Raw genomic sequence first — 49,066 nt, 5'->3', positions numbered from 1 at the left:
CCTCACTGCCCCTTTCGGGGCATCTCTCCCGCCAGCGGGAGAGAGTATTGGGTGCTACACGCGAGGCCGCACAAGGATCGCTACCTCAGGGAGCGTGCATCGGCTTCGTGAAACCGAAATGTCCACCACCCCGGCAAAGAAACCCCTGCCCTCACCCGGCGGGCGACCACCCCGGTTCGGCCAGTTCAAAATCCTCGAAGGTGAAGCCGGGTGCGACGGTGCAGCCGACCAGCGTGAAATCGCCGGTGGTTTCGGCGGCCTGCCAGCATCCGGCGGGGATCACGCCCTGCGGGCGTTCGCCCTTCGCGATGTCCGGGCCGAGCATCTTCGTTTCCACCATCTTGCCGTCGGCAGAACGCATAAGTTTCAGCGGCGCGCCGGCGTAATAGTGCCAGACCTCGACGGCTGTATGCAGGCGGTGCCAGTGTGACCGCTCGCCTGCCTTCAAAAGGAAATAGATCAGCGTCGAGGCCCCACGCCCACCGCCGGCCGAATCACGAAACGTCTCCGCGAACCATCCGCCTTCGGGGTGAGGCTGAAGCCCGAGGGCTTCGATGATCGCGTCCGCGGTCATCAGAAATTGTCCTTGCGCTTGCGGATTTCGGCCAGAACCTCGGCGTCACTCGCCTCTTCCATGCCGAGCGTCTTGCGGATCGCCGGATCGGCCACCCTGAAATAGGGGTTGGTCTTCTTCTCAAGCCCGATCGTGGTCGGAATGGTGAAGCCGCCAGCCTCCCTCAGCTCCGCCACCGCCTCGGCCCGCTCCTTCAGCACCGCATTGTCGGGATCGACGGTAAGCGCGAATTTGGCGTTGGCGAGCGTATATTCGTGGCCGAAATAGACCTCGGTCTCGTCCGGCAGCGCCATCAGCTTTTGCAGAGACGGCCACATGTCGGAGGCCGGGCGCTCGAACAGGCGGCCGCAGCCCATGGCAAACAGTGTGTCGGCGGCAAACAGCAGGCCGTCCTCGACGAAGTGATAGCAGATGTGTCCGGCGGTGTGGCCGGGGGTTTCAATCACCTCCACCTTGTGGCCGGCAAATTCGAGTTCGTCGCCCTCGAACACGGCGAGATCAAGCCCCGGTATCACCACCGCCTCCTCGATCGGACCGACGATGCGGCAGTCATATTTCTCCTTGATGAGAAGATTGCCGTCGACATGGTCCTTGTGATGATGGGTGGTGAAGATATCGGTGATCGTCCAGCCGCGCTGTTCGGCCTCGGCCATCACCTTTTCGCCATCGGGCGCGTCGATGCTGACGGTCTTGCCGCTTTCCGGCTCGTGCACTAGGACACCGTAATTGTCGGAGCGGCACATGAAGACGGCAATTTCCAGTGAACGCATATCAGGCCTCGCAATTGCTTACTCAATGGAGTTCAATGTAGTACGGTGGACATTGAAGTCCAACCATCAGCCGGGTCAATCTCAGCTCATGAATGCCGATATCGTAGACCTGCGCGCGTTTTATCACACCGAACTCGGAAGGCTTGCCGCCCATTCGATCGCGATGGCGCTTACGCCGATCTGGCAGTCGCTGCCGGACGAGCGGCTGGCGGGGCTCGGCTACTGCCTGCCCTATCTCGACCGGTTCGCCGGTGAGGCCGAAAGAACCATGGCGCTGATGCCGGCCTCGCAGGGCGCGATCAACTGGCCGCCGCTCGGCCCGTCGGCAACCGTCCTCGTCCACGAAGAGGAACTGCCGCTGCCGGATGCCTCGATCGACCGCATCCTGCTGGTGCACGCGCTCGAATTCGCCGAGGCCCCGCGCGAGACCATGCGCGAACTGTGGCGGGTGCTGGCGCCCGGCGGCAGGGTCGTGATCGTGGCCCCCAACCGGCGCGGCGTCTGGGCCCGTCTCGAACACACCCCCTTCGGCAATGGCCGGCCCTATTCCAAGGGGCAGATCATCGAATTGCTGCGCGAGACCAATTTCACGCCCGCGGCCTTTGCCGAGGCGCTGTTCTTTCCGCCTTCGAAAAGCCGCGCGGTGCTGAAGCTTCGCTCCAGTTTCGAGCGCTCCGGCCGCACCTTCTGGCCCGCCTTTGCCGGCGTCAACATCATCGAGGCGCAGAAGCGGCTCTATCAGGGTCTTCCCGTCGCAGCCCGCGCCGCGCGCAAGGTTCTGGTGCCCGCACTTGCCCCCCAGGGCGTGCCGACCACGCGCGCGCGACATCGCGGCTGACACTCGACAAAGACCCCAATCGCAATTATTGCTGCTCACGCCAAAAACCGGCCGGAAAAGGCCGACAATTTTCGAGGTTTCCGATGACCGAACAGATGATCAAGCCAACGCCGCGCCCCGGCATCATGGACATTGCCGCCTATGTGCCCGGCAAGTCCCATGGCGAAGGCGCGGGCAAGGTTCACAAGCTGTCATCGAACGAGACCCCGCTCGGGCCGAGCCCGAAGGCGATCGGCGCCATGCAGTCCGTCGGCGAGCACCTCGCGCTCTATCCCGACGGCCAGTCGAGCACGCTGCGCGAGGCGATTGCCGCCAAATATGGCCTCAACACCGGCAATATCATCTGCGGCAACGGTTCGGACGAGCTTCTCGGCCTGATCGCGCATGTCTACCTTGGCGAGGGCGACGAGGCGATCATCACCGAGCACGGCTTCCTGGTCTACAAGATCCAGATTCTCGCAAACGGCGCCACGCCCGTCACGGTGAAGGAAAAGGATGCGCGGGTCGATGTCGACGCGATTCTCGCGGCCGTCACCGACAGAACCCGCGTCGTCTTCATCGCCAATCCGGCGAACCCGACCGGCACCTATGTGCCGTTCTCCGAAATCCGGCGGCTCCATGCCGGCCTGCCGAAAAACGTGGTGCTGGTGCTCGACGCCGCCTATGCCGAATATGTCCGCCGCAATGATTACGAGGCCGGGCTGGAACTGGTCGCCGAGAATGACAATGTGGTCATGACCCGGACGTTTTCGAAGATCTACGGGCTGGCGGCGCTCAGGGTCGGCTGGCTGTACGGGCCGACCGATATTATCGCGGCGCTGGAGCGGGTGCGCGGGCCGTTCAACCTCAACGCACCGGCGATCGCGGCGGCGACGGCGGCGATCAGGGACGACGCCTTCACCCGGGCGGCCGTCGATTACAATCTGAAATGGATCGAGCGGCTGACCGATGAGCTCACCGCGCTTGGCTTGACGGTCACGCCGTCGGTCGCCAATTTCGTGCTGATTCATTTCCCCGATGAGGATGGAAAGCGCGCGGCCGACGCCGACCGCTATCTGAGCGCTCGGGGCTATATCCTGCGGGCCGTCGCCGGCTACGGCTTCCCCAACGCGCTGCGCATGAGCGTCGGCACCGAAGAGGCCAATCTCGGCGTCATCGAGGCGCTGAAGGCGTTTCTCGCCGCCGCGCCGGAAACGGAAAAGGCATGATCGCATTCGAACGCATAGCGCTGATCGGCATCGGCCTGATCGGTTCCTCGCTTGCCCGCGATATCCGCGCCAAGGGGCTCGCCCGCGAGATCATCGTCTCGACCCGCTCGCCGGAGACGCTGCGGCGGGCGGAGGAGCTGGGGCTGGGCGACCGCTATACCGCTTCCGCCGAAGATGCCGTGCGCGGCGCGGACCTCGTGATCGTCTCGGTGCCCGTCGGCGCGTCCGGCGCGGTTGCGGAACGCATCGCCCCCAACCTGAAGCCCGGCGCGATCCTCACCGATGTCGGCTCCACCAAGGCCTCCGTCATCTCCCAAATGTCGCCCTTCGTGCCCGAGAATGTGCATTTCATTCCCGGTCACCCGATTGCCGGCACGGAGAAGTCCGGGCCGGATGCCGGGTTCACCGGTCTTTTCAAGGGCCGCTGGTGCATCCTGACGCCGGCGGAAGACGCCGACCCGGCAGCGGTCGACAAGCTCACCCGGTTCTGGCAGGCGATCGGCTCCAAGGTCGACACCATGGCTGCCGATCACCACGACAAGGTGCTGGCGATCGTCTCGCACCTGCCGCATATCATCGCTTACAATATCGTCGGCACCGCCGATGATCTGGAGACGGTGACCGAATCGGAAGTGATCCAGTATTCCGCTTCGGGCTTTCGCGACTTCACCCGTCTGGCGGCCTCCGATCCCACCATGTGGCGCGACGTCTGCCTGCATAACCGCGATGCCATTCTGGAAATGCTGGCGCGTTTTTCGGAAGACCTCGCCTATCTCCAGCGTGCGATCCGCTGGGGCGAGGGCGACAAACTGTTCGAACTCTTCAGCCGCACCCGCGACATTCGCCGCTCGATCGTGGAGGCCGGACAGGATGTCGAGGCCGCCGACTTCGGCCGCCACGCGCTCGACGACAAGGACTGATCAAAGCGGCGGTATCTTGCCGAGCGGTATGAAGCCGAGCACCGCCCTGCCGTGTTCGACGCGCACATCGAGCGTCACCGTGCGCTGGCCGCCGGTGAAGTTCTTCACCAGGCCGGTGACGGAATTGATGACGCCGGCAGCACCAGGGAAGCTGAGCGCGGCAAGCTGGGCCACGCCGTCTATGCCGGTCAGCTCGAAGCTGAAGCGACCATCGAGATAGCCGTCCTTGTCGAAGGCGAAGCGGCCCGAGACAGCCATCGTCGACTGGCTTTCGCCAATCGCGAGCGCCGCCTGGTTGACGATCCCGCTCTTGCCGCGCAGCATTTGCGGATGGAAGTCGGTCTCGAGCAGCGCGCCACCGTCATCGACGGTTGCCAGAAGGTTGAGCGACACGGCAGGCAAGGCCTCGGCATTGTTCTGCGGACGCAGGACCGCCTCGTTCAGGTTCAGCGCGACATCGAGATCGCCGTTGTCATTGCGCACCAGCCCCTGCCCCTGCTCCGCCGTCAGCGTTCCCTGTCGGCCCTGGGGATCGGCGAAACGGGCGGTCACGGCCTCGAAATCGAAGGAGACGAGACGTGGCGCGCCGCCCCTGTAGATCAGCTTGCCGCCGAAATCCTGCCACTCCGCCCGCAACAGCATGCCGGCGTCGTTTTGCAGCGTGGCGGGGCCGGTGAGCTTCGCCAGAACCGACCACGGCGAATAGACCGGCGCCTCGGCCATGAGTTGTGGCGCATCGAAAACCGAATCCGACGTCCGGTCGCGCACATGCAGGCCGTCACAGAAAAAACCGAATTTGGCGGGAAAGCCGTTATAGCCGATGTCCTCGCAATTCACGACGACGTTTTGCTGATCCTGGCCCTGAAGCAGCGTGAAAATCCGGGCCTTGACGGTGCGGGCGATATAGAACCAGCCGAGGGCATAGGCGACGATCACGGCAATCAGAACGATCAGCGTCCATTTCAGAAACTTGCGCGTTCGGGTTGATCTCGCCATCATGGGCCTCATTGTAATTTCGGAACTCAACGGTGTCAGGCAATAGCATATGGACGAATTCTGGATATTTGGCTACGGCTCGCTGATGTGGAATCCGGGTTTTGCGACCCATCGACGCATGCCCGCCCGGCTTGCGGGTTATCACCGCAGCCTCTGCGTCTACTCCCATGTCCACCGCGGCACCGCCCACAAGCCGGGCCTGGTGCTCGGCCTCGACCGGGGCGGCTTCTGCGAGGGCGTGGCGCTCGCAGCCAAGGTCAAGGACGAGGAGGAAATCCTCGCCTATCTGCGCGGTCGCGAACTTGTCACCCGCGTCTATCGCGAACTGGTGCTGCCCGTCCGGCTGTCATCGGGTGAGAACGTGCCCGCCATCACCTATGTCGTCGACCATTCCCATGAGCAATATGCCGGCAAGCTCGATCTTGACCACGCTGCCGAACTTGTGCGGGGCGGCCATGGCCAGTCGGGCCCCAATCGCGACTATCTTCTGAACACCGTAGACCATCTGCGCGAGATGCAGATCAATGACGCAGCGCTGGAAACGATCGCGGGCCTCCTGAAGAACGAGCAGCCGCGCCCGGTGCGGCGAGACGCTCTTTAGGCTCCGCCAGACGCCCTCAGCTCGGCAACGCGCTGGCGGGTCACCTCCGCCAGGTCGAGATGCGGATTGGCGTCGACGGTTTCGATCAGCAGGCGGTCACTCTCGCGCTCCATGGTCTCGACAAGCTGATCGAAAAACTGCCGCGGCTCCCCTCCGGGCGCAATCGCCGGCAGGATGCGGACGGTGAAATGCCCGCCCTGGCGGCGGAAACTGCCGCGCGGCCAGAACAGGCCGGGATGCATGACCACCGGGATGACCGGCACGCCAAGATCGCGGTAGAGCCGCTGGATGCCGCGCTTGTAATCGGGTGCCGCCCCCGGCGGCCGGCGCGTCCCCTCCGGAAAGATCACGAGCTGGCGCCCGGTCTCGACCTCGGCCCTGGTCCGCGCGATCGCATCCGCCATGGCGCGGCCGGTCTGGGCCCGGTCGACGGCGATCTGGCGCTGCTTCTTCAGATACCAGCCGAACAGCGGCATCTGGATCAGTTCGCGCTTGAGCATGAACACCGAATCCGGGATCCATGGCAAAAGCATGATCGTGTCCCAGGCCGACTGGTGCTTGGGGACGATGATGCAAGGCCCGTCCGGCAGATTCTTGAGCCCTTCCACGCTGAATGTCGCACCCGCCCAGATCCGCATCTGCGCATTGACGAAGCGGCCCCAGCCCTGGACCACGACGCGATAGGCATTCTTGCGCGAAGCCAGGAAATAATAGGGCGACTGCACAATCATCAGCACCGCAGTGCCGAGATAGAAGGCGATATTGAAGGCGGCGGAGCGGATCATGCCCATCAGTTCTCCTCCCCGGCCGGGGCAAGCGCCGAGAGCCCGGTCTCGGCGCGCAGATGGGCGCCGATGAATTTCATATATTCGGAGCCGAGAATCTTCAGATAACGAAGGCTCTGCCGCCACGACGCATCTTGGTCACTGAACGGTACCGGATAACCGACGAACACGGTATCCGGATCGATATGCCTGAGTTCAAACAGCCCGCGCGGCAGGTGATAGGCGCTGGTGACGACGAGGATGCGGCTATAGTCGTGCTCCTCAATCCATTTGCGGGTCTCAACGGCATTGCCGTAGGTGTCCAGCGCCTCGTAGCCGACATCGACGCAGCATTCAAAAAGCTGGCTGTCGCCGCCGATCACGTTGAGGATGCTTTCGGGCGTGGTCGAGGGATTGACGCCGGAAATCAGCAACCGCTCGCCCGCGCCGGCCTCCAGCAGCGCAAATGCTTCCTCGATACGGCGCGAGCCGCCGGTGAGCACCACGATCGCATCGGTCTCGTAGATCTGCGGCGGCCTCGCGGTCAGCGCGTTGTAGCAGAACGCCACAAAACCGCCGCCGAACACCAGCACGATCGCAACGAGCAGGAAGGCAAGGAGACGCACGAGACGGCCGGCGACAGAACGCTGCCGCGCCCCGTGTCCGCTGCCGCCTTTTTCGTGCGGCTTGCGCGCCCTTTCCGCCATACCCGATCCATTTCCAGTTCTGCGCCCGGTTCGCGGGGTCGTTATCTCGATGCTTGTGAAACCGTCCGAATCAGACGGCTGACCCGCCAACCTATACAACACAGGAAATAGAGTTGAAATTCAGGCGGCGGATCGGCGGCAGGATTCTGCGAAATCAGACCGTATCGGTGCGTTCGGGATCAGAGCGCACGATATCGATTTCGCGAATTGTGCGGATCACCGTCAGCCGCGTGGTGAGAGCCGTCAAACCGGCGATCGCGACGATCGTCAGCAGAATGCCGAAATAGGCGCCCCAGCCTATCGAGATCGTGCCGAACAGCGCCGTCGTCTGGTCCGCGCCGGGGGTCGCGAGATAGCGCCGCTGCCAGAACCGCGCCAGCACGAAGAACAGGCAGGCCAGCGCGCCGCCGAGAAACGCGCCCTTGAGCGCGACGTTGAGGAAATGGCGCTGGAACTGACGGGCGACGAACGAGGCCTCCGCGCCGACGAAATGCAGCACCTCGACGATATCACGGCTGCCGGCGAGCGCGCCGCGCGTGGCAAACACCACCGTCAGCACCATGGCGGAAAACACCAGCGCCATGATCGACACGCCGATCGTGGTGGTCGCATCCGCCATCGCCGACAATCGGCTCACCCAGGCGCGGTGATCATCAAGCGATGCGCCGGGCACGGCCTTCTGCAGCGCCGCAGCCATGGCCGCGAAATCGGGCGGATTGTTTTCATCAATGGTCACGATCACCAGCCTCGGCACGGGCAGCATGTCGAAATCAAGCCCGGTGCCAAGCCACGGTTCCAGCAGCCGCTCGGTTGCCGCCTCATCGACAACACGTCCATCCAGCGTTCCGACGAATTGCAGCGCCACGTCGCGCGCGTTCAGCAGCGCCTGGTTCATGTCGCGGCCTTCGCGCGGTTTGATCTGGATCGTGACCTCCCGGGAGATGCCGCCCTGCCAGCTTTCAGCGGTCGCGCGCACCATCGACACCGCGCCGAGCGTCAGGCAGGCCAGAAACGCCATGATTGTTACCACGGCCATCAGCGCCCGCGTCTGGACATTGGAAGGCGGCACGATCGGCGTCGGCTTGCGCGGCGCCTGGCGCGCTGGCCGGAAGCGGGTCTTGCCACCGAGTTTGGTGCCGGCCTTGGAGCCAGGGGCCGGACGCGGGATCCGCGCTTTCGCGGTGGGTTCCGAAGATGGAGCGGCACCCGGACGAGGCTGCTCGGCGCGCCGCGCAGCCGTCGTTTCCTGCCCCTGCGGCACCGGATTGGCCCGCGACCGGAAGGTCGGCGGCGGGCTTGTCGGCCTCTGCCGCGCCTGCGCCGCCCGTCGCGCTTCTTCTGCCCGCTGCGCTTCCGCCCGGCGCTCCTCGGCCTGTCTTGCCGCCTCGCGCTCTTTCGCCTGACGCTCCTCCAGTTCCTTTGCGCGGCGCTCGGCAAGCTGGCGCTGCTGTTCGGCCTGGCGTCGCGCGGCCTCCTCCTGCTGCTGGCGGATCTCCTCCAGACGCCGCGCCTCGAGCAGACGCTCTTCCTCGGCGCGCTGTTCGGCAAGGCGTCGTTCGGCGCGTTCTCTTTCCTCGAGGCGCGGATCGCGGAGCGAGCGGGGCGGCCTAGTCATGAATATCGAGCCTTCCTTCCGAAAGGATCATCCGGCGCGCATTATAGCGGTCCATCAGCGCGATATCATGGGTGGCGATGACGACGGCGGTGCCCAGCCGGTTGAGCTCCACCAGCAGGCTCAAAATGCGCCGCGCCATCGGCGGATCGACATTGCCCGTCGGTTCGTCGGCGAGCAGCACTTCCGGCTGGTCGATCAGCGCGCGGGCGATTGCCACGCGCTGCTTCTCGCCGCCGGAAAGCACCGGCGGGCGGGCATGGAGGCGTTCGCCGAGCCCGACCCATTTCAGAAGTTCGATCACATCATTGCGGTAGGAGACCTCGTCCTTGCCGCGCACCCTCAGCGGCAGGGCGACGTTCTCATAGGTGGTCATGTGATCGAGCAGCCGGAAATCCTGGAACACGATGCCGACGCGGCGGCGCAGCATCGGCAGTTCCTTGTGCGGGATGACAGCGACATCGCGGCCGAACAGGCGGATCAGGCCACGCGTCGGCTGCAGCGCCATCAGCATCAGCCGGAGCAGCGTGGTCTTGCCCGCGCCGGATGGGCCGGTCAGGAACTGGAAGGAGTTCCTCGGAATGTCGAAAGTCAAGTCGCGCAGGACTTCCGGGCCCATTCCATAGCGCAGGCCAACATTTTCAAACTGAATCAGTGCCATGCCCTGATACTGTCCTCGTCGTTCGATCCCTTCCATTATCCGCGATTATGAATAACAGGTCGTGAACAGGCCGCAAGTTATGCGATTTTGGCGGATATCCACGGCGTTTTGGCCTCTAGGCGCGGTTGCGCCCGGCCTTGCGATTGCCCAGCCCGGTCAAACCCAGTAAAACCGGCCATCTTCAAACATATACGGCGTTTCCGGCCCTTGCGGCTCGGCGCTGGAGGCAAGGGAGCGCGCCATGCATGTCGTCCGCGGCAAAAAGATCGAAGTCCTGTTCTCGCCCGAGGAAATTGCCGCGCGCAACGAGGAGCTCGCCCGCGAGATCGCCAGCGGTCCCTCGCAGGACCTGCTCGTGATCGCGATCCTGAAGGGCTCCTTCGTGTTCGCGGCCGACCTGATCCGCGCGCTGCACAAGGTCGGCCTTGCCCCCGAAGTGGAATTCATGACGCTGTCGAGCTACGGCACCGGCACCGTCGGCAAGTCGGTGCGGATGGTCAAGGATATCGACAGCGAGGTCGAGGGCCGCGACGTCCTGCTGATCGACGACATTCTCGAATCGGGCCGCACGCTGCGTTTTGCGCGCGAACTGATGCTGGAGCGCGGCGCTGCCAATGTTTCGGTCGCGGTGCTTCTCGACAAGCAGAACAAGCGCGAGGAGGCGCTCGATGCCGATTACGCCGGTTTCCACTGCCCCGACAAGTTCGTTGTCGGCTACGGCATGGACGTGGCCTATGCCTTCCGCGAGCTTCCATTCGTCGGCGTGGTGACCGGGGATGCTTAATCAAGCATAAATACAGTCCGAACAGCTTGTTAACTACATAAACCGCCACATTTCGATGTTTACCTCTCGCTAGGAAAGTTCTGGTCATCTCCATTGCAACAAAGCCTGGAACAACAGGCTTGCAAGACGGGTTTTGAAAGACAGAGAGAACTGGATAGCGCCATGGCGAGGATTCTGATCACCGAAGACGAGGCATCGCTGCGTATGTTCGTCGCCCGCGCCTTGCGGCTCGACGGCCATGAGACCGTGGAAGCCTGTGACGGCGCCGAGGGGCTCGAACTCCTGAGTGAAAGCCACTACGACCTTCTACTCTCCGATGTCCGCATGCCGATCATGGACGGCATCGCGCTGGCGCACGCCACGGCGAGCGATCACCCGCGCACCAAGATCCTGCTGATGACCGGTTTCGCCGAGCAGCGCGAACGCGCCGACGACCTGATGGAAAAGATTGTCGACGTGGTTTCCAAACCCTTTGCCCTGCCGGATATCCGCAAGGCCGTAGCCCGCGCGCTGGCGGCATAGGGTCAGGCTACAATCGTTGCAGTTTTGAAAAGGCCGCTGCCCGCCAAGGGCAGCGGCCTTTTGCTTGTCTTACTGCGCGGAATAACCGCCATCCACCAGATGATAGCTGCCGGTGACGAAGGAGGCATCTTCGGAAAGCAGGAAGGCCGTCAGGGCGGCGACCTCCTCGGATTTGCCGAGCCGGCCGATCGGATGGAGCGCGACGAGGCCTTCGATCTCCTCCGGCTCAAGGTTCTCATCAAGCAGCGGGGTGCGGATGAAGCCGGGGCCGACCGCATTGATGCGGATGCCGCGCTTGGAATATTCCAGCGCCGCCGACTTGGTCATGCCGACCAGCGCATGTTTCGAGGCGACATAGGCCGGCGCGGTGGAAAAACCGTTGGTTCCGAGGATCGACGACATGTTGACGATCGATCCGCCGCCCGAAGCCTCGATCGCGGCAAGCTCATATTTCATGCAATAGAAGACGGCGTGCAGGTCGACATTGAGCACCTTGTGCCATGCATCGATATCGTAATCGCCGATCGGCTCCGACGGACCGCCAATGCCGGCATTGTTGACCGCGCCATAAAGCCCGCCATATGTCTTGACGGCAAAATCCACCATGGCTTCCACGGCCTTCGGGTCGCTCACGTTAACGGCGAAAGCGGCGGCCTTGCCGCCGGATTTCTCGACCTCGGCGGCGGCTTTCTTCGCATGGTCCTCATTGAGATCGGCCACCACGACATTGGCGCCTTCGCGCGCCAGAAGCTGGACGCAGGCCTCGCCGATACCGGAAGCGCCCCCGGTCACGATGACGGTTTTGTTTTCAAATCTCTGGGACATGACGATACTCCTTTATGCTGGCGCTTCCGTGTGGGCGCCATCGATTCAAGTGGCGCCGAAAGGGTGCGTTTTAAAGGCATATCGAAGTAAAAATCAGTTCTGTGACTGGGGCTCCAGAAGCCGCTCGAGATAAGGCGGTTCTGAGGGCAACGGGGCCTGTTCGTTCAGCCGCTCGCGGATGGCATCGAGGATCTCGCGGGCGCGCTGGACCGTGATCTCGTCGGGCACGTCGACATTGTCGCCGAAATCGAGCCCGTCCGAGCCCTGATTGCGGCCAAGCGGGTCGCGGCCGGCCTGATTGCCCCAGCCGGTCTGCCCGCCCCGGCCCTGCCCCTGCTGGCCCTGACCCTGCGCCATCATCGAATTCATCATCTGCTGGGCGCCCTGGCGCAGCGCCTCCAGCGCATTGCCCTGCCCTTCGACAGCCTGCGAACCTTCGCCCTCGCCCAGCGCGCCGGCTGCCCCTTCCATCGCCTCGCCGGCCTGATCGAAACCTTCGGCCGGCGGCATGCCGAGCTCGGAGAGCTTCTGCTGCATTTCCGAGAGCTGTTCGGCGAGCCCCTGCTGCTGCTCCTGAAGCTGTTTCAGCGCCTCGCGCAACTCCTCCGCCGTCATGTCGCGCGGCGCTTTCTCGCCGTTTTCGCCCTGCTGATCCGGCGAAGGCTGCGGATCGCCCCAGCGTTCACGGTCCTGCAATTGCTGATCGAGGTCGAATGTCTCGTTCATCAGCCGCTGTTGTTCCTGGATCAGTTCACCAAGCTTGTCGATCTGCTGGCGCATTTCGGAATTCTGTTGCCCGCCCTGCTGCTGGGCGGTGGAAGACGGCGGCTGGAGATTGTTCATCATCCGCTGCAACTCCGACAGAAGCTGCTGGGCGGCATCGCGATTGCCGGAGCGGGCGAGGTTTTCGAGCTGGTTCAGAAGATTGTCGAGATCGCGCTGGCGCAGCGTCTGCTGGTCGCCCGGCATCTGCTCGGAGGGCTGCATGCGCTGGGCCATCTCGGACATGAATTCCTGCATGGCCTCGCGCAGTTCCTGCATCAGCCGCGCAATCTCGGCGTCCGTTGCGCCATTTTCGAGCGCCTCGCTCAGCGCGTCCTGCGCCTCGCGCAGCCGGCGCTCGGCATCCGACAGCGCACCATCCTCGATGCCGGTTGCGATATCCCACATGTAATCGGCGGTATCGCGATAGCTGTCCTCGTCATGGGCGAGCGCCATCCGGGTCTGCGCCGACTTGATCAGCAGGAATTGCGTGAGGTTCGGTATCGTCTCCTCCGGCCTCAGGGTAATCGCGGCGCTATATTGCAGCGCGACCGGCATGCGGCGCGTGTCGAGCGCGAAGATCTGGCGCTGCTCGGCAACGGAGCCGGCAAGCAGATTATGGAAGGTACGCTCCGGAAGCACCATTTCCAGCGCCGGGCTTCTGCCGATATGACCTGCAGCATCCTCGGCCACCAGCGTGATCGTGACCGGCGTACCGGACAGCGGATGTTCCGTGAGATTGCGGCTAGTGAAGGCAGAGTGATCCTCCGATGAGCGCGCCGGCATGTTGAGCGGAAATTCCGGCAGCGGATAGACCGGCTCGGCATGCGGATCGACATCACCCGCCGGCGCGATTTCCGCATGGGCGCGGGTCACGCCGTAATCGTCGGTCACGGTGTATTCGAGTTCCAGCGCCCCGTTCGCCGCCGCCTTCGGCGTGCCCTTGAACGCAATCGCCGGCGCCTCGTCGGGATCGACCGCGATCTCCCAGCTGCGCCCGGCCGCATCAAGTCGGCCTCCCGCGCCAAGCGAAAAACTGGCGCTGTTGGCGAGCGCGCTTTCCTCTGCCTCTGCCGGCGTCTGCGCCTCTTCGCTGCCTTCCGGGGTAAAGGTAATCGGCTGGTCCGCGCCCTCGCCGGACAGCCGAACCGTAAGCACCGAGCCTTCCGGAATACCGGTGATCGCCTCGCCGCCATCGGCCTGCAGATAGACCGGGGCCTCGCGGGTATAGGCAGGCGGCGAAATCCAGGCATCGAAGCGGAGCGCCACTCTGGTTTCCGCCTCGCCTGCTGGCGGGGCGAAGGCATCGGCGAGCCGCGACGCGCTGTCGGGACCGGCATAAAACCACGCGACGAACAGCAGCAGCACGGGGATGGCGCGCAGCGCATAAGGGTCGACTGCGGCAAGGTCCGGCTTTGGCGGGCCGCTGTCGATTGCGCGAAGACGTTCGGCCATGCGGCGTTGATGGGCCTCCCACAGCGCCATCGCCTCCGGCGTCTCGCGGGCCGGGCGATCGAGCCGCACCGAAATCGCCTGATGGGAAAGCGCGTTATGCGCCTCCAACCGCCGCTCTGCAGCATGGGCCGAGGGGATGCGCAGATGGCGCAGCGGCAACAGGCTGACGATGAAACCAGCGACGAGGAAGAACAACAGCGCGATCCTGACCGCGAATGGCAGCAGCAGGAACACGCCGAGCCAAGACAGCGCGACATAGAGCGCCACAACGGCTGCCGGCCATAGCAGAAGCGGCGCGAGCTGTTCAATGAAGAGATTGAAGCGCGTGAGCGCGCGCTTGCGGCGGATGCGGCGCGTCAGCGCATCATCCACTGCATCCTTGCGTTTGCCCGCAGTGTGTTTCTGCCCGGTCATGAGCCCCTGTGGTCGCGCTGCGTGATGGCTTCAGAATAGCACGCTTTGTGTCGATAGCGAGGTGAGGCCGGCAAATTCCCGGTTCACATTACCGCGACCGGCCTAAAGCCATTCGGGGAGCGAATCGAGGCCGATCAGTTCCTCATAGCTGCCGCGCGGGCGCACCACGTGAAAGCGGTCGCCATCGACCAGCACTTCCGGCACCAGAAGGCGGGTATTGTAGGTTCCGGCCTGAACCGCGCCATAGGCGCCCGCCGTCATCACCGCGAACAGGTCGCCGGGCGCGGGGCGCGGCATTTCGCGCGACAGCGCCAGGTAATCGCCGGTCTCGCAAACCGGGCCGACGACATCGGCGGTGATCCGTTCCGCTCCGGGCTTCAGCACCACCGGACGGATAGCGTGGTAGGCTTCATAAAGCGTCGGGCGGATCAGGTCGTTCATCGCGCCGTCGACGATGACGAAGCTCTTCGCCTCTGCATCCTTCACATAGATCACCTCGGTGACGAATATGCCGGCATTGCCAGCGATCATCCGCCCCGGCTCGGCCACGATCCGGCAATCGAGCCCCGAAAGCTCCTCACGGATGACGCTCGCATAGGCGAGCGGTTCCGGCGGCGGATTGTTGTCGAACTGATAGGGAATGCCGAGCCCGCCGCCGACATCCACATGGTCGATTTCGTGGCCCGCCGCGCGCAGATCGGTCACCAGTTCCCGCATCAGCCGGAAGGCGTCGCGGAACGGCGAAAGCTCGGTGATCTGGCTGCCGATATGCATGTCGATGCCGGTCACGCGAATGCCCTTCAGGCTTGCCGCATGGGCATAGACGTCATGGGCGCGCGAGAACGCGATGCCGAACTTGTTTTCCTTCTTGCCGGTCGAGATCTTGGCATGGGTCTTGGCATCCACATCCGGATTGATGCGGAAGGACACCGGGGCGACGACGCCCTTCGCAACGGCGCGCGCGTTCAGCACCTCCAGCTCGGGCTCGGATTCGACGTTGAAGCAGTAGATGCCGGCATCGAGCGCGAAATCGATCTCGCGCACGGTCTTGCCGACGCCGGAGAACACGATCCTTTCGGCAGGAACGCCGGCGGCGAGCGCCCGGCGCAATTCGCCTTCCGATACCACGTCCATGCCCGCGCCGAGATTGGCAAGCGTCTTCAACACGGCCTGGTTGGAATTGGCCTTGACCGCGTAGCAGACCAGCGCGTCCGTACCCGCGAAAGCCTCGGCGAACACCTTGTAATGGCGGGTGAAGGTGGCGGTGGAATAGCAATAGAACGGCGTGCCGACGGCCGCCGCGATCGCCGGAATGGAAACACCCTCGGCATGGAGAACGCCGTCACGATATTCGAAATGGTTCACGTCTGGTCTGCCTCAGTTAAGCAGTGCATCGAGGAGGAAGGGCTCGCCATCGACGGCGGCATCCGGCCCGTCATTGACGACATCGTCGCCCGAGCCGTCGAACACGATCGGCTTGTCGTTGGGCGAAAGCCGGATGGTGGGTTCGGACTGGGTCTTGGCGGCGCGCGCCTGCTGTTCGGGCGTGGGCGGCGGCACTTCCAGCGGCCCGCGTCGCCCGCAGGAGGCAAGGGAAAGCGCCATCAGCGCAACAACTGCAATCGTGATCGTCTTCATCAAGAGCCCCGAACCGGATACAGGCCCCGCAAACGCAAACGCCCTGGCCACCCTGATAACCGATCAGAACCGCTTTGTGCACCCCAAATTGCGAGCCCGATGACCGGCAGGGTGCTTGCGGCGCATTTTCCGCCGGCGTCAGGACTCGTCTGAAAGCTCGAGCCGCCTTTCGATCCGGTCAAGCCGCGCATAAATGCTGGCCTGCTGGCCGTCGCGGTTCAGGTCGCTCTGCACCAGCGCGGCGACATGGGCCTTGATCGCCCGGATTTCATCGCGGATTTCCCGGCGCTCCTCGCGGGCCATCTTGGCGTCTTCCCGCAAGGCCTTCAGATGCTCGAGCAGCAATTCATTGGTGACATTATCCGCCATGGCGATGCCTCCTGGTTGCAGCCGATGATCCGTCGCGGCGCACCGGCTGTCAATCCCTCTACCGGCCCTGCCGCTCACACCCGCTCGCGCCACCATGCGATCTGCTTTTTCACCTCGTCCGGGGCCGTGCCGCCGAAGCTCTTGCGGCTGGCGACGGAGGCTTCCACGGTCAAGACGTCGAAAATGCCTGCGGTGATTGCCGGGTTGATGCCCTGCAATTCTTCCAGCGAGAGTTCCGCCAGATCGCAGCCCTTCTTCTCCGCCAGCGCCACGGCAGCACCCGTTGCGTGGTGGGCGTCGCGGAAGGGCAGGCCCGCCTCGCGCACCAGCCAGTCGGCAAGGTCGGTGGCGGTGGAGAAGCCGGAGCCGGCGGCGGCCTTCATCGCATCGACATTGACGGTGAGGTCGCCGACCATGCCGGTCATCGCGGCGATCGCGAGATCGAGGCTGCGGGCGGCGTCGAAGACCTGTTCCTTGTCTTCCTGCATGTCCTTGGAATAGGCGAGCGGCAGGCCCTTCATCACTGTCAGAAGCGCCACCAGCGAACCGTTGATGCGGCCGGTCTTGGCGCGCACAAGTTCCGCGGCATCCGGGTTCTTCTTCTGCGGCATGATCGAGGAGCCGGTGGAAAAACTGTCCGACAACCGCACGAAATTGAACTGCGGCGTCGACCAAATCACGATTTCCTCGGCAAGCCGCGACAGATGGGTGGCGCAGATCGAGGCGAGCGAGAGAAACTCCAGCGCGAAATCGCGATCCGACACCGTGTCGATCGAATTGCGCGTCGGCCCGCCGGAAAAGCCGAGCGCTTCCGCCGTCATGTGCCGGTCGATGGCAAAGCCGGTGCCGGCAAGTGCGGCCGCCCCGATCGGGCTTTCGTCAAGATGCTCGATCGCGTGGCGCACGCGGGCGCGGTCGCGGCCGAACATCTCGACATAGGCCATGCAGTGATGGCCGAAGGTGACGGGTTGGGCGGTCTGCAGATGGGTGAAGCCCGGCATCACCGTTCCGGCATGCTCTTCCGCACGCGTCAAAAACACGCCGATCAGCCGGGTGAGCGCTGCCTCCGTGCGCTGCAGCTCCTTCTTCACCCACAGGCGGAAATCGAGCGCGACCTGGTCGTTGCGCGAGCGGGCGGTGTGCAGGCGGCCGGCGGCGGGGCCGATCAGTTCGCGCAGCCGCGCCTCGATATTCATGTGAATATCCTCGAGCTGGCGCGAAAACGCGAAATCGCCCGCCTCGATCTCACGGCGAATTGTATTGAGACCCTCGATAATTGAGCCGACATCCTCTTTCGAAACGATGCCTTTTTCGGCAAGCATCGTGGCGTGCGCGATCGAGCCGTCGATATCCTCGTTATAGAGCGCCTTGTCGAAATCGATGGAGGCATTTATCTCCTCCATGATCGCATCGGGACCGGAGGCGAAACGTCCGCCCCACATCTTGTTCGAGGTGCTGTTGTCGGAAGCCATGAAGTGCCTATCTGGAGAATGACATGACAGAGAAGAAGAGCCGCAAAAGCCCGGTCTCCGCCAAACTGGTTCTAATCGCGCTTGCCGCAGGCCTGATTGCCGGCGCCGTCGCGGTATACGTGAAAAACGCCGTGACTGGCAATGGCATGGGCGATCTCGCCGCAAGCCAGTGCAAACCGGCCGTCGAGACCGCCGAGCGCCTGAAGCCGCTCGCCATCGGCGAGGTCGCCGCCTTCATCCCCGCCGAAAAGCCGCAAAAGCTCCCGAACCTCGCCTTCCGCGACAGCAACGGCAAAACCACGCTTGCAGACCTTTCCGGCAAGACCGTGCTGATGAACCTCTGGGCCACATGGTGCATTCCCTGCCGCGAGGAAATGCCGGCGCTCGACCGGCTGGAGGCCGATATGGGCGGCGAAAACTTCGAGGTCGTCGCCGTCAACATCGACACCGGAACCGACGAAAAACCGCTCCGCTTCCTCGAAGACATCGGCATAAACGCGCTCGCCTTCTACCGCGACGAAACCATGACGACCTTCAACACCCTGAAAAAGGAAGGCCTGGCCTTCGGCCTGCCGTCAACGGTGCTGATCGATGAGAACGGGTGCCTGCTGGGCGCAATGAACGGGCCGGCGGAATGGGATAGCGCGGATGCGAAGGCGCTGGTGGGGGCGGCGCTTGGGGGGTGATGTGGTCGTAATCAAAAGTGTATGAAACTCACATCACTCTACCTCCGGGAGATTTCCTAAGGCTCCTATCGTTAAAGTCGATAGTTCAGTAAATTTAAATGGTGCTGGCTAGCACTCAAATTGACGTCAGTAAAATTCCGCTGTCAATTAGGGGCATCGCGATTGGGAACCAACTTCTGGTAAACATCGCGTAGGAAACTGACCTCTTCCTTGTTGAGGCCTTTCTCCTTGGTGCCTTCATGCGCCCAGTTATTCCTGTAAGAGTTGAAGATTGAAAGCCATTTGAGTTTCTCTGCCTTGCTGTTGAAGCCGTGACCGATATCAATGGCAAAGTGACTCTCAAACGATCGGAAGTCCGGGGGACATTCCTCAGGAACCTTTGACCAATATTTTTCTATGATTTTCTTATAATCAGTGATGAAGAATTGGTCGGTCCACGGTATATCTTTTCGTCCCAATCCTTCCTTGTAATTCTTCTCCATTTGTTCCTTTGCTCGGCTTTCGCACTCTCTCTGGATCGCTCCAATCTCTATGTCCCAGTTTTCTCCAAAGATTGCCTTCAAATTGCCGATTACAACGGTCTTCAATTGCCGCTCAATTGCAGTTCCAACCTGCCGCCCAGAATCCTGCAATTCTTTATCTTGTCGCTCCCGCCAGTCGATCAAGTCAGGAGGATCATAAATTGGAAACGCTTCACTTACAAAACTCTGAAACATTTTGAACCAAGTATTTTCTGCACCAGAACCTAGCTTTCCGAGAAGGCGTTCCTTGTCTCCCTTGGAGATTTCTACAAGCGCTTTGAACAAAGCGTCCAGATAAGTAGAAATTGCCTCAAAGCGCTCTGTAGCTGATGTTGTTGGCGCAATCACTTGAGACGAAATCAGGTGGGCGTTGAGGCTCCCGATCAAGCTAATAAATGCGAATGTGCCACGGTTATTAAGAATGTAACGTTCAAAGGCCGGCTCATCATCGCTGAAGAAATCCTCAGCATGTTGATAGCAACTATTAATCAATGTCACGATGCTATTTCGAGCTTTCTGCATCTCCACAGAATGATCTTGGTTACCTATGTCGTAAAGAGCGCTGTTAGGGGTCTCCGAAACGAAGCGGTTACCCTTAGCTTCTGGCAGCAGACCACAGCGAACTAACGAGTCAGCAAATGGCTTCGCGCTCAGCGCTGCCTTGTCCTCCCCGATAGCAATTTTGCCAAACAGTGGACCCGTCTGATCACTACCAAGTCGCTGGATTATAGAAGAGCGCAGCGCTTTAATTCGCGAATCCAAACGCGCAGAGTTCCAATAAAGGTCTTCTTCCAATGTGATACGGAGGGTGGGACTAACCGCCTTCTGATTTTGGTTAATGTCCATGAACATCTCCAGCTGCTCAGCGGGATCAAGCCCCACGAACGCCACCACGGGAATTGTGTTTGTGGCCTTTCGCGTAGTATTCGCATAGCCATAAACACGGTGCTGACCATCGATAATGTAAGCTACAGCATAAGCGTTCGGGAACTTAAGAATACCTGTCCGCGCCCGTGAAACATCGCCTCGATTGTGCGCCTGGAACTCTACCTTCCTCTTATTTTCACTGAAATTAAGAATAATCGAATTAGGAAAGTAGCCACCGTCCTCAATAAAACGATTGATTCCTTTAAGTCGGCTAGGAACCAGCAGTCGTTGGTAGGTAGGCAACTCTGCTTCGTTCGCGCGGGTACGATGTAGCACGAAGCCCACTTTGAGGAGTAAATCAGGTTCTAGGGAAAACATGTAGTAGGTTTTGCCACCCATCGTTCCCTGGATCGCCGGAACCTCTATCCTATCTTTGTTGATATCCTGCCCCTTGAACAGCATAGCCCTAAACTGATAGTGGGCTGCATCGCGATAAGCTTTCAAAAGGCCTTCCACATAGTCGTAGGCATTGTCGTTTAATAGAAAGCCACCGGCCTCGCGTAGTCGCACCGCATCAGCACTATCCCGGCCTATTCTTAGGTTACGCGAGGCAAATATGTATTTGATCTTACGCCCCCTGCCAAACATCTGCTCAAGTGCCTTCCGGTGACCATCTATGCGATACCGTAGGGCCTCAAATTCAGTTTTAAGGGATGGCGGCTTCGACGCTCTCTCTGCAGATTTACACTCGACTAATAGGATGGAGTCTCCATCGACCGCTACAACATCAATCTGTTTTCGCTCAGTGCGCTCCTTGCCGAAGGGCAAGACGAAATCAGAGCTTATATTGAAGCATCGGTAACCTAGGCGATATAAAAGGCACCAGATGTCATCTTCAAATTGAGTATTGTGACTTTTAAGCTTACGGAGACGCGTCTTAGTTTTCAGCGGCTTACCGTATTCTTCCCATCCTTCCTGCAAATATTCTTCAACCAAAGAGTGGTCGACATTTCTTTCATGAAACTTAGAGGACTTGGATTTATAAATACGTCCAAGCTGCGATAGATCGCTAGTGATCCGTCCTTTCAGGAGCTGCTCTTCAGCAGGATCCATAAATGTCAAACTGGAACCCCCCTCTAAATAGTATTTCACTACCCTCGCATTTTAATTAAAATATGTACAGCACCTCGGTAGTAAGGCCACGCGCGCTAGAACTTCCAGAAATAACGGACGACCTCGACAAAACTTCAGGCTCGCCGATACTCGCATACAAGTCACGTATTGTCTTATGATCAGCGTTAGTCAACACTACCTTCGCTCCACGATTCGCAGCAGCCTCTGCTGCTCGACGAAGTCTTTTCTGATCCTCCCAGCTAAATATCTTTTGGTTATATTTAACAAAACCGTTTGTGTTGTGCGCTGTCGTGTAAGGAGGATCCAGAAACACGAGATCTCCCTGCGTAGCCTCTTGTAGAGTGTCTTCAAAATCACACGTACGCAAGTCAGCGTTTTGCAGTATTGCGCTCGCTGATTCAAAGTCGTCATCCGCGAGGATAACTTGACTTTTGCTACCGATCGGCACGTTAAACTTTCCCGCTAGGTTCTCGCGATAGAGACCATTCCAGCAAGTTCGATTTAAATACAAAAACTGAGCCGCACAGGTATGAGCCTTGCGGCGCTGGCGACCCCGCTCCGAATAATAAAACTCCTTGGAATGTAAGGCTTGCATGCGTTTCAACTCGCGCTCCACCCCGCGCCAGTCAGACCGCACAGCCTTATATGTCTCTATGAGGCGCGAATTTACGTCCGAAAGAATGGCACGCTCCGGCGACAGATGAAAAAAAACCGCCCCGCCACCCAAAAAAGGCTCGATATAGCGCCCGTGAAAAGCAGGAATCTCCAATTGAGCGCTATCTAATAGCCAGCGCTTGCCACCTGCCCATTTTATAAATGGTCTCAATGTGTCTCCCGAGGCCTCTGTCACAACATTGCATAAGTTTGAATCTAACATAGCGTGCGTTCGTGAGCTTTGACAATGTGCAAATGACCGCCTGACACTAGATTGAAAAGGAATGGTAGCGAGGTCGCGGAGGCTTGCCCACATTGAATATTCGTCTCAGTCGGATTTCAGTCAGTATTTTGCGACCATCGTACGACTCCAACCTGCTGCCCTCTCTCACCCCACCCGCTTCTCCAGCCTTCCAATCACCGCCTTCCCCAGCGTCTGCGGCGTCACCGCCAGCGCCGGGTCCTTGCCCTTCAGCCGCCCTGCCATATCGCCGATCGTGAACGTCGCCGCACTCTTCAGCCCCTCCAGTTCCTCCCAGGTCACGGGCGTTGCCACGGGGGCGTTTGGGCGGGCGCGGAGTGAATAGGGGAGGATGGCGGTGGCGCCGCGTTCGTTGCGCAGCCAGTCGATGAAGATGCGGTTCTTGCGCTTTTCCTTCGACATGGTGGCGATGTAGCGGTCGGGGTCTTCCTCGGCCATCATATGGGCGAAGGTCTTGGCGAAGGCCTTGACCGTGTCCCAGCTCACCGTCCGTTTCAGCGGCACGATGACGTGGATGCCCTTGCCGCCGGTGACCATGGCGGTCGATTGGAGGCCGATGTCGGAAAGTGCCGCGCGCATCTCGAAGGCGGCCTTCTTCGTCTCGGCAAAGCCGAGGCCCTCATCCGGGTCGAGGTCGAAGATCAGCCGGTCGGGCGCCTCGATCCTGTCGGCGCGCGCGCCCCAGCCGTGAAACTCGATCGTGCCCATCTGCGCGGCGGCGACAAAGCCCGCCACATCCTTCGCATAGAGATATTCGCCGGTGTCGCCGTCCTTCTCCTCGATGTCGATGCGGGCGAGTTCGTCGGGAAAGCCCTTGCCGGCGTGTTTCTGGAAAAAGCTCTCGCCATCAATGCCCGACGGGCAGCGAAACAACGAGACCGGGCGGTGGCCGGCGATCTCCAGCATGCGGCTGCCGACCGCCGCGTAATGGCGCGCGACATCGGCCTTGGTGACGCCGGCCTTGCCGTAAAGCTGCCGGTCCGGATGGGTGATTTCGATGCCGGCGACCTTGTCGCCCTTCGCGTTCTCCGCCTGCACCGCGCCTGCCTCCTTGTCCTCTCTCAAGCCCAGAAATGCGCCGTGGCGGACATGGCCGTCGCCGGTGAACTCGGCGAAATCGATCTCCGCCGCAAGCTTCGGCGTCACCCAGCGCGCATTGCGCGCGATCTCGCGCGGCACCTCGGCAAAGGGCGCGGTCTTGCGGGCAAGGCGCTTCAGCCGGTTGCCGAGATCATCCAGCGTCTTCTCGTCAAACCCCGTGCCGACGCGGCCGCGATAGCAGAACACGCCGTCATCATCATACTGGCCGATGAGGAGCGAGGCAAAGGGCCGGCCCTTCTTGTCTGACGGCGAATAGCCGCCGATCACGAATTCCTGCCGGCGCGAGCATTTTATCTTGCGCCAGGCGCTGGTGCGGGTGTGGCGATAGGGCGCATCCGCCCGCTTCGACACGATCCCCTCCCCGCCGGCCTTGCAGATTTTTCTCAGGATATCGCCGCCATCGCCCGCGACAAAGGTGGAAAGCCGGATCGGCCCCGCTTCGGTGTCGAGCGGCGAGAGCGCCTCCTCAAGCTGCTGCTTGCGCTCGCTCAGCGGCAGGTCGGTCAGCGATCTGCCGTCGCGCTCCAGAATATCGAAGACGTAGAAGATCAGCGGCGCGCCATCCTGAAGGGCGGCCTGCAGGGCGGAAAAGGCCGAGCCATCTTTCGGCACCGAGGCCGCCATGATCTCGCCGTCGACCAGCAGGCTTTCGCCCTCAAGCGGTGCGAAGGCCTCGGCCAGATCGCCATATTTCTCCGTCCAGTCCTTGCCGGAGCGGGTGTAGAGCTTTGCCTGGCCATGGCTGATGGCGGCGATGCAGCGGTAGCCGTCGAACTTGGTTTCGTGGATCCAGTCCTCGCCGTCGGGCGCCTCATCGTAGAGCGTGGCGAGTTGGGGCTTGCGGAAGGCGGGGAATTTCGCCTTTCCGCGCGGCTTTTTCTTCTGCGGTTGCTGCTTGTCAGTGGGCTTTTGCGTGCGGCGTTTCCACACATCATGGCCGGCCTCGATCTCGCTGAAGGAGCGGCCGGTGGTCACGCTGTCCTCGAAGTCCTCCGTCAGCCGGTCGGGCTCCTCGCCGGCCTTGTCGTCGCGCTCCTTGATCAGCAGCCAGTTCTCGCGCTTTTCGCCGCGCCTGCCGCGCATCTTCACCAGCGCCCATCCGCCCTGCATGCGCTCGCCCTTCAGGCGGAAATGCAGCTTGCCCTCCTTCAGCCCCTCATCAGGATCATGCAGCGGCTCCCAGCTTCCGGCGTCCCAGACCATCACCGTGCCGCCGCCATATTGCCCCTTGGGAATGGTGCCCTCGAAATCGGCGTAATCCAGCGGATGGTCCTCGGTTCTGACCGCCAGCCGCTTCTCGCCGGGGTCATCGCTCGGGCCGCGGGTAACGGCCCAGCTTAGAAGCACGCCGTCCCATTCCAGCCGGAAATCGAAATGCAGCCTTCGGGCATCGTGCTTCTGCACCACGAATTTGAGGTCGCCCGCGCGGCTCTTGCGGGCGCGGCCGCGCTTCGGCTCCTTGGTCTTTTCAAAGTCGCGGCGGGTTTCGTATTCGGCAAGCTTGTCGGGGGCGGCCATATCACGATGCCTTCTTGCGGCCTGAGGATTTCGTCGTGGACTTGGTTCCGGAGGATTTCTTCGCCGCCGTACTGCGTTTGGTGGACGAGGACGACTTGCCGGACTTCGCGCCGTCCAGGCTCTTCTTCAGCGCGCTCATCAGGTCCACCACATTGTCGCTGGTCCCGGACGCGCGGCCCTTCTCGTCGGCGCTGGCGCGCGGGGTCTTGCGGTTCTTCTGCTTGGCCTTCAACAGCTCCGTCAGCGCCTCGCGATAATGGTCATGATAGTTTTCCGCCTTGAACGGCGCGGTCTTGCGGTCGATCAGCGAGGTGGCGACCTCCAGCAGATCATCATCGCTGGCCTCGTCCTCGATCGAGGAGAACAGCGGGTCGGCATTGCGGATCTCGTCGGCGTAATGCAGCGTCTCCAAGAGCAAGCCATCGCCGCAGGGGCGCACGGCGGCGAGATATTCCTTGCCGCGCATGGTGAGCTGGCCGAGCGCGGTCTTCTCCGAACGCCTCAGCGCATCGCGGATCACCCGATAGGCATCCTCCGCCAGATCATCGGCGGGCACCACGTAATAGGGCTTGTCGTAGTAGATCGGCGGAATTTCGCAGGAGCCGACAAATTGCACCAGCTCGAAGGTCTTCTTGGTCTCAAGCTTGATCGCGTCGATCTCTTCCGGGTCGATCAGGATATACTCGTCGTTCTGCTCGTAGCCCTTGACGATCTCGTCGGCATCGACAGGCCCGACACCCTCGACCACCTTCTCATAGCGCACCCTCTTGCCCGTGGGCTTGTGGATCTGGCGGAAGGAAATGCTGGACGCCCGGCTGGTTGCCGAATGAAGTTCCACGGCGATCGACACCAGCGACAACCGCATCTGCCCTTTCCATATCGCTCTTGAGGCCATGTTCCACGCTCCGGATACAAATACTCTCTACGCGATTGGAACGGGGAGGCAGGCCCTTTGGTTCCGCAAAGCGTTACGGGGCAAATGTCACGCACGCCGCCCGCTTGGCGCATTTACGCCATATTTTGCCGGCGCGAACCTTGCCCCTTGACGAACACACCGCTATTGAAAGCCGCAATGAACCCCGGACCCGGTGAAAATCCGGGTGGCTCTTCCGGCCGCCGATCCGCCGGACAACCGTTGAAACCTGTTTCCTCCCAAGCCGGGCGCTGCCCGCCGCAAACAGTATTTCAGGGACCATACATGTCATTTTCGCTCTCCACGTACCGCCGCGAGTGGTTCGGCACGCCGCGTGCCGATATTCTCTCCGGCCTCGTCGTGGCGATGGCGCTCATTCCGGAAGCCATCGCCTTTTCCATCATCGCCGGCGTCGATCCCAAGGTCGGCCTGTTCGCCTCGTTCTCGATCGCGGTGATCATCGCCTTTGTCGGCGGCCGTCCGGGCATGATCTCGGCGGCAACGGCGGCAACCGCCGTGTTGATGACGCCGCTGGTCGCCGGCCACGGGCTGGAATATCTGCTGGCCGCCACCGTGCTTGCCGGCGTCATTCAGGTCATCTTCGGGATATTGAAGCTCGGCGCGCTGATGCGCTTCGTCTCGCGCTCGGTGATGACCGGCTTCGTCAATGCGCTGGCGATCCTGATCTTCATGGCGCAATTGCCCGAGCTGATCGACGTCACGCCGATGACCTATGTTCTGGTCGCGGCCGCACTCGCGATCATCTACCTCCTGCCGCGCTTCACCAAGGCCGTCCCCTCGCCGCTGGTGGCGATCGTGCTGATCACCATCGTCGCCGTGGCGTTCGGCCTCGATGTCCGCAATGTCGGCGATATGGGCGAATTGCCGGAAAGCTTCCCGTTCTTCCATCTGCCGATGGTGCCGCTGACGCTTGAAACGCTGCTGATCATCCTGCCCTATTCGCTCGCCGTCGCCGTGGTCGGTCTGCTCGAAAGCCTGATGACCGCGCAGCTGATCGATGACCTGACCGACACCCGTTCCAACCGCAACCAGGAATGCGCGGGCCAGGGCATCGCCAATTTCTGCACCGGCTTCATCGGCGGCATGGCCGGCTGCGCCATGATCGGCCAGTCGATGATCAACATCAAATCCGGCGGCCGCGGCCGGCTTTCCACCTTCATCGCGGGTCTTGTGCTGCTGATCCTGGTGGTCGTGCTCGACCAGTGGGTGCGCCAAATCCCGATGCCGGCGCTGGTGGCCGTGATGATCATGGTCTCGATCGGCACCTTCTCATGGTCCTCGATCAAGAACCTCAAGGATCACCCGCGCTCCTCCTCGATCGTCATGATCGCGGTGGTCGCTGTGGTCGTCGCCACGCATAACCTCGCGATCGGCGTGCTCGTCGGCGTGCTGCTTTCCGGCATCTTCTTTGCATGGAAGATCGCGCAGTTCTTCGGCGTGCGCTCCGAACTTTCGGCGGACGGCAATACACGAACCTACCGCGTCGAGGGGCAGCTGTTCTTCGCCTCGGTGGAGGATTTCAACGCCGCCTTCGATTTCCGCGAAGTGCTTGAAAAAGTGGTCATCGACCTGACCCGCGCCCATATCTGGGATATCTCAAGTGTTACGGCGCTGGACATGGTCGTGATGAAATTCCGCCGCGAGGGCGCGGATGTGGAGGTCGTCGGCCTCAACGAGGCAAGCGCCACGATCGTCGACCGGCTTGCCGTTCACGACAAGCCGGATGCGCTTGAAGAATTCATGAAGCAACAGGGCCACTAGGAGGATACGGAAATGGAAAAGCTGACAGCTTTCATCGATGCCTCGAATTATGCCGAAAGCGTGTGCGACCATGCCGCGTGGATTGCCGGGCAACTGGGCATTGCCGTCGAGCTTGTGCATGTCCTGGGGCGCACCCGCGATAGCCAGGCGCATGCCAATCTCTCCGGTTCCATCGGTCTTGGCGCGCGCACGGCCCTTCTCGAAGAACTCGCGGAGGCCGATGCGCAGAATGCCAAGCTCGCGCAAAAGCGCGGCCGGCTGCTACTGGAAGCTGCCGTCGAGCGGCTTTCGGTGGAAGGCGTCACCGCCGTCACCACCAAGATGCGCAATGGCGATTTCGTCGAGGCGATCGAGGATGTCGGGGCGGATTCGCGGCTGATCGTGATCGGCAAGCGCGGCGAAGGCGCGGACTTCGCCTCAGGCCATCTCGGCTCCAACCTGGAGCGGGCGGTGCGCACAGCAAAGCGCCCGGTCTTCGTTGCCGCCCGCGCGTTCAAACCGATCCACAAGGTGCTGATTGCCTATGATGGCGGCGCGAGTGCCGAGAAGGCCGTGGAGCGGGTAACCTCGAGCCCGATCCTGGAAAAGACCGACGTGACGCTGCTCGCGGTGTGCAAGGAGAGCGACCAGTTGGCGCAAAAGGCGGCGGACGCCGTCAAGCGGCTTGAAGCCGCCAATGTCGCCGCCCGGCTCGTCATCCGGCCCGGCCACGCCGAAAAGGTGATCGAAGAGGTCGCGGCGGAGGAAAAGACCGATCTGCTGGTGATGGGCGCCTACGGCCATTCGCGCATCCGCACGCTGGTGATCGGCTCGACCACGACGGCGGTGCTGCGCGCCTGCAAGATCCCGGTTCTGCTGGTGCGCTGAAATCTATCGATCTCCCCCGCCCGGGGAGATCGCACGCCACAAAGAAAAACCCTCCGAAGCAATCGCATCGGAGGGATTTCTTATTTCAGCCGATGGCTTTCGCCAATCAGGCGGCGCTGAGGTTTTCAGCGGCGCTCTTGCCGGTGCGGCGGTCGGCGACTACTTCGAAATTGACCTTCTGGCCTTCCGAAAGCGTGGTCATGCCGGAGCGCTCAACGGCGGAGATGTGAACGAATACGTCCTTGCTGCCATCTTCCGGCTCAATGAAGCCATAGCCCTTGGTGGAATTGAAGAATTTTACGGTTCCGACGCTCATAACGATTTCCTTTCAAATCGTGCGTTCAAAGATCACATGATCTACATCATGCATTTGCTCGACTTTGATAGAAGATCGTTCTGGGCGCTTTCGCGCAGACGTAACTTAACAAACAAATTCGATAGCCGCTTTGTTACGCGACATTGCCGCGCTCGGCAATACGCTAATTTTTTAAATTTCGGTACGGTTGACGCGAGCAAGCGCGGCGGGAACACCTCCGCGCGTATCGGTCTTGGACCGCGCAGCAAATACGATCAGCCCGAAAAAGAAACGCCCCCTGCCCGGGAGGATGGGCAGAGGGCGTATGGGAAAAATGTGCCGCCGGCATTGGGCGGCTGAACCGCTATCGCTTACCTGACCGCTTTGCGGGCAATGTTACGAATGTCTTCGCGGTTGATACCGAGATCGGCCAGCTCGCGGCTGTTCATGCGATTGAGCTCGCTGACGGTCTGACGGTATTTCATCCAGCTGTTGAAGCTACGTGCCATGCTCATGTCTATCTCCCTTCGTTTGAAGGTTTCTGGCGTCGCATTCCTTGCGGCGCATCCCTGTCTTTCGACAATCCCGATATAGGCCTTTCAATGGATGCCTGGCAGATAGGCAAAAGCAAAAGTCCTATGCGCTGGATGCAAGGCTTGAGATTTTCGGTACGCAAGAGGAATGCGGATCGATCATGATGCTTTCCGGAAGACAAAAAAATAACGCTCACCGGGGGAGGAGGATCCGGTGAGCGTCATTTTGGTTGGCCGGTGATTTGGGAGGAGGAGGAGGATCACCGACCTATCGAGGGGCATTTGGGAGGAGGAGGAGGATGCCCCACGAATTCCGAATTTTGTCGTGTCAGAAGGAAGCCTTGCGGGCAACCCGACGGATGTCCTGACGGCTGATGCCGAGATCGGAGAGCTCACGGGTCGACATGCGGTCAAGCTCGGCAACAGTCTGGCGATACTTCATCCAGTTGTTGAAAGTGCGCGTAACACCCATTGTCATTCTCCTTCGTTCGGCAGCGTCTGATTGACGCTCATCAATTCGTCTTGACCCGGGATATAATCGATTGATCCGAACGCGAACAGAGACGTTTGAGCATTGCGCCTATGCAAAAAACGCAGGGCTCCGGAATGCGAACAGAAAACTGCCGCGCACGCACGCAGAAAGCCAGCGGCGTGGGCGTTGCACGGCCTTTGTCGAAAGATACAATGAGAAAAGTGAATGGTGCTGCCGGAGAGATTTGAACTCTCGACCTCTCCCTTACCAAGGGAGTGCTCTACCCCTGAGCTACGGCAGCCCGTATTTCCGACTTGCGGAAGGTTTCCGGCACCGGTCCGGTGCAGGCAAGCGGCCTATTGCCATAGCTCGACTTCGAGTGCAAGACGCTTCAGGATAATTCTTTCCGATCCCAACCGTTTTGCCGAAACGATGACAGCCATGGACGACAAGCCGAGCAAGAAAGCATCCGAGCGCGCCGCGGAAGAACGCAAGGCCCGCGCGGCGCAGAAGCTCAGGGAAAACCTGATGCGGCGCAAGCAGCAGTCGCGCGCGCGCCGCAAGGGTGCCGCCGACGAGACCGACGGCCTGCCGGCGGCGGGCCAGCGGGAAAACGGCGACGATTGATTCCGCCGTTTCGAGAACGGTGTTTTTGGGCCTTCCCGCCACGCCCTCGCCATTTTTGGCCGGTCCCTGTGGTTCTTATCGCATCTTAATCTCGATCGCGCGCGAATCCGCCGGTTCCGGCAACGACTTGTCAACCAATGCGATTGATCATACGGGCCGTTTCGTCTAATCCGACGCCCCATAGCTTTAAGGAGAGGCCGGGCCTGCCCGGAGTAACATCATATGGATAGAATCAGAGTCGTCGGCGGAAACCCGCTCAAGGGCGTCATCCCCATCTCCGGCGCGAAGAACGCAGCCCTGCCTCTGATGATCGCCTCGCTTTTGACCAGCGACACGCTGACGCTGGAGAACGTGCCGCATCTGGCCGATGTCGAATCGCTGATGCGCATTCTCGGCAGCCATGGCGTCGATATCTCGGTCAAGGGCCGGCGCGAGCGCCAGGGCGACGGCTATGCCCGCACCATTCATTTCTCGTGCCCTACGATTACAGACACCACCGCCTCCTATGAACTGGTGCGCAAGATGCGCGCCTCGTTCTGGGTCATCGGCCCGCTTCTGGCGCGCGAGGGCATCGCCCGGGTTTCGCTGCCCGGCGGCTGCGCCATCGGCACCCGCCCGGTCGACCTGTTCATCGAAGGTCTGAAGGCGATGGGCGCGGAGATCGAGATCGACAGCGGCTATGTCGAGGCGAAAGCGCCGAAGGGCGGGCTGACGGGCGGCCGCTATGTGTTCCCCAAGGTCTCGGTCGGCGCCACCCACACGCTGATGATGGCCGCAACGCTCGCCAACGGCACCACCATTCTGGAAAACGCCGCGCGCGAACCGGAAATCATCGATCTCGCCAACTGCCTGAAGGCCATGGGCGCGAAGATCGAGGGCGCGGGCACCACCACGATCACCATTGAGGGCGTCACCTCGCTTTCCGGCGCGCGCCATGCCGTGCTGCCGGACCGGATCGAGACCGGCACCTATGCCATGGCTGTCGCCATGACCGGCGGTGAAGTCACGCTTGAAAACACCGACGCGAAGCTGCTTTCCGCAGCGCTCGCCGCACTGTCCTCCGCCGGCGCGGAAATCACCACCACCGAAACCGGCATCCATATCGTCGGCCATGGCGATGACATCCGCCCCGTTGACGTCACCACCGAGCCCTATCCGGGCTTTCCGACCGATCTGCAGGCGCAGTTCATGGGGCTGATGACCCGCGCCAAGGGCACGGCACGGATCGTCGAGACCATTTTCGAAAACCGGTTCATGCATGTGCAGGAGCTCGCCCGCCTCGGCGCCGATATCGCGCTTTCCGGACAGACCGCGACCATTCGCGGCGTCAAGGAACTGCACGGCGCGCCGGTGATGGCGACCGATCTGCGCGCATCCGTCTCGCTGGTCATTGCCGGGCTTGCCGCCAAGGGCGAGACTAATGTCTCGCGGGTCTACCACCTCGACCGCGGTTTCGAGCGTCTGGAAGAAAAGCTCACCAATTGCGGCGCGGAAATCGAGCGGATTTCCGACTGAGCCGGATAAACTGGTCCAGGGGCGGGGTCTTGCGGTTGCGAAATCCCCTCCTTGGCTCTATCTCGGTGTAAACAGCAACCGCCGGGAATTTATGCAATGACGACCGATCCCCTGAAGCTTATGGCGCTGGACGAGGAAGACCTCGCGGTGATTTCGGCGCATATGCAGGACGCCGTCTTTCTCTCGCCGGATGTGACGTTCTCGAAGGTGGCGGCACAGCTTCAGCTTCTTACCAACCGGTTCGTCTGGGAAAAGAAGCGCGGCTTCTTCAAGAAGCCCGAGCGGCGGCGCGCGGCGCTGGTGTTCAAGCGGGTCACGGCGGTGCGCAGCATCGGGCTCGAACGCGATGCGCGCGATCAGGTCAACAATCTTCTGTCGATCCAGTTTGAAAAGTCTGGCGAAGGCCCGGAAGGCTCGATCGTGCTGAACTTGTCAGGCGGCGGCGAGATCGTCGCCGATGTCGAATGCATCGAGGCGCTGATGAGCGACCTTTCCGGTAGCTGGGAAGCCCGCGCAAGGCCCCACCATCCCCGCTGAACCCTTCCGCTGACCCTTTCTTCAATTGAGTGACCGAGGCAAACATGGCGATCTGGCTGAACGCGGCGGATGATGGTTTCGAGAGCGCCTTCAAGGACCTGCTTTCGATGAAGCGCGAGGTTTCGAAGGATGTCTCCGACGTCGTCGAGACGATCCTCACCCGCGTGCGCGCCGAGGGCGACGCAGCGCTTGCCGACTATTCGGCCCGGTTCGACAGCATCGATTTCGCCGTGACTCCGATGCGGGTCGGCGCCGACGAGATCGACGCCGCCTACGCCGCCGTCGATCCCAAGGTTATCGAAGCGCTGACGCTTGCCGAAAAGCGCATCCGCAGCCACCACGCAAGGCAATTGCCGAAGGATGATTTCTACGAGGACGCTATCGGCGTCGGCCTCGGCCATCGCTGGACGGCGGTCGAGGCGGTCGGACTTTACGTGCCGGGCGGCACGGCGAGCTATCCAAGCTCTGTGCTGATGAACGCCGTGCCGGCGAAGGTCGCTGGCGTGGAGCGCATCGTCATGGTCGTGCCGGCGATGAAGGGCGCTGTCAATCCGGCAGTGCTTGCCGCCGCGAAGATCGCGGGCGTGACCGAGATTTACCGCATCGGCGGCGCGCAGGCTGTCGCCGCGCTGGCCTATGGCACCGAAACAATCGCTCCGGTCTCCAAGATCGTCGGCCCCGGCAATGCCTATGTGGCGGCGGCCAAGCGCGCCGTGTTCGGCACGGTCGGCATCGACATGATCGCCGGCCCCTCCGAGGTGCTGGTGATCGCCGATGGCGACAACAATCCCGACTGGATCGCGGCCGACCTTCTGGCCCAGGCCGAGCATGACAGCGGCGCGCAGTCCATCCTGATCACCACCGACGCCGCCCTCGGTCGCGCCGTGGAAGAGGCCGTGGAGCGGCAGTTGAAGACGCTGCCCCGGGCGGAGATTGCGGGTGCGAGCTGGCGCGATTTCGGCGCAATCATCACCGTGCCTAACCTCGAAGCCGCCATGCCGATCGCAAACCGCATCGCGCCGGAGCATCTGGAGCTCGCGGTTGACGACCCGGACGCGCTGATCCCCTCCGTGCGCAACGCCGGCGCCATCTTCGCCGGCCATCACACGCCCGAGGCGATCGGCGATTATGTCGGCGGCTCCAACCATGTACTGCCGACGGCCCGCTCCGCCCGGTTTTCCTCCGGCCTGTCGGTGCTGGACTTCATGAAACGCACCTCGATCCTGAAACTTGGCCCCGAGCAGCTGAATGCGCTTGCGCCGGCGGCCATTGAGCTTGCAGAATGCGAGGGGTTGTCCGCCCACGGACGATCGGTATCCATCCGCCTCAACCGCAAGGACTAGCAATGAGCGAGGGCGAATTCAGGCTGAGCGATGTCGAACTCGACGAGAGCATCGGCCGGGCCTCGCCCGATGTCGAGCACGAACGCGCGGTCGCGATCTTCGACCTCCTGGAGGAAAACCACTTCAAGCCGGTCGGCCACACAGGCGGGCCCTACAAGCTGACGCTGTCGATCATCGAAAAACGGCTGGTGTTCGACATCACGCTCGAAAACGGCGAGAAAGTCGCGACCCATATCCTGTCGCTGACGCCGTTCCGGCGGATCGTGAAGGATTATTTCATGATCTGCGACAGCTATTACGAAGCCATCAAATCCGCCTCCCCCGCCAAGATCGAGGCGATCGACATGGGCCGTCGCGGCGTCCACAATGAAGGCTCGCAAACGCTTCAGGAGCGGTTGAAGGGCAAGATCGAAATGGATTTCGACACCGCGCGGCGGCTGTTCACCCTTTTCTGCGTGCTCTACTGGCGCGGCTGATCGGCGCGACGCAAGCCTTGCATGCGGGACGGAACAAAAAGCGTTCATACAAGCAAACAAGGTTCACAAACGGCGAACTATTGTGTAGGTTCCGCCGCAAATCCCGCAGTTCTCCGCGCGTTTACCCGCTGCGCCAGGGCTGCAACCCAATGAAACTGGCACTTCCCCGCCGGCGACAAGCCTCAGCGGGGTCGTGGCGTTTTGACCGGTCTTCCGGCAACGCAACAAGGAAAAGAAACGACATACATGGCAAAAGAAGAAGTACTTGAATTTCCGGGCGTCGTCGTCGAGCTTCTGCCGAATGCGACCTTCCGGGTCAAGCTCGAGAACGAGCACGAAATCATCGCCCACACCGCAGGCCGCATGCGCAAGAACCGCATCCGCGTTCTGGCCGGCGACAAGGTTCTGGTCGAAATGACCCCCTATGACCTGACCAAGGGCCGCATCACCTACCGCTTCAAGTAAAAGCGCCGACGCCGAGGATCCGGCTTGACCGCAACGAACCCCAAACTCGTGCTGGCATCGGCGTCACCGCGGAGAGTCGAGCTTCTCGCCCAGATCGGCGTGACGCCCGATCGCGTTCATCCCGCCGATATCGACGAAACCCCGCTTGCCAAGGAGACCCCGCGCCGGCTTGCCGGCCGGCTCGCCCGCCAGAAGGCTGAAGCCGTCTGTAAGGCGCTCGCCGATGATGCCGAATGGCAGGGCGCGCTGGTGATCGCGGCGGATACGGTGGTAGCCGTCGGACGGCGGATCCTGCCGAAGGCGGAGACGGAAGAAGAGGCAAGCGCCTGCCTGGCGTTGCTTTCCGGGCGCGGCCACCGGGTCTATACCGGGCTTTGCGTTCATCCCGTCGGCGAAAGCGGCCACAAGGAGCGGGTCGTCGAAACCCGCGTCAGCTTCAAGCATCTTTCGAAACAGGAAATGGCGGCCTATCTCGCCTCGCGCGACTGGGATGGCAAGGCCGGCGGCTATGCCATCCAGGGCCCGGCGGCGGCCTTCATCAGCCGGATCGTCGGCTCGCATTCCGCCGTGATCGGCCTGCCGCTTTACGAGACCGCGATGCTGCTTTCCGGCCGCGGTTTCGATATCGCAGGAGAATGGACATGACCACCAAGGCAAGCGTCGAGCCGCTGCGCAAACCGCGCAAATGCCCCGAATGCGGACGCCCCTCGACCCGCGAGGACTACCCGTTCTGCAGCAATCGCTGCCGCGAGCTCGACCTGTCGCGCTGGCTCACCGGCTCCTACGCCATCCCCGTTGCCGAGGACGAATCGAAGGCGGACGGCGACGACGGCGAATACTGAAGCGCGCGGACGCGTCGGCATGTTCGGAGGAGGTTTGAAGCCCCCGGCATGACGGAGAAGGACGGGAAGGGCTTCGATAGCGGCCTGCGCCGGAAAATTCTGGCTCCCCCTTGCATCAAAGCCCAAAACGGGGGAACCATCCGGGCCGTTGCAGCAAAATGCTTCGGTGAAGACGATGGACCCCGCACCCTATATCGACATCTATTGCGAACGTACTGCCGCCGGCTTCTGGGCCGAGCCGCTCAACGCGCTCACCAACCTGGCCTTCATCATCGCGGCGCTCGTCGCCTGGCCCGCCGCCTGGCGCAGGCCCGCGCGGAGCCCGCTGGAACTGACGGTCATCGCGCTGGTCGGGGTGATCGGCATCGGCTCGTTCCTGTTCCACACGCTCGCCACGCCGCTTTCGGCGGCGCTCGACGTGATCCCGATCTGGCTGTTCTTCTTTCTTTATATCCTGCTGCTGTTCGTGCGGATGGCCGGCGGCAAGACCTTCGATATCATCGGCTACATGATCGCCACCATCATGGGCTTCGCGCTCGTCGTCTATCTGGTCGGTCTTGTCTCGCGCGGCGGTGAAGCACCGCTCAACGGCTCGCTGCAATACGCCCCTGCCCTCATCGCCATGGCGGTCGCCTCAGTGATCGCGGCGTGGCGCGATCATCCGGTCTGGCGCTATTTCGCCGGCGCCACAGCGATCTTCATCATGTCGCTGACATTCCGCAGCCTCGACCAATCCACCTGCATGGCGACGGCGGGGATCGGCACCCACTTCCTCTGGCACATCCTCAACGCCACCGTGCTCGGCATATTGCTGATGGGCGCAGTGAGGGAGCTGCCGCCTGCTCGCTGAAACACCCGGATGCAAGGGCAATTACGCTGCGGAGATGAGGAGCGGCGGCCTGCTTATTCCTTTGGATAGTCCACCTATCCGTTTCTCCGTCAATCTATGCCGCTTGCCTGCCATCGGCCACGCCGCAAGGCTTAATCTGTTGGGCGTACATGAATTAGCCAACAGGTTTAGAAATGTCAGAAACGAGCTCTTCGCAACGCCTCGTCGCGCTGGATGCCCTGCGAGGCATAGCGGTCCTGCTGGCCATGGCCGATCACCTCAAGATCCAGTTCGTTCCCGATGTGCATCTGCTCGTGCCTCTAACACGATTGGCGACACCGAGCTTCGTCATTCTCTTCGGAATGATGATCGAGATCGCCTATCTTTCGAAACTGCGAAAAGGAACGGCGCTTCCCAGAATTCGCGGCCGTCTGACATCACGGATGCTGATCTGCGCCGCACTCTTTGCTGGCCTCACACTCGCAGCGACAGTGTCCGGCAATCTGAGCTTTCAGCAGGGGCTATTGGCGGTTACCGGGATGGGCCCCGGGCGTTTCAGTGAAATTCTTCTGATCTACACGGTACTCTTCGCCGTGGTCATCGCATTGCTCCCCGCGCTGAGGCGTTATGGGTCGCTTCCCGTATTGGTGCTGGCTGGTCTTGCGTGGTGCTTGAAGCTTACGCTTGACGGGATGGCGCCGCAATCGGGCTATCCGCTGACCCTGGTCACCGGCGTCGGACTGGGATATGGCCCCGCGTTGTTGCCGTCGATGACGTTTCTTGGGTTTGGCCTGGCTATCGGCGAGGTCCTTACCGGCCGTAGAAATATCGTGATTCCGGTCCTCATGCTGGCTGTCGCCGTCGTGATCTGCCTGACGGAGCTCTCCGGCGGGCCGATGGAAGCGGGAAGGCGTTTCCTGGCCAATCGATGGCTCAACCATCCCGGATATTATGCGGTCGGGATCGTCGCCTTCGTCGGATTAGGCTTATGCCTGCAACTGTCCCTTTCGCTGCCCCATGTTGCGTCAGTTACGGCTGCATTCGCCACGATCGGCACGCAGTCGCTGCTTATCTATGGCGGCGGAAACCTCGTGTTGAACCTGTTGCCGACGTTCAGCGCCCCACATCCGCTTGGCCTCACGATCGCCCTGCTCGCGTTCGGAGGCATTGTTGTTTTCGGGCTCAAGCGCGGCGGAACCCTGACGCGGCGTCCGCAAGGTAAAACGTTGAGCCCGCCAGCGGCAACGCCCTAAAACATAAACGACGCCGTTACCGGCACATGGTCGGACGGCTTTTCCCAGCCGCGTGCCTCGGTGAGGATATCGAAGCGCTGGAACGCCGGGACGAGGTCGGGCGAGGTCCAGATATGGTCCAGCCGGCGACCGCGATTGGCAGCCTGCCAGTCCTTGGCGCGGTAGCTCCACCAGGTGTAGAGCTTTTCGTCCTCCGGCGTGACGTGACGCATAAGGTCCACCCAGCCGCCCTTGGCGATCAGGTCCTTCATGCCCTCAGTCTCGACCGGTGTATGGCTGACGACCTTCAGAAGCTGCTTGTGCGACCAGACGTCGTTTTCCATCGGCGCGATATTGAGATCGCCGACAAGAATGGAGCCGATGCCATCGCCCTGATCGGCCTTCAGCACCTTCATCTCCTCGAGGAAATCGAGCTTGTGGCGGAATTTCGGGTTGATCTCGGGATCGGGCTCGTCGCCGCCGGCCGGCACATAGAAATTATGCAGCCTGATCTTCCTGCCGCCAGCATCGAACACCGCGCAGATGTGGCGGGTGTCGCCCATGGCGCAGTAATCCGTCGAAAACCCCTCCCCCAGCGGAATGCGCGAGACGATCGCGACCCCGTGATAGCCCTTCTGGCCGTGCACCTCGATATGCTCATAGCCGAGTTCGCGCAGCGGCTTGTAGGGGAACTGGTCATTGAGGCATTTGATTTCCTGAAGGCAGAGAATATCGGGCTGATAGTCCTTCAGGAAGCGTTCGACGATCGGCAGGCGCAGGCGCACCGAATTGATGTTCCAGGTCGTAAGTCTCAATTCCACCGGCAATCGCCTTCCTTGCTGAACGGGGCATCAGCATTAGGCGATTCGCCGGGCGACCGGAAGGGCGCCCTCTCTTTGACCCTTCAGTTGTTACTGCCGGGGCTTGCCATGATCTGGTCATAGGGAATGCGGAACACCGAGCGGGCGAATTTGACGCCGGTGCGCACATTGGAGAGGATCACCGTGGTGTCCTTGCCCTGGGCATCCGTAATGGTCCACTGGCGCAGGTCGAAGGTCTTGCTGTCGAACATCATCGTGATCACCTGATCGCCGAAGATCGACTTGTCGCCGAGCACGATCACCGTCAGCCCGTTTTGCTCGCGCACATCGCGCACCATGCGGTGCTGGAGGTCGATCTGGTCGGCAAGCAGCAGCGACAGGGGCGTGCGCGACAACGGATAGAAATCCCAGGTGTCGAGATCGCCATTGCCGACGGCGACGTTGCGGCCGTCCGCGATCACCTTCAGCGTCGAGGGCGGGTCATAGTCGAAGCGCAGCTTGCCGGGCCGTTCCAGATAGAACTTGCCGCCCGACTGCTCGCCACGCGGGCCGAACTGCATGAACTCGCCGGTCATCGACTTGACGGATGAAAAGTGGTCGGCGACCCGCTGGGCCGCAACGCCGGACGAGGTGGATGTGGCCTGGGCGACTTGGACCGAACCGCCGCGCTTGGTCGGCGTCGGCACATTGCTTCCCGTCGGGAGGGTCTGCGAAAATGCAGGCAGGCCTGCCAGCAGAGTGGCGGCGCCGACGAGACCGCCGATGAACTGCCGACGCGCCAGGGACGAAGTATTTTTAGACTTGCTCATATATCCGATCCTGAAAACTGATTGCGGCCCGGTTGCGCCGCCAAAGAGGCGTTTTCGGGGCGCGGCGGACTGAATGTTGCTGCCGGCAAAGATGGGGCGTCAGCGCGGGCCTTCAATGATGTCCTGCTCCGTCGGCACGAGAATCTCGCGTTTGCCGGCATGGTTGGCAGGACCGATCACGCCTTCCTGCTCCATCCGCTCGATAAGGCTTGCGGCGCGATTGTAGCCGATGCCGAGCCGGCGCTGGACATAGGAGGTCGAGGCCTTGCCGTCGCGCAGCACGATCGCCACCGCCTGATCATAGGGATCATCCGACTTCGCCATGTTGCCGGCGCTGCCGCCGTCGCCATCATAGCCGCCATCGCCGTCCTCATCCTCATCGGCGGTGATCGCATCGAGATATTCCGGCGTACCCTGGGTTTTCAGATAGGCGACGATGTCCTCAACTTCCGGGTCGGAAACGAACGGCCCATGAACGCGCTGGATGCGCCCGCCGCCAGCCATGTGCAGCATGTCGCCCTGGCCGAGAAGCTGCTCGGCCCCCTGCTCGCCGAGAATCGTCCGGCTGTCGATCTTGGAGGTCACCTGGAAGGAGATGCGAGTCGGGAAATTGGCCTTGATCGTGCCGGTGATGACATCGACCGACGGGCGCTGGGTGGCCATGATCACATGGATGCCCGCCGCGCGCGCCATCTGCGCCAGACGCTGGACCGCGCCCTCGATATCCTTGCCGGCGACCATCATCAGGTCGGCCATCTCGTCGATGATCACGACGATATAGGGCATCGGCTCGAGTTCGAATTCCTCGGTCTCGTAGATCGCCTCGCCGGTCTCGCGATCGAAGCCGGTCTGGACGGTGCGCGACAGGGTCTCGCCCTTTTCGGCCGCCTGCGCCACGCGACTGTTGAAGCCGTCGATATTGCGTACGCCGAGCTTGGCCATGTTCTTGTAGCGCTCTTCCATCTCGCGCACGGTCCATTTCAGCGCCACGACCGCCTTCTTCGGGTCGGTCACCACCGGCGAAAGCAAATGCGGAATGCCGTCATAGACGGAGAGTTCGAGCATTTTCGGGTCGATCATGATCAGCCGGCACTGCTCGGGCGAGAGCCGGTAGAGCAGCGACAGGATCATGGTGTTGACCGCGACCGACTTACCGGAGCCCGTGGTGCCGGCGATCAAGAGATGCGGCATCTTGGCAAGATCGACCGTGACCGATTCGCCGCCGATCGTCTTGCCGAGCGCCATGGCAAGCTTGGCCTTTGAGTTCTGGAAATCCTGGCTGGCGATGATCTCGCGCAGGAACACCGTCTCGCGATGCGGATTGGGCAGTTCGATGCCGATGGCGTTGCGGCCGGGAATGACGGCCACGCGCGCCGAGATCGCCGCCATCGAGCGGGCGATATCGTCGGCAAGGCCGATGACGCGCGAGGACTTGATGCCGGGCGCCGGCTCCAGCTCGTAAAGTGTGACCACCGGACCGGGGCGGACATGGATGATCTCGCCCTTCACGCCGAAATCGTCGAGCACCTTTTCCAGCGTGCGGGCATTGTCCTCCAGCACCTCTTTCGACAGTGCCTTGTCGCGGGCAAGGCCCTTAGGTTCGGCGAGCAGGGCTGCGGACGGCAGTTCGAAGCCGCGCGGCGAAATCGACCCGTGGGACGGCCGGCGCACGGTTTCCGCGCTTACCGGCTTCGGCGGCGGCGCGGGGGCTGCCACCACCGGCGCGCGCGGCGTCTGGCGGGTGACGCGCGGCTCGGACGAGCCGAAATCGGCGCTCAGCACGCCCTCGGGAAGGTCGTCATCATCATCGAAATCATCGCCCATCTGCCCGTCATAGTCGAAGGGCGGCGGGTCGGCGGGCCGGTAACCCGTCTCGCGCGGACGGTCGGGATCGACAAGGCTCGGCTCGCCGCTGCGCCGCCATGACGACGGATAGGCCGGCTCGTCATCGTCCAACCGGTCGAAACTGTCCTCGTTGAAATCATAAGGCGCGTCGAAATCCTCGTCCTCGTCGCGCCGGCGGCCGAAAATCTTGTTGAAGCGGGCGCGCGAAATGTACCAGGTATGGGCGGCGTAGCCGATCAGCGGCGCAAACGAGAACCAGCCTTCGCGCTCCTCCGACAGATCGGAGACGGTCGGCGCGCCGGGATCGCTCGAATGGCGTTTTGCGGCCGGCTTTTCGGGAACGACCTTCGGCTGGCGAATGATCAGGCCGGCGGCATAAAGCTGGAGAAACAGCGCCGGCAGCGCGAAAATGCCGCCGACGATCATCGCGGCCAGGCCCGAAGGATATTGCCCGATAAACAGCGCCGGGAAACGCAGGATCAGATCGCCGGAAACCCCGCCGAGACCGTTTGGCAGCGGCCATGTCGGCGGCGGCGGCACGCAGCCGAGCACCGCGGCGGTGACAATCGCAGCGCCGATCCAGGCGAAGAAGCGCGAGGGTTTGCGATAGATCCGCTTTCCCGCCATCATCGCGAGCGACCAGGAAAGCACCGGCAGAAGCGCGAAAACGCTGGCGAGCCCGAAGGCCTGCATCACGATGTCGGCGAAATCGGCGCCGGGATAGCCGAGAATATTGGTTGGCAGGCGGCCGGTGGCATGGAGCTTGCTCGGATCATCGACATTCCACGTCGCCATCGCCGCGATCGCAAGGCAGAGCGCCACGAACAGCCCGAACCCGAAAAGCGCAGCCACATAGCGGCGGACAAATCCGATAAGCGAGAACTCGCCGCCGCTTCTGTCTTCAAACCGCTCTGCCCGTGCAGCCATGACTAATACCCTCATACCTTCAACCGAACGCACCGCCCGGAAACAAGGGGTCTCCCGGCAGATTCGCAGCCGAGGCTAACAGCGATGGGTTAAAGCCTCTTTAACCATCGCCGGGCGTTGGCCCGGCTGGTCCTTTTCCACCGATCGTTTTTGGGTATTTGCCTGCGGTTTTCCGCTCAGCCCTCCTCGCGGGCGACCGCGCGCCAGCCGATATCGCGGCGGCAGAAGCCTTCGGGCCAGTCGATGCTCTCGATCAGCTCATAGGAGCGGGTCTGGGCTTCGGTGACGTTGGGCCCGAGCGCGGTAACGTTCAGCACCCGTCCGCCATTGGCCACCAGCTTGCCATCCTTGATGGCCGTACCGGCATGGAAGGTGCGGGCGGTGGCGTCATCGGCGGGCAGCGCCTTGATCTCGCTGCCCTTCTTGTAGGCGCCCGGATAGCCCTTGGCAGCCATCACCACCGTCAGCGCCGTCTGCTCGCTCCAATCGGCGCCAACCGTGTCGAGCCTGCCCTCGGCGCAAGCGACGAGGATCGGCAGCAGATCGCTTTTCAGCCGCATCATCATCACCTGGCATTCCGGATCGCCGAAACGGGCATTGTATTCGATTAGCTCGGGCCCCTTTTCGGTGATCATCAGGCCGGCATAAAGCACGCCCTGGAACGGGTGGCCCATCTCCGCCATGCCGCGGATCGTCGGTTCGATGATCTCCCTCATCGTGCGCTCGATCATCGCGGCATCCATCACAGGTGCCGGCGAATAGGCGCCCATGCCGCCGGTATTCGGCCCGGTGTCGCCATCGCCGACGGCCTTGTGATCCTGCGCGGTGGCGAGCGGCAGGGCGTGTTTTCCGTCGGAAAGGCAGAAGAAGCTCGCCTCCTCGCCCACCAGAAACTCCTCGACAACCACTTCCGCGCCGGCAGCCCCGAATGTGCCGGAGAAGCAGTCGTCGATCGCGGCAAGCGCCTCGTCATTGGTGCGGGCGACGGTGACGCCCTTGCCGGCGGCAAGGCCATCGGCTTTGATCACGATCGGCGCGCCGATTTCGAGCACATAGGCCTTCGCGGCCTCGGCATTGTCGAACCGCTGATAGGCGCCGGTCGGGATGCTGTAACGGGCGCAGAGATCCTTGGTGAAGCCCTTGGAGCCTTCGAGCTGCGCCGCCGCTCGGGTCGGGCCGAACACCTTCAGCCCGGCGGCCTGCAGGTCATCCGCGAGACCGGCGACCAGCGGAGCCTCGGGGCCGACGACCACGAGGTCGATCGCCTTTTCGCGGCAGAACGCGACGACGGCCGGATGGTCGGTGACATCGAGCGCCACGCAAACCGCATGGGCGGCAATGCCGGGATTTCCGGGAGCGGCATAGAATTCGCCGATTTCGGGGGATTGCGCGAGTTTCCAGGCCAGCGCATGCTCGCGCCCGCCCGAACCGATCAGAAGGACATTCATGGGTCCGCTCCGTTTGACACCTGCTGGCGGTTGGGTAAGCAGGCTGGCGACAAAGGTCAAGGCCGGGCTGCGTTAACATCCGGGGCAATATTGTGGAAGGCTGCGCGCGCCCGCGTCAAAGCCATTGTTTCGGCGCGATGAACGCCTAAATTCGCCTCTCCCGTGGAAGATGGAACGAGATTGATGGCCGCAGAAAAAATCGCCCGCATCGTCGCAGAGGAAATCAAGGCCCGCCCGGAACAAGTGGATGCCGCGCTGAAGCTTCTGGATGAGGGCGCGACCGTGCCCTTCGTCGCGCGCTACCGCAAGGAGGCAACCGGCGGCCTGGATGACGGCCAGTTGCGCACGCTCGCCGAGCGCGTTGCCTATCTGCGCGAACTGGAGGCAAGGCGCGCCACCATCGTCGAATCGATCACCAGCCAGGGCAAGATGACGGATGAACTTGCCGGCAAGATCGCCACCGTGACCACCAAGTCCGAACTCGAAGACCTCTATCTGCCCTACAAGCCGAAACGCCGCACCCGCGCCATGATCGCCCGCGAGAACGGGCTTCAGCCGCTGGCCGACGCAATCTTCAGCGACCGCGGCTCGGACCCGGAGAAACTCGCCGAAGCCTATGTCAACGACAAGGTCGCCGACACCCGCGCGGCGCTCGACGGCGTGCGCGATATCCTGTCGGAGGAGTTTGCGGAGAACGCCGAACTCGTCGGCAGGCTCAGGCAATATATGCGCGACAATGCGATGCTCTACGCCACCGTGGTCGCCGGCAAGGAAGAGGCCGGACAGAAATTCTCCGACTATTTCGACCATGCCGAAAAATTCGCCACCGCGCCGGGCCACCGCGTTCTCGCCATGCTGCGCGGTTTCAACGAGGAAGTGCTGTCGGTGGCCATCGAGGCGGATCGCGACAACCCCTCCCCGGTCAAGCCCGCCCAGCAGATGATCGCCCGCTTCTTCGACATCGATGGCGAGGGCAAGGCCAACGCCTTCCTGATGCAGGTCGCCGGCTGGTGCTGGCGGGTGAAGCTCTCCACCTCGCTCTCGCTCGACCTGATGCGGGAAATGCGCGAGCGCGCCGAGGACGAAGCCATCAACGTGTTCGCCCGCAACCTGAAGGACCTGCTGCTTGCCGCGCCCGCCGGCTCGCGCGTCACGCTCGGTCTCGATCCGGGCATCCGCACCGGCGTCAAGGTCGCCGCCGTCGACGGCACCGGCAAGCTGCTCGACACCGCGACCATCTACCCGTTCCAGCCGCGCAACGATATTCAGGGCGCAATGGCCGCGCTGAAGGCGCTGATCGCGCGCCACAACGTGTCGCTGATCGCGATCGGCAACGGCACGGCGAGCCGCGAAACCGAAAAACTTGTCGCCGACGTGCTGAAGGCGGTACCCGACCCGAAGCCGATGAAGGTGGTTGTGTCTGAGGCCGGGGCCTCGGTCTATTCGGCTTCCGAGACGGCGGCGAAGGAATTTCCGGACCTCGACGTCTCGCTGCGCGGCGCGGTTTCCATCGCCCGCCGGCTGCAGGATCCGCTGGCCGAACTCGTCAAGATCGAGCCGAAATCGATCGGCGTCGGCCAGTACCAGCACGATGTCGACCAGATGAAGCTGTCGCGCTCGCTCGATGCCGTGGTCGAGGATGCGGTGAATGGCGTCGGCGTCGACCTCAACACCGCGTCGGCGCCGCTGCTTGCCCGCGTTTCCGGCCTCGGCCCCTCGATCGCCGAGCAGATTGTGCTGCACCGCGATGCCAATGGCGCGTTCAAGAGCCGCAAGGAACTGCTGAAGGTCGCCCGCCTCGGCCCCCGCGCCTTCGAGCAGAGCGCCGGCTTCCTGCGCATCCGCGATGGCATCGAGCCGCTCGATTCATCCGCCGTCCACCCCGAAGCCTATGATGTGGCCAAGAAGATCGTCGCGGCCTGCGGGCGGGATCTTCGCGCGCTGATGGGCGACAGCGCGGCGCTCAAGGCCGTCGATCCGCGTGCCTTCGTCGACGACCGCTTCGGCCTGCCGACCGTGCGCGACATTCTGGCGGAGCTTGAAAAGCCCGGCCGCGACCCGCGCCCCGAGTTCAAGACGGCAAGCTTTGCCGACGGCATCGACGAGATTTCCGACCTCAAGCCCGGCATGGTGCTGGAAGGCACCGTCACCAATGTCGCCGCCTTCGGCGCCTTCGTCGATATCGGCGTGCACCAGGATGGCCTCGTCCACGTGTCCCAGCTCGCCGACCGCTTCGTCAAGGACCCGCATGAGGTGGTGAAGGCCGGCGACGTGGTGAAGGTCCGGGTGGTCGATGTCGACGTCAAGCGCAAGCGCATCGGGCTTTCGATGAAAAAGGACGACGGCGCGCCCACCGCCCGCGGCCCCCGCAATGATCGGCCACGGGAGCGCGGCAATGACCGGGGCGGCAAGCCGCAGACCCAGGGCGCGTTCGGCGCAGCACTTGCGGACGCGATGCGGAAGAAGTGAATCGGAATCCCTGCTCCTCGTCCCTCCAATAGAGAATCAGACGACCCGGAACTGGTTTGCCTCTCACGGCCGGCGACCGACCATGCCTGTCTGTGCCGCCTGCGCAAACCGCGCTGGTAGCGTTGAACGACAGGCATCCCACAACCCAGAACTGCCAACGCGGCACTTTATGCCCGGAAACGTGTCGATCGGGGATCGGACGCCCGCCTTGTTTCTTGCGCCAGAATGAATAATGTGCGTGAAATAATATATGACATAAGCAGGCATTCGGGGGATTGCGATGGCTTCTCAGCTGTTCAACCTGGTCGAAAAGATCATTAAAACAGGCACTTTGAGGATAAAGGACGCAACGGGGACGATAACGACATTCGGGGATGGCACCGGTGACCCGGTCGCGGTCAAATTCACCGACAAGGAAGCCGAAACGCTGATCGCCAGAGACCCGGCGCTTGCGCTTGGCGAGATGTACATGCAGGGCCGCTTCCAGATGGAAGAAGGCAATATCTACGATTTCCTGTCGCTGGTGCGCCGCAACACGCTCGCGATCGTGTTCTCGCCGCTGATGGCGGCAAGACTGTTCTGGCGTACCGGGCTTGCCCAATTGCAGACGCGGCTGCCGATCAACAAGAACCGCAAGAACGTCTCTCACCATTACGATCTGACGCCGCCGCTGTTCAGCCTGTTTCTGGATGAGGACTGGCAGTATTCCTGCGCCTATTTCGATCCGCCGGATATCTCGCTGGACGAGGCGCAGCTTGCCAAGAAGCGCCACATCGCCGCCAAGCTGCGGCTGAACGAAGGTCAGCGCGTTCTCGAAATCGGCTCCGGCTGGGGCGGGCTCAGCATGTATCTCGCCGAAATGGCGGGCGTTGACATGACCGGCATCACGCTTTCCCACGAGCAACTCGCGATTTCGGCCAACCGCGCGGAAAAGCGCGGGCTTTCCGACAGGGTGCGCTTCGAGCTGCAGGACTACCGGACCATGAAGGCCAAGCCCTTCGATCGGATCGTCTCCGTCGGCATGTTCGAACATGTCGGCATCGGCCGCTACCAGAACTTCTTCGACAAGTGTTTCGAGCTTCTGGACGATGACGGGGTGATGGTGCTGCATTCGATCGGGCGCGATGTCGCCGCCCACGGCTTCAACAACCCGTTCATCGAAAAATACATCTTCCCCGGCGGCTACATCCCCTCGCTGGCCGAGGTCTTGCCGGCGGTTGAAAAATCCGGCCTGCTGGTGCGCGACATCGAAATCCTGCAGATGCACTATGCCTATACGCTGCGGGCCTGGCGCGAGCGCTTCGTGGCGCGCAAGGAAGAGGCGATCAAGCTCTATGACGAGCAGTTCTTCCGGATGTGGGAATTCTATCTCGCCGGCTCAGAAATGGCCTTCGAGTGGGACAAGATGTTCATCTTCCAGATGCAGCTTTCCAAGAGCCAGTTTGCCACGCCCAATAACCGCCGCTATATGTTCGAGGCGGAAGACAAACTGAAAGCCGCGGAAGCGAACCGGGCGCCGCTGGAGCCCGTCGAGTTTCCCTGATCCGGCTTTATTCAGGGCAGGCAGATGAGCAATATTTTCGAGGATAACGGTCGCGTGGTTGACGCGCCGTCGGATAATTTCGTCTACCGGCTGCTGCCGCCTTCGCTGTGGCCCTATGCCCAGCTTGCCCGCTGGGACCGGCCGATCGGCTGGCAGCTATTGCTGTGGCCCTGCCTTTGGTCGGCGGCGATGGCCGCCGGCGTCACGGCGGAAGCCAATGCCTTCCGGCCCGGCCAGTTCATTGCCCATTGCCTGCTGTTCTGGCTCGGCGCCGTTGCCATGCGCGGGGCGGGCTGCACCTATAATGACCTTGTCGATCACGACATCGACAACCAGGTGGCGAGAACCCGCTCGCGACCCCTGCCCTCCGGCCGGGTCACCCGCCGGCAGGCGAAGATCTTCATCCTGCTGCAGGCGCTGACCGGGCTTGCCGTCCTGCTCTGCTTCAATCTTTTCACGATCGTGCTGGCGATTTCGTCGCTTGCGATCGTCGCGATATACCCCTTTGCCAAGCGTTTCACCGACTGGCCGCAATTCGTGCTGGGGCTCGCCTTTTCCTGGGGGGCGCTGGTGGGATGGGCGGCGGTTTTCGGCGCGCTTTCGGGACCGGCAGTGCTGGTCTATATCGCCTCGGTACTGTGGACCATCGGCTACGACACGATCTACGCCCATCAGGACAAGGAGGATGACGCCCTTATCGGCGTGCGCTCCACCGCGCGTCTCTTCGGCGATAACACCAAGCCATGGCTAATCGGCTTTTACGGCGTGATGCTGGTGCTGATGGCGCTTGCCTTCCGCCTGGCGGGCCTTGGCTGGCCTTCCTTTGCCGGGCTCATCATCGCCGGCGGGATGCTGCTCCGCCAGATCGCGGTGCTGAATATCAATAACGGCGATCAGTGCCTGCGGCTGTTCAAATCCAACCACCATGTCGGCATCGCAATCTTCGCCGGGCTGGCGGTCTCGATCTTCATCAGTTGATTTTCAGGCCGCGACCGCGCGGCCTGCGAGCTTCAGGGCAACGCCGAGCTTGCCGTCTTCCATGCGCACCGTCAGGCGCGGGTTCGGCCGTGTGGCCTTGCGGCGGCGCGGGCCGGCTTCGTCATTGGCCGCACTCACCCGATGGGGCTGGAAATCGACAGCGCGGGCAGCGCCATCGGCCTCGACCATCAGCATCGGAATATCGTAGAGCAGCGCCCATTCCTGCCAGTCGGCGACGATCGCCTCGAGGTCATGAGCGACGAGCAGCGGGATGCACAGTTCCGGGTCGGCGTGATGCAGTTCCAGCGTCACCGTGATCGCGCCGTCGACATGAGCCACCGCGCGGGCGGCAACGCCCTTGAAGGCGCGGCCCGGAAGCGCGATCGAAAACGGCAGGTTGCTGGACGGCAGGTTGCGCCTGACCACCGCGCCGCGGGTATCGAGCTTGACGGCGATGCGGGCATCGGTGCCCTTGGCCGTGTAGGAAAACTTCTGCGGAAAATATGCGGGATCGATTCTCAGAACCGTATCGTCCCGTCCCCTCAAAACTTGCGTATTCGTCATCTCGTCACCCTTGATTTCTGTCCCCGGTATCCGGCGCACATTCGCGAACTTTTCCGTTCGTCTGAGGGCGATCATAGGCGAGGTTGTTACCAGCCGCCTTAACAAGCACGGTTAAGAAATTCCAACGCGCGGCAATGGTTATCAAAATCCGATTTCGAAGGGTTGAGAGAGCGTGAACGGCGTGGTGACGGGGTGTTAACCGCGCGGGGTGCGGGGTTTGGGAAACGGCGCGGAAGCGCACCATTAATCTCCCCCCTTGAGGGGGAGATGCCCCGACAGGGGCAGAGAGGGGTGAACCC

48 protein-coding genes, 1 tRNA gene and 1 other annotated feature are annotated in these 49,066 nt (G+C 62.0%); of the genes, 23 read left to right on the top strand and 26 right to left on the bottom strand.

Features of this window, described 5'->3' with window-relative positions; genetic code table 11:
* Nucleotides 1–151 precede the first annotated feature (151 nt).
* Both V6765_RS23940 and gloB read right to left on the bottom strand, forming a co-directional pair.
* Nucleotides 152–574, bottom strand: a complete 423-nt coding sequence (locus V6765_RS23940; protein WP_448433108.1) for a cupin domain-containing protein — start codon at nucleotides 572–574, stop codon at nucleotides 152–154.
* On the bottom strand, nucleotides 574–1,344 hold the full coding sequence (gloB, locus tag V6765_RS23935; RefSeq protein WP_448433107.1) for a hydroxyacylglutathione hydrolase: 771 nt from the start codon (nucleotides 1,342–1,344) through the stop codon (nucleotides 574–576). Before gloB ends, V6765_RS23940 begins: the two co-directional genes overlap by 1 nt.
* A gap of 88 nt (nucleotides 1,345–1,432) precedes the next feature.
* Between gloB and V6765_RS23930 the strand changes: the two genes are divergently transcribed.
* The 3 genes from V6765_RS23930 to V6765_RS23920 all read left to right on the top strand — a co-directional run bounded on the left by V6765_RS23930 (nucleotide 1,433) and on the right by V6765_RS23920 (nucleotide 4,310).
* Nucleotides 1,433–2,182 (top strand): class I SAM-dependent methyltransferase, encoded by a 750-nt coding sequence (locus tag V6765_RS23930; RefSeq protein ID WP_448433106.1) that lies wholly within the window; start codon nucleotides 1,433–1,435, stop codon nucleotides 2,180–2,182.
* Between the two features lie 83 nt (nucleotides 2,183–2,265).
* Complete coding sequence (hisC, locus tag V6765_RS23925) at nucleotides 2,266–3,390, top strand: histidinol-phosphate transaminase (protein WP_448433105.1); 1,125 nt, start codon at nucleotides 2,266–2,268, stop codon at nucleotides 3,388–3,390.
* On the top strand, nucleotides 3,387–4,310 hold the full coding sequence (locus V6765_RS23920; protein WP_448433104.1) for a prephenate/arogenate dehydrogenase family protein: 924 nt from the start codon (nucleotides 3,387–3,389) through the stop codon (nucleotides 4,308–4,310). Before hisC ends, V6765_RS23920 begins: the two co-directional genes overlap by 4 nt.
* Here the strand turns inward: V6765_RS23920 and V6765_RS23915 are convergent, their stop codons facing one another.
* Nucleotides 4,311–5,306: a DUF2125 domain-containing protein gene (locus V6765_RS23915; RefSeq protein ID WP_448433103.1), complete on the bottom strand. Its 996-nt coding sequence runs from the start codon at nucleotides 5,304–5,306 to the stop codon at nucleotides 4,311–4,313.
* A 49-nt stretch (nucleotides 5,307–5,355) separates the two neighbouring features.
* Here V6765_RS23915 and V6765_RS23910 point away from each other — a divergent pair, with 49 nt between their 5' ends.
* Nucleotides 5,356–5,907 (top strand): gamma-glutamylcyclotransferase, encoded by a 552-nt coding sequence (locus V6765_RS23910; RefSeq protein ID WP_448433102.1) that lies wholly within the window; start codon nucleotides 5,356–5,358, stop codon nucleotides 5,905–5,907.
* Here the strand turns inward: V6765_RS23910 and V6765_RS23905 are convergent.
* The 4 genes from V6765_RS23905 to ftsE all read right to left on the bottom strand — a co-directional run bounded on the left by V6765_RS23905 (nucleotide 5,904) and on the right by ftsE (nucleotide 9,645).
* On the bottom strand, nucleotides 5,904–6,698 hold the full coding sequence (locus V6765_RS23905) for a lysophospholipid acyltransferase family protein (RefSeq protein WP_448433101.1): 795 nt from the start codon (nucleotides 6,696–6,698) through the stop codon (nucleotides 5,904–5,906). The genes V6765_RS23910 and V6765_RS23905 overlap by 4 nt on opposite strands.
* Nucleotides 6,698–7,378 (bottom strand): YdcF family protein, encoded by a 681-nt coding sequence (locus tag V6765_RS23900; RefSeq protein WP_448433100.1) that lies wholly within the window; start codon nucleotides 7,376–7,378, stop codon nucleotides 6,698–6,700. Before V6765_RS23900 ends, V6765_RS23905 begins: the two co-directional genes overlap by 1 nt.
* Before the next feature lie 154 nt (nucleotides 7,379–7,532).
* Nucleotides 7,533–8,414: a cell division protein FtsX gene (locus tag V6765_RS23895; protein ID WP_448433111.1), complete on the bottom strand. Its 882-nt coding sequence runs from the start codon at nucleotides 8,412–8,414 to the stop codon at nucleotides 7,533–7,535.
* A gap of 571 nt (nucleotides 8,415–8,985) precedes the next feature.
* A complete protein-coding gene (gene ftsE / locus V6765_RS23890; RefSeq protein WP_448433110.1) occupies nucleotides 8,986–9,645 on the bottom strand; it encodes a cell division ATP-binding protein FtsE in 660 nt (219 codons plus the stop codon).
* 247 nt (nucleotides 9,646–9,892) lie between these two features.
* Between ftsE and hpt the strand changes: the two genes are divergently transcribed.
* Both hpt and V6765_RS23880 read left to right on the top strand, forming a co-directional pair.
* Entirely contained in the window at nucleotides 9,893–10,435 is a 543-nt protein-coding gene (hpt, locus tag V6765_RS23885) for a hypoxanthine phosphoribosyltransferase (protein WP_448433099.1), read from the top strand.
* 162 nt (nucleotides 10,436–10,597) lie between these two features.
* Nucleotides 10,598–10,957 carry a response regulator gene (locus V6765_RS23880; protein WP_448433098.1) on the top strand — a complete coding sequence of 120 codons (360 nt, stop codon included), beginning with the start codon at nucleotides 10,598–10,600 and terminating at the stop codon, nucleotides 10,955–10,957.
* 69 nt (nucleotides 10,958–11,026) lie between these two features.
* Here V6765_RS23880 and V6765_RS23875 read toward each other — a convergent pair whose 3' ends face one another.
* From V6765_RS23875 to argH, 6 genes are all read right to left on the bottom strand, one after another.
* A complete protein-coding gene (locus tag V6765_RS23875; protein WP_448433097.1) occupies nucleotides 11,027–11,782 on the bottom strand; it encodes an SDR family NAD(P)-dependent oxidoreductase in 756 nt (251 codons plus the stop codon).
* 93 nt (nucleotides 11,783–11,875) lie between these two features.
* Complete coding sequence (locus tag V6765_RS23870) at nucleotides 11,876–14,413, bottom strand: TIGR02302 family protein (protein ID WP_448433096.1); 2,538 nt, start codon at nucleotides 14,411–14,413, stop codon at nucleotides 11,876–11,878.
* Nucleotides 14,414–14,515: 102 nt separating this feature from the next.
* On the bottom strand, nucleotides 14,516–15,778 hold the full coding sequence (gene lysA / locus V6765_RS23865) for a diaminopimelate decarboxylase (protein WP_448433095.1): 1,263 nt from the start codon (nucleotides 15,776–15,778) through the stop codon (nucleotides 14,516–14,518).
* A 12-nt stretch (nucleotides 15,779–15,790) separates the two neighbouring features.
* Nucleotides 15,791–16,051, bottom strand: coding sequence for an LPS translocon maturation chaperone LptM (lptM, locus tag V6765_RS23860; protein WP_448433094.1), 261 nt, complete (start codon nucleotides 16,049–16,051; stop codon nucleotides 15,791–15,793).
* 138 nt (nucleotides 16,052–16,189) lie between these two features.
* A complete protein-coding gene (locus tag V6765_RS23855; RefSeq protein WP_448433093.1) occupies nucleotides 16,190–16,420 on the bottom strand; it encodes a hypothetical protein in 231 nt (76 codons plus the stop codon).
* 74 nt (nucleotides 16,421–16,494) lie between these two features.
* Complete coding sequence (gene argH / locus V6765_RS23850; RefSeq protein WP_448433092.1) at nucleotides 16,495–17,892, bottom strand: argininosuccinate lyase; 1,398 nt, start codon at nucleotides 17,890–17,892, stop codon at nucleotides 16,495–16,497.
* 23 nt (nucleotides 17,893–17,915) lie between these two features.
* Here argH and tlpA point away from each other — a divergent pair, with 23 nt between their 5' ends.
* Nucleotides 17,916–18,578 (top strand): thiol:disulfide interchange protein TlpA, encoded by a 663-nt coding sequence (gene tlpA, locus V6765_RS23845; RefSeq protein WP_448433091.1) that lies wholly within the window; start codon nucleotides 17,916–17,918, stop codon nucleotides 18,576–18,578.
* A gap of 143 nt (nucleotides 18,579–18,721) precedes the next feature.
* Here tlpA and V6765_RS23840 read toward each other — a convergent pair whose 3' ends face one another.
* From V6765_RS23840 to ku, 4 genes are all read right to left on the bottom strand, one after another.
* Complete coding sequence (locus V6765_RS23840; RefSeq protein WP_448433109.1) at nucleotides 18,722–21,079, bottom strand: DGQHR domain-containing protein; 2,358 nt, start codon at nucleotides 21,077–21,079, stop codon at nucleotides 18,722–18,724.
* Between the two features lie 55 nt (nucleotides 21,080–21,134).
* On the bottom strand, nucleotides 21,135–21,926 hold the full coding sequence (locus V6765_RS23835; RefSeq protein WP_448433090.1) for a DNA adenine methylase: 792 nt from the start codon (nucleotides 21,924–21,926) through the stop codon (nucleotides 21,135–21,137).
* Between the two features lie 216 nt (nucleotides 21,927–22,142).
* Nucleotides 22,143–24,635 carry a DNA ligase D gene (gene ligD, locus V6765_RS23830; protein ID WP_448433089.1) on the bottom strand — a complete coding sequence of 831 codons (2,493 nt, stop codon included), beginning with the start codon at nucleotides 24,633–24,635 and terminating at the stop codon, nucleotides 22,143–22,145.
* 1 nt (nucleotide 24,636) lies between these two features.
* A complete protein-coding gene (ku, locus tag V6765_RS23825) occupies nucleotides 24,637–25,530 on the bottom strand; it encodes a non-homologous end joining protein Ku (protein WP_448433088.1) in 894 nt (297 codons plus the stop codon).
* A 183-nt stretch (nucleotides 25,531–25,713) separates the two neighbouring features.
* Nucleotides 25,714–25,769, top strand: a sequence feature (sul1 is cis-regulatory element that is thought to sense ions involved in sulfur or methionine metabolism; They are found in Alphaproteobacteria).
* A 64-nt stretch (nucleotides 25,770–25,833) separates the two neighbouring features.
* Here ku and V6765_RS23820 point away from each other — a divergent pair.
* Together V6765_RS23820 and V6765_RS23815 are read left to right on the top strand one after the other, a co-directional pair.
* Nucleotides 25,834–27,330 carry a SulP family inorganic anion transporter gene (locus V6765_RS23820; protein ID WP_448433087.1) on the top strand — a complete coding sequence of 499 codons (1,497 nt, stop codon included), beginning with the start codon at nucleotides 25,834–25,836 and terminating at the stop codon, nucleotides 27,328–27,330.
* A 12-nt stretch (nucleotides 27,331–27,342) separates the two neighbouring features.
* A complete protein-coding gene (locus V6765_RS23815; protein ID WP_448433086.1) occupies nucleotides 27,343–28,197 on the top strand; it encodes a universal stress protein in 855 nt (284 codons plus the stop codon).
* Nucleotides 28,198–28,303: 106 nt separating this feature from the next.
* Here V6765_RS23815 and V6765_RS23810 read toward each other — a convergent pair whose 3' ends face one another.
* The gene (locus tag V6765_RS23810; protein ID WP_018067558.1) at nucleotides 28,304–28,513 is read right to left on the bottom strand and encodes a cold-shock protein; all 210 of its coding nucleotides are present in this window, start codon (nucleotides 28,511–28,513) and stop codon (nucleotides 28,304–28,306) included.
* 36 nt (nucleotides 28,514–28,549) lie between these two features.
* Here V6765_RS23810 and V6765_RS23805 point away from each other — a divergent pair, with 36 nt between their 5' ends.
* Nucleotides 28,550–28,852, top strand: coding sequence for a hypothetical protein (locus tag V6765_RS23805; protein WP_448433085.1), 303 nt, complete (start codon nucleotides 28,550–28,552; stop codon nucleotides 28,850–28,852).
* A gap of 11 nt (nucleotides 28,853–28,863) precedes the next feature.
* Here the strand turns inward: V6765_RS23805 and V6765_RS23800 are convergent, their stop codons facing one another.
* The 3 genes from V6765_RS23800 to V6765_RS23790 all read right to left on the bottom strand — a co-directional run bounded on the left by V6765_RS23800 (nucleotide 28,864) and on the right by V6765_RS23790 (nucleotide 29,798).
* Nucleotides 28,864–29,007 carry a DUF1127 domain-containing protein gene (locus tag V6765_RS23800; RefSeq protein ID WP_448433084.1) on the bottom strand — a complete coding sequence of 48 codons (144 nt, stop codon included), beginning with the start codon at nucleotides 29,005–29,007 and terminating at the stop codon, nucleotides 28,864–28,866.
* Between the two features lie 346 nt (nucleotides 29,008–29,353).
* Nucleotides 29,354–29,497: a DUF1127 domain-containing protein gene (locus V6765_RS23795; RefSeq protein WP_230719442.1), complete on the bottom strand. Its 144-nt coding sequence runs from the start codon at nucleotides 29,495–29,497 to the stop codon at nucleotides 29,354–29,356.
* A gap of 226 nt (nucleotides 29,498–29,723) precedes the next feature.
* Nucleotides 29,724–29,798: transfer RNA gene (locus V6765_RS23790), tRNA-Thr, on the bottom strand.
* Nucleotides 29,799–29,938: 140 nt separating this feature from the next.
* On the opposite strand from V6765_RS23790, the gene V6765_RS23785 reads away from it, so the two are divergent.
* The 10 genes from V6765_RS23785 (at nucleotide 29,939) to opgC (ending at nucleotide 37,384) form a co-directional block, all read left to right on the top strand.
* Nucleotides 29,939–30,124 (top strand): hypothetical protein, encoded by a 186-nt coding sequence (locus tag V6765_RS23785; protein WP_448433083.1) that lies wholly within the window; start codon nucleotides 29,939–29,941, stop codon nucleotides 30,122–30,124.
* A gap of 222 nt (nucleotides 30,125–30,346) precedes the next feature.
* On the top strand, nucleotides 30,347–31,639 hold the full coding sequence (gene murA, locus V6765_RS23780) for a UDP-N-acetylglucosamine 1-carboxyvinyltransferase (RefSeq protein WP_448433082.1): 1,293 nt from the start codon (nucleotides 30,347–30,349) through the stop codon (nucleotides 31,637–31,639).
* Nucleotides 31,640–31,735: 96 nt separating this feature from the next.
* A complete protein-coding gene (locus V6765_RS23775; RefSeq protein WP_448433081.1) occupies nucleotides 31,736–32,176 on the top strand; it encodes a DUF2948 family protein in 441 nt (146 codons plus the stop codon).
* Nucleotides 32,177–32,220: 44 nt separating this feature from the next.
* Entirely contained in the window at nucleotides 32,221–33,519 is a 1,299-nt protein-coding gene (hisD, locus tag V6765_RS23770) for a histidinol dehydrogenase (RefSeq protein ID WP_448433080.1), read from the top strand.
* 2 nt (nucleotides 33,520–33,521) lie between these two features.
* Nucleotides 33,522–33,995, top strand: coding sequence for a UPF0262 family protein (locus tag V6765_RS23765; protein WP_448433079.1), 474 nt, complete (start codon nucleotides 33,522–33,524; stop codon nucleotides 33,993–33,995).
* A gap of 246 nt (nucleotides 33,996–34,241) precedes the next feature.
* Nucleotides 34,242–34,460 carry a translation initiation factor IF-1 gene (gene infA / locus V6765_RS23760; RefSeq protein ID WP_018067566.1) on the top strand — a complete coding sequence of 73 codons (219 nt, stop codon included), beginning with the start codon at nucleotides 34,242–34,244 and terminating at the stop codon, nucleotides 34,458–34,460.
* A 24-nt stretch (nucleotides 34,461–34,484) separates the two neighbouring features.
* Complete coding sequence (locus V6765_RS23755) at nucleotides 34,485–35,105, top strand: Maf family nucleotide pyrophosphatase (RefSeq protein ID WP_448433078.1); 621 nt, start codon at nucleotides 34,485–34,487, stop codon at nucleotides 35,103–35,105.
* Entirely contained in the window at nucleotides 35,102–35,302 is a 201-nt protein-coding gene (gene yacG / locus V6765_RS23750) for a DNA gyrase inhibitor YacG (protein ID WP_448433077.1), read from the top strand. Before V6765_RS23755 ends, yacG begins: the two co-directional genes overlap by 4 nt.
* 175 nt (nucleotides 35,303–35,477) lie before the next feature.
* On the top strand, nucleotides 35,478–36,152 hold the full coding sequence (locus V6765_RS23745; protein WP_448433076.1) for a ceramidase domain-containing protein: 675 nt from the start codon (nucleotides 35,478–35,480) through the stop codon (nucleotides 36,150–36,152).
* A gap of 173 nt (nucleotides 36,153–36,325) precedes the next feature.
* The gene (gene opgC / locus V6765_RS23740; protein ID WP_448433075.1) at nucleotides 36,326–37,384 is read left to right on the top strand and encodes an OpgC domain-containing protein; all 1,059 of its coding nucleotides are present in this window, start codon (nucleotides 36,326–36,328) and stop codon (nucleotides 37,382–37,384) included.
* On the opposite strand, the gene xth is transcribed toward opgC, so the two are convergent.
* The 4 genes from xth to purD all read right to left on the bottom strand — a co-directional run bounded on the left by xth (nucleotide 37,381) and on the right by purD (nucleotide 43,213).
* The gene (gene xth / locus V6765_RS23735) at nucleotides 37,381–38,184 is read right to left on the bottom strand and encodes an exodeoxyribonuclease III (protein WP_448433074.1); all 804 of its coding nucleotides are present in this window, start codon (nucleotides 38,182–38,184) and stop codon (nucleotides 37,381–37,383) included. The genes opgC and xth overlap by 4 nt on opposite strands.
* Before the next feature lie 83 nt (nucleotides 38,185–38,267).
* Nucleotides 38,268–38,993 (bottom strand): outer membrane lipoprotein carrier protein LolA, encoded by a 726-nt coding sequence (locus V6765_RS23730; protein WP_448433073.1) that lies wholly within the window; start codon nucleotides 38,991–38,993, stop codon nucleotides 38,268–38,270.
* Between the two features lie 99 nt (nucleotides 38,994–39,092).
* The gene (locus V6765_RS23725) at nucleotides 39,093–41,765 is read right to left on the bottom strand and encodes a DNA translocase FtsK 4TM domain-containing protein (protein WP_448433072.1); all 2,673 of its coding nucleotides are present in this window, start codon (nucleotides 41,763–41,765) and stop codon (nucleotides 39,093–39,095) included.
* Between the two features lie 176 nt (nucleotides 41,766–41,941).
* Entirely contained in the window at nucleotides 41,942–43,213 is a 1,272-nt protein-coding gene (purD, locus tag V6765_RS23720) for a phosphoribosylamine--glycine ligase (protein WP_448433071.1), read from the bottom strand.
* Between the two features lie 183 nt (nucleotides 43,214–43,396).
* On the opposite strand from purD, the gene V6765_RS23715 reads away from it, so the two are divergent.
* From V6765_RS23715 to ubiA, 3 genes are all read left to right on the top strand, one after another.
* Nucleotides 43,397–45,682 carry a Tex family protein gene (locus V6765_RS23715; protein ID WP_448433070.1) on the top strand — a complete coding sequence of 762 codons (2,286 nt, stop codon included), beginning with the start codon at nucleotides 43,397–43,399 and terminating at the stop codon, nucleotides 45,680–45,682.
* Between the two features lie 280 nt (nucleotides 45,683–45,962).
* A complete protein-coding gene (locus tag V6765_RS23710; RefSeq protein WP_448433069.1) occupies nucleotides 45,963–47,225 on the top strand; it encodes a class I SAM-dependent methyltransferase in 1,263 nt (420 codons plus the stop codon).
* A gap of 24 nt (nucleotides 47,226–47,249) precedes the next feature.
* Complete coding sequence (gene ubiA, locus V6765_RS23705) at nucleotides 47,250–48,203, top strand: 4-hydroxybenzoate octaprenyltransferase (RefSeq protein ID WP_448433068.1); 954 nt, start codon at nucleotides 47,250–47,252, stop codon at nucleotides 48,201–48,203.
* A 3-nt stretch (nucleotides 48,204–48,206) separates the two neighbouring features.
* On the opposite strand, the gene V6765_RS23700 is transcribed toward ubiA, so the two are convergent.
* Nucleotides 48,207–48,767 carry a DUF6101 family protein gene (locus V6765_RS23700; RefSeq protein WP_448433067.1) on the bottom strand — a complete coding sequence of 187 codons (561 nt, stop codon included), beginning with the start codon at nucleotides 48,765–48,767 and terminating at the stop codon, nucleotides 48,207–48,209.
* Between the last annotated feature and the right edge of the window lie 299 nt (nucleotides 48,768–49,066).

Source organism: Martelella sp. FOR1707, from assembly GCF_053484265.1.
This window is presented reverse-complemented; position numbering and strand designations above follow the sequence as displayed.

What these genes read in the sequence shown, in the direction of transcription:
- V6765_RS23940 (WP_448433108.1), bottom strand. Translation starts at nt 574, where the DNA reads ATGACCGCGGACGCGATCATCGAAGCCCTCGGGCTTCAGCCTCACCCC.
- gloB (WP_448433107.1), bottom strand. Translation starts at nt 1,344, where the DNA reads ATGCGTTCACTGGAAATTGCCGTCTTCATGTGCCGCTCCGACAATTAC.
- V6765_RS23930 (WP_448433106.1), top strand. Translation starts at nt 1,433, where the DNA reads ATGAATGCCGATATCGTAGACCTGCGCGCGTTTTATCACACCGAACTC.
- hisC (WP_448433105.1), top strand. Translation starts at nt 2,266, where the DNA reads ATGACCGAACAGATGATCAAGCCAACGCCGCGCCCCGGCATCATGGAC.
- V6765_RS23920 (WP_448433104.1), top strand. Translation starts at nt 3,387, where the DNA reads ATGATCGCATTCGAACGCATAGCGCTGATCGGCATCGGCCTGATCGGT.
- V6765_RS23915 (WP_448433103.1), bottom strand. Translation starts at nt 5,306, where the DNA reads ATGGCGAGATCAACCCGAACGCGCAAGTTTCTGAAATGGACGCTGATC.
- V6765_RS23910 (WP_448433102.1), top strand. Translation starts at nt 5,356, where the DNA reads ATGGACGAATTCTGGATATTTGGCTACGGCTCGCTGATGTGGAATCCG.
- V6765_RS23905 (WP_448433101.1), bottom strand. Translation starts at nt 6,698, where the DNA reads ATGGGCATGATCCGCTCCGCCGCCTTCAATATCGCCTTCTATCTCGGC.
- V6765_RS23900 (WP_448433100.1), bottom strand. Translation starts at nt 7,378, where the DNA reads ATGGCGGAAAGGGCGCGCAAGCCGCACGAAAAAGGCGGCAGCGGACAC.
- V6765_RS23895 (WP_448433111.1), bottom strand. Translation starts at nt 8,414, where the DNA reads ATGGCCGTGGTAACAATCATGGCGTTTCTGGCCTGCCTGACGCTCGGC.
- hpt (WP_448433099.1), top strand. Translation starts at nt 9,893, where the DNA reads ATGCATGTCGTCCGCGGCAAAAAGATCGAAGTCCTGTTCTCGCCCGAG.
- V6765_RS23880 (WP_448433098.1), top strand. Translation starts at nt 10,598, where the DNA reads ATGGCGAGGATTCTGATCACCGAAGACGAGGCATCGCTGCGTATGTTC.
- V6765_RS23875 (WP_448433097.1), bottom strand. Translation starts at nt 11,782, where the DNA reads ATGTCCCAGAGATTTGAAAACAAAACCGTCATCGTGACCGGGGGCGCT.
- V6765_RS23870 (WP_448433096.1), bottom strand. Translation starts at nt 14,413, where the DNA reads ATGACCGGGCAGAAACACACTGCGGGCAAACGCAAGGATGCAGTGGAT.
- lptM (WP_448433094.1), bottom strand. Translation starts at nt 16,051, where the DNA reads ATGAAGACGATCACGATTGCAGTTGTTGCGCTGATGGCGCTTTCCCTT.
- V6765_RS23855 (WP_448433093.1), bottom strand. Translation starts at nt 16,420, where the DNA reads ATGGCGGATAATGTCACCAATGAATTGCTGCTCGAGCATCTGAAGGCC.
- argH (WP_448433092.1), bottom strand. Translation starts at nt 17,892, where the DNA reads ATGGCTTCCGACAACAGCACCTCGAACAAGATGTGGGGCGGACGTTTC.
- tlpA (WP_448433091.1), top strand. Translation starts at nt 17,916, where the DNA reads ATGACAGAGAAGAAGAGCCGCAAAAGCCCGGTCTCCGCCAAACTGGTT.
- V6765_RS23840 (WP_448433109.1), bottom strand. Translation starts at nt 21,079, where the DNA reads ATGGATCCTGCTGAAGAGCAGCTCCTGAAAGGACGGATCACTAGCGAT.
- ligD (WP_448433089.1), bottom strand. Translation starts at nt 24,635, where the DNA reads ATGGCCGCCCCCGACAAGCTTGCCGAATACGAAACCCGCCGCGACTTT.
- ku (WP_448433088.1), bottom strand. Translation starts at nt 25,530, where the DNA reads ATGGCCTCAAGAGCGATATGGAAAGGGCAGATGCGGTTGTCGCTGGTG.
- V6765_RS23820 (WP_448433087.1), top strand. Translation starts at nt 25,834, where the DNA reads ATGTCATTTTCGCTCTCCACGTACCGCCGCGAGTGGTTCGGCACGCCG.
- V6765_RS23815 (WP_448433086.1), top strand. Translation starts at nt 27,343, where the DNA reads ATGGAAAAGCTGACAGCTTTCATCGATGCCTCGAATTATGCCGAAAGC.
- V6765_RS23810 (WP_018067558.1), bottom strand. Translation starts at nt 28,513, where the DNA reads ATGAGCGTCGGAACCGTAAAATTCTTCAATTCCACCAAGGGCTATGGC.
- V6765_RS23805 (WP_448433085.1), top strand. Translation starts at nt 28,550, where the DNA reads ATGATCTACATCATGCATTTGCTCGACTTTGATAGAAGATCGTTCTGG.
- V6765_RS23800 (WP_448433084.1), bottom strand. Translation starts at nt 29,007, where the DNA reads ATGAGCATGGCACGTAGCTTCAACAGCTGGATGAAATACCGTCAGACC.
- V6765_RS23795 (WP_230719442.1), bottom strand. Translation starts at nt 29,497, where the DNA reads ATGGGTGTTACGCGCACTTTCAACAACTGGATGAAGTATCGCCAGACT.
- V6765_RS23785 (WP_448433083.1), top strand. Translation starts at nt 29,939, where the DNA reads ATGGACGACAAGCCGAGCAAGAAAGCATCCGAGCGCGCCGCGGAAGAA.
- murA (WP_448433082.1), top strand. Translation starts at nt 30,347, where the DNA reads ATGGATAGAATCAGAGTCGTCGGCGGAAACCCGCTCAAGGGCGTCATC.
- V6765_RS23775 (WP_448433081.1), top strand. Translation starts at nt 31,736, where the DNA reads ATGACGACCGATCCCCTGAAGCTTATGGCGCTGGACGAGGAAGACCTC.
- hisD (WP_448433080.1), top strand. Translation starts at nt 32,221, where the DNA reads ATGGCGATCTGGCTGAACGCGGCGGATGATGGTTTCGAGAGCGCCTTC.
- V6765_RS23765 (WP_448433079.1), top strand. Translation starts at nt 33,522, where the DNA reads ATGAGCGAGGGCGAATTCAGGCTGAGCGATGTCGAACTCGACGAGAGC.
- infA (WP_018067566.1), top strand. Translation starts at nt 34,242, where the DNA reads ATGGCAAAAGAAGAAGTACTTGAATTTCCGGGCGTCGTCGTCGAGCTT.
- yacG (WP_448433077.1), top strand. Translation starts at nt 35,102, where the DNA reads ATGACCACCAAGGCAAGCGTCGAGCCGCTGCGCAAACCGCGCAAATGC.
- V6765_RS23745 (WP_448433076.1), top strand. Translation starts at nt 35,478, where the DNA reads ATGGACCCCGCACCCTATATCGACATCTATTGCGAACGTACTGCCGCC.
- opgC (WP_448433075.1), top strand. Translation starts at nt 36,326, where the DNA reads ATGTCAGAAACGAGCTCTTCGCAACGCCTCGTCGCGCTGGATGCCCTG.
- V6765_RS23730 (WP_448433073.1), bottom strand. Translation starts at nt 38,993, where the DNA reads ATGAGCAAGTCTAAAAATACTTCGTCCCTGGCGCGTCGGCAGTTCATC.
- V6765_RS23725 (WP_448433072.1), bottom strand. Translation starts at nt 41,765, where the DNA reads ATGGCTGCACGGGCAGAGCGGTTTGAAGACAGAAGCGGCGGCGAGTTC.
- purD (WP_448433071.1), bottom strand. Translation starts at nt 43,213, where the DNA reads ATGAATGTCCTTCTGATCGGTTCGGGCGGGCGCGAGCATGCGCTGGCC.
- V6765_RS23715 (WP_448433070.1), top strand. Translation starts at nt 43,397, where the DNA reads ATGGCCGCAGAAAAAATCGCCCGCATCGTCGCAGAGGAAATCAAGGCC.
- V6765_RS23710 (WP_448433069.1), top strand. Translation starts at nt 45,963, where the DNA reads ATGGCTTCTCAGCTGTTCAACCTGGTCGAAAAGATCATTAAAACAGGC.
- ubiA (WP_448433068.1), top strand. Translation starts at nt 47,250, where the DNA reads ATGAGCAATATTTTCGAGGATAACGGTCGCGTGGTTGACGCGCCGTCG.
- V6765_RS23700 (WP_448433067.1), bottom strand. Translation starts at nt 48,767, where the DNA reads ATGACGAATACGCAAGTTTTGAGGGGACGGGACGATACGGTTCTGAGA.